At 45.6% G+C, this 57,671-nt stretch carries 49 protein-coding genes, 1 other RNA gene and 1 pseudogene (1 of these 51 only partly in view); 21 read left to right on the top strand and 30 right to left on the bottom strand.

Annotated elements, in window-relative coordinates; translation table 11 throughout:
- From QUB66_RS19200 to bchI, 4 genes are all read left to right on the top strand, one after another.
- Nucleotides 1–1,628, top strand: a 1,628-nt coding sequence (locus QUB66_RS19200) for an ATP-binding protein (RefSeq protein ID WP_332971260.1), incomplete at its 5' end; no start/stop codon positions are given.
- A gap of 6 nt (nucleotides 1,629–1,634) precedes the next feature.
- Nucleotides 1,635–2,693: an RNA-binding domain-containing protein gene (locus QUB66_RS19205; protein ID WP_332969293.1), complete on the top strand. Its 1,059-nt coding sequence runs from the start codon at nucleotides 1,635–1,637 to the stop codon at nucleotides 2,691–2,693.
- A gap of 42 nt (nucleotides 2,694–2,735) precedes the next feature.
- Complete coding sequence (locus QUB66_RS19210) at nucleotides 2,736–2,909, top strand: PEP-CTERM sorting domain-containing protein (protein ID WP_332969291.1); 174 nt, start codon at nucleotides 2,736–2,738, stop codon at nucleotides 2,907–2,909.
- 324 nt (nucleotides 2,910–3,233) lie between these two features.
- Complete coding sequence (gene bchI, locus QUB66_RS19215; protein ID WP_442923309.1) at nucleotides 3,234–4,349, top strand: magnesium chelatase ATPase subunit I; 1,116 nt, start codon at nucleotides 3,234–3,236, stop codon at nucleotides 4,347–4,349.
- Between the two features lie 74 nt (nucleotides 4,350–4,423).
- Here bchI and QUB66_RS19220 read toward each other — a convergent pair whose 3' ends face one another.
- The 5 genes from QUB66_RS19220 to QUB66_RS19240 form a co-directional block, all read right to left on the bottom strand.
- The gene (locus tag QUB66_RS19220; RefSeq protein ID WP_265239086.1) at nucleotides 4,424–5,047 is read right to left on the bottom strand and encodes a precorrin-8X methylmutase; all 624 of its coding nucleotides are present in this window, start codon (nucleotides 5,045–5,047) and stop codon (nucleotides 4,424–4,426) included.
- Nucleotides 5,048–5,530: 483 nt separating this feature from the next.
- Nucleotides 5,531–6,334, bottom strand: coding sequence for a TPM domain-containing protein (locus QUB66_RS19225; protein ID WP_265239087.1), 804 nt, complete (start codon nucleotides 6,332–6,334; stop codon nucleotides 5,531–5,533).
- Between the two features lie 124 nt (nucleotides 6,335–6,458).
- Nucleotides 6,459–6,593, bottom strand: coding sequence for a hypothetical protein (locus QUB66_RS19230; RefSeq protein WP_332969290.1), 135 nt, complete (start codon nucleotides 6,591–6,593; stop codon nucleotides 6,459–6,461).
- A complete protein-coding gene (locus QUB66_RS19235) occupies nucleotides 6,565–12,042 on the bottom strand; it encodes an nSTAND1 domain-containing NTPase (RefSeq protein WP_332969289.1) in 5,478 nt (1,825 codons plus the stop codon). The genes QUB66_RS19230 and QUB66_RS19235 overlap by 29 nt, the downstream gene beginning before the upstream one ends.
- A gap of 823 nt (nucleotides 12,043–12,865) precedes the next feature.
- Nucleotides 12,866–14,197, bottom strand: coding sequence for an ATP-binding protein (locus QUB66_RS19240; protein ID WP_332969304.1), 1,332 nt, complete (start codon nucleotides 14,195–14,197; stop codon nucleotides 12,866–12,868).
- Between the two features lie 338 nt (nucleotides 14,198–14,535).
- Here QUB66_RS19240 and QUB66_RS19245 point away from each other — a divergent pair, with 338 nt between their 5' ends.
- Nucleotides 14,536–15,438 carry a cell division protein FtsQ/DivIB gene (locus QUB66_RS19245; protein WP_332969288.1) on the top strand — a complete coding sequence of 301 codons (903 nt, stop codon included), beginning with the start codon at nucleotides 14,536–14,538 and terminating at the stop codon, nucleotides 15,436–15,438.
- 372 nt (nucleotides 15,439–15,810) lie between these two features.
- Nucleotides 15,811–17,082 (top strand): cell division protein FtsZ, encoded by a 1,272-nt coding sequence (gene ftsZ, locus QUB66_RS19250; RefSeq protein WP_265239091.1) that lies wholly within the window; start codon nucleotides 15,811–15,813, stop codon nucleotides 17,080–17,082.
- A gap of 56 nt (nucleotides 17,083–17,138) precedes the next feature.
- Here the strand turns inward: ftsZ and QUB66_RS19255 are convergent, their stop codons facing one another.
- On the bottom strand, nucleotides 17,139–17,903 hold the full coding sequence (locus QUB66_RS19255; protein ID WP_265239092.1) for an MBL fold metallo-hydrolase: 765 nt from the start codon (nucleotides 17,901–17,903) through the stop codon (nucleotides 17,139–17,141).
- Nucleotides 17,904–18,086: 183 nt separating this feature from the next.
- Between QUB66_RS19255 and QUB66_RS19260 the strand changes: the two genes are divergently transcribed.
- Together QUB66_RS19260 and thiD are read left to right on the top strand one after the other, a co-directional pair.
- Nucleotides 18,087–19,007 (top strand): hypothetical protein, encoded by a 921-nt coding sequence (locus QUB66_RS19260; RefSeq protein ID WP_332969286.1) that lies wholly within the window; start codon nucleotides 18,087–18,089, stop codon nucleotides 19,005–19,007.
- 51 nt (nucleotides 19,008–19,058) lie between these two features.
- Entirely contained in the window at nucleotides 19,059–19,877 is an 819-nt protein-coding gene (gene thiD / locus QUB66_RS19265) for a bifunctional hydroxymethylpyrimidine kinase/phosphomethylpyrimidine kinase (protein ID WP_332969285.1), read from the top strand.
- Between the two features lie 180 nt (nucleotides 19,878–20,057).
- Here the strand turns inward: thiD and dndE are convergent, their stop codons facing one another.
- The 3 genes from dndE to dndC form a co-directional block, all read right to left on the bottom strand.
- Nucleotides 20,058–20,459 carry a DNA sulfur modification protein DndE gene (dndE, locus tag QUB66_RS19270; protein ID WP_265234350.1) on the bottom strand — a complete coding sequence of 134 codons (402 nt, stop codon included), beginning with the start codon at nucleotides 20,457–20,459 and terminating at the stop codon, nucleotides 20,058–20,060.
- Nucleotides 20,460–20,746: 287 nt separating this feature from the next.
- Entirely contained in the window at nucleotides 20,747–22,744 is a 1,998-nt protein-coding gene (gene dndD / locus QUB66_RS19275; RefSeq protein ID WP_265234349.1) for a DNA sulfur modification protein DndD, read from the bottom strand.
- 122 nt (nucleotides 22,745–22,866) lie between these two features.
- On the bottom strand, nucleotides 22,867–24,531 hold the full coding sequence (gene dndC, locus QUB66_RS19280; protein WP_332969284.1) for a DNA phosphorothioation system sulfurtransferase DndC: 1,665 nt from the start codon (nucleotides 24,529–24,531) through the stop codon (nucleotides 22,867–22,869).
- Nucleotides 24,532–24,711: 180 nt separating this feature from the next.
- On the opposite strand from dndC, the gene QUB66_RS19285 reads away from it, so the two are divergent.
- The gene (locus QUB66_RS19285) at nucleotides 24,712–25,890 is read left to right on the top strand and encodes a DNA sulfur modification protein DndB (protein WP_265234347.1); all 1,179 of its coding nucleotides are present in this window, start codon (nucleotides 24,712–24,714) and stop codon (nucleotides 25,888–25,890) included.
- 6 nt (nucleotides 25,891–25,896) lie between these two features.
- On the opposite strand, the gene dndB is transcribed toward QUB66_RS19285, so the two are convergent.
- Nucleotides 25,897–27,006 carry a DNA sulfur modification protein DndB gene (gene dndB / locus QUB66_RS19290; RefSeq protein WP_265234346.1) on the bottom strand — a complete coding sequence of 370 codons (1,110 nt, stop codon included), beginning with the start codon at nucleotides 27,004–27,006 and terminating at the stop codon, nucleotides 25,897–25,899.
- 228 nt (nucleotides 27,007–27,234) lie between these two features.
- Between dndB and QUB66_RS19295 the strand changes: the two genes are divergently transcribed.
- Entirely contained in the window at nucleotides 27,235–28,827 is a 1,593-nt protein-coding gene (locus QUB66_RS19295) for a DGQHR domain-containing protein (protein ID WP_265234345.1), read from the top strand.
- Between the two features lie 53 nt (nucleotides 28,828–28,880).
- On the opposite strand, the gene QUB66_RS19300 is transcribed toward QUB66_RS19295, so the two are convergent.
- From QUB66_RS19300 to QUB66_RS19360, 13 genes are all read right to left on the bottom strand, one after another.
- Nucleotides 28,881–29,096 carry a DUF6887 family protein gene (locus QUB66_RS19300; protein WP_265234344.1) on the bottom strand — a complete coding sequence of 72 codons (216 nt, stop codon included), beginning with the start codon at nucleotides 29,094–29,096 and terminating at the stop codon, nucleotides 28,881–28,883.
- 14 nt (nucleotides 29,097–29,110) lie between these two features.
- Nucleotides 29,111–30,157 (bottom strand): endonuclease/exonuclease/phosphatase family protein, encoded by a 1,047-nt coding sequence (locus QUB66_RS19305; protein ID WP_265234343.1) that lies wholly within the window; start codon nucleotides 30,155–30,157, stop codon nucleotides 29,111–29,113.
- A 10-nt stretch (nucleotides 30,158–30,167) separates the two neighbouring features.
- A complete protein-coding gene (locus QUB66_RS19310) occupies nucleotides 30,168–30,638 on the bottom strand; it encodes a DNA phosphorothioation-associated protein 4 (RefSeq protein WP_265234342.1) in 471 nt (156 codons plus the stop codon).
- Nucleotides 30,639–30,718: 80 nt separating this feature from the next.
- On the bottom strand, nucleotides 30,719–31,039 hold the full coding sequence (locus tag QUB66_RS19315; RefSeq protein WP_332969283.1) for a nucleoside triphosphate pyrophosphohydrolase: 321 nt from the start codon (nucleotides 31,037–31,039) through the stop codon (nucleotides 30,719–30,721).
- Between the two features lie 12 nt (nucleotides 31,040–31,051).
- Complete coding sequence (locus QUB66_RS19320) at nucleotides 31,052–31,711, bottom strand: Uma2 family endonuclease (protein ID WP_332969281.1); 660 nt, start codon at nucleotides 31,709–31,711, stop codon at nucleotides 31,052–31,054.
- On the bottom strand, nucleotides 31,698–33,764 hold the full coding sequence (locus QUB66_RS19325; RefSeq protein WP_332969280.1) for an AAA family ATPase: 2,067 nt from the start codon (nucleotides 33,762–33,764) through the stop codon (nucleotides 31,698–31,700). The genes QUB66_RS19320 and QUB66_RS19325 overlap by 14 nt, the downstream gene beginning before the upstream one ends.
- The gene (locus QUB66_RS19330) at nucleotides 33,761–34,006 is read right to left on the bottom strand and encodes a hypothetical protein (RefSeq protein WP_265234338.1); all 246 of its coding nucleotides are present in this window, start codon (nucleotides 34,004–34,006) and stop codon (nucleotides 33,761–33,763) included. Before QUB66_RS19330 ends, QUB66_RS19325 begins: the two co-directional genes overlap by 4 nt.
- Nucleotides 34,007–34,388: 382 nt before the next feature.
- A complete protein-coding gene (locus QUB66_RS19335) occupies nucleotides 34,389–35,780 on the bottom strand; it encodes a DNA phosphorothioation system restriction enzyme (protein ID WP_332969279.1) in 1,392 nt (463 codons plus the stop codon).
- Nucleotides 35,781–35,831: 51 nt separating this feature from the next.
- Nucleotides 35,832–36,401 (bottom strand): Uma2 family endonuclease, encoded by a 570-nt coding sequence (locus QUB66_RS19340; protein ID WP_332969278.1) that lies wholly within the window; start codon nucleotides 36,399–36,401, stop codon nucleotides 35,832–35,834.
- A 24-nt stretch (nucleotides 36,402–36,425) separates the two neighbouring features.
- Complete coding sequence (locus QUB66_RS19345) at nucleotides 36,426–36,869, bottom strand: hypothetical protein (protein WP_265234335.1); 444 nt, start codon at nucleotides 36,867–36,869, stop codon at nucleotides 36,426–36,428.
- A gap of 193 nt (nucleotides 36,870–37,062) precedes the next feature.
- Entirely contained in the window at nucleotides 37,063–37,443 is a 381-nt protein-coding gene (locus QUB66_RS19350; protein WP_265234334.1) for a phasin family protein, read from the bottom strand.
- 23 nt (nucleotides 37,444–37,466) lie between these two features.
- Nucleotides 37,467–37,563, bottom strand: an RNA gene (ffs, locus tag QUB66_RS19355) — signal recognition particle sRNA small type.
- A gap of 23 nt (nucleotides 37,564–37,586) precedes the next feature.
- On the bottom strand, nucleotides 37,587–37,853 hold the full coding sequence (locus QUB66_RS19360) for a YciI family protein (RefSeq protein WP_265234333.1): 267 nt from the start codon (nucleotides 37,851–37,853) through the stop codon (nucleotides 37,587–37,589).
- A 54-nt stretch (nucleotides 37,854–37,907) separates the two neighbouring features.
- On the opposite strand from QUB66_RS19360, the gene QUB66_RS19365 reads away from it, so the two are divergent.
- Complete coding sequence (locus tag QUB66_RS19365; RefSeq protein ID WP_442923310.1) at nucleotides 37,908–38,534, top strand: 2'-5' RNA ligase family protein; 627 nt, start codon at nucleotides 37,908–37,910, stop codon at nucleotides 38,532–38,534.
- Between the two features lie 253 nt (nucleotides 38,535–38,787).
- Here QUB66_RS19365 and QUB66_RS19370 read toward each other — a convergent pair whose 3' ends face one another.
- A complete protein-coding gene (locus QUB66_RS19370; protein ID WP_265234332.1) occupies nucleotides 38,788–39,483 on the bottom strand; it encodes a ComF family protein in 696 nt (231 codons plus the stop codon).
- A gap of 16 nt (nucleotides 39,484–39,499) precedes the next feature.
- On the opposite strand from QUB66_RS19370, the gene QUB66_RS19375 reads away from it, so the two are divergent.
- On the top strand, nucleotides 39,500–41,983 hold the full coding sequence (locus QUB66_RS19375; protein WP_332969276.1) for a putative PEP-binding protein: 2,484 nt from the start codon (nucleotides 39,500–39,502) through the stop codon (nucleotides 41,981–41,983).
- Between the two features lie 368 nt (nucleotides 41,984–42,351).
- A complete protein-coding gene (locus tag QUB66_RS19380; RefSeq protein WP_332969275.1) occupies nucleotides 42,352–42,798 on the top strand; it encodes a hypothetical protein in 447 nt (148 codons plus the stop codon).
- A gap of 183 nt (nucleotides 42,799–42,981) precedes the next feature.
- Here QUB66_RS19380 and QUB66_RS19385 read toward each other — a convergent pair whose 3' ends face one another.
- Nucleotides 42,982–43,200, bottom strand: coding sequence for a hypothetical protein (locus QUB66_RS19385; RefSeq protein WP_332969274.1), 219 nt, complete (start codon nucleotides 43,198–43,200; stop codon nucleotides 42,982–42,984).
- A 187-nt stretch (nucleotides 43,201–43,387) separates the two neighbouring features.
- Here QUB66_RS19385 and egtC point away from each other — a divergent pair, with 187 nt between their 5' ends.
- From egtC to egtD, 3 genes are all read left to right on the top strand, one after another.
- Nucleotides 43,388–44,176 carry an ergothioneine biosynthesis protein EgtC gene (egtC, locus tag QUB66_RS19390; RefSeq protein WP_332969272.1) on the top strand — a complete coding sequence of 263 codons (789 nt, stop codon included), beginning with the start codon at nucleotides 43,388–43,390 and terminating at the stop codon, nucleotides 44,174–44,176.
- On the top strand, nucleotides 44,148–45,506 hold the full coding sequence (locus QUB66_RS19395) for an SUMF1/EgtB/PvdO family nonheme iron enzyme (protein ID WP_332969301.1): 1,359 nt from the start codon (nucleotides 44,148–44,150) through the stop codon (nucleotides 45,504–45,506). The genes egtC and QUB66_RS19395 overlap by 29 nt, the downstream gene beginning before the upstream one ends.
- A 360-nt stretch (nucleotides 45,507–45,866) precedes the next feature.
- A complete protein-coding gene (gene egtD / locus QUB66_RS19400) occupies nucleotides 45,867–46,910 on the top strand; it encodes an L-histidine N(alpha)-methyltransferase (RefSeq protein WP_332969270.1) in 1,044 nt (347 codons plus the stop codon).
- 305 nt (nucleotides 46,911–47,215) lie between these two features.
- On the opposite strand, the gene QUB66_RS19405 is transcribed toward egtD, so the two are convergent.
- The 4 genes from QUB66_RS19405 to QUB66_RS19420 form a co-directional block, all read right to left on the bottom strand.
- Entirely contained in the window at nucleotides 47,216–47,827 is a 612-nt protein-coding gene (locus QUB66_RS19405) for a hypothetical protein (protein ID WP_265234324.1), read from the bottom strand.
- A gap of 402 nt (nucleotides 47,828–48,229) precedes the next feature.
- Nucleotides 48,230–48,541 carry an RNA recognition motif domain-containing protein gene (locus tag QUB66_RS19410; RefSeq protein ID WP_265234323.1) on the bottom strand — a complete coding sequence of 104 codons (312 nt, stop codon included), beginning with the start codon at nucleotides 48,539–48,541 and terminating at the stop codon, nucleotides 48,230–48,232.
- 317 nt (nucleotides 48,542–48,858) lie between these two features.
- Nucleotides 48,859–49,047 carry a hypothetical protein gene (locus tag QUB66_RS19415; protein WP_332969267.1) on the bottom strand — a complete coding sequence of 63 codons (189 nt, stop codon included), beginning with the start codon at nucleotides 49,045–49,047 and terminating at the stop codon, nucleotides 48,859–48,861.
- 286 nt (nucleotides 49,048–49,333) lie between these two features.
- The gene (locus QUB66_RS19420; RefSeq protein WP_332969266.1) at nucleotides 49,334–51,016 is read right to left on the bottom strand and encodes a tetratricopeptide repeat protein; all 1,683 of its coding nucleotides are present in this window, start codon (nucleotides 51,014–51,016) and stop codon (nucleotides 49,334–49,336) included.
- Between the two features lie 252 nt (nucleotides 51,017–51,268).
- Between QUB66_RS19420 and QUB66_RS19425 the strand changes: the two genes are divergently transcribed.
- Complete coding sequence (locus tag QUB66_RS19425) at nucleotides 51,269–53,107, top strand: RluA family pseudouridine synthase (protein WP_332969264.1); 1,839 nt, start codon at nucleotides 51,269–51,271, stop codon at nucleotides 53,105–53,107.
- Between the two features lie 151 nt (nucleotides 53,108–53,258).
- The gene (locus QUB66_RS19430; RefSeq protein ID WP_265234318.1) at nucleotides 53,259–54,377 is read left to right on the top strand and encodes an alkene reductase; all 1,119 of its coding nucleotides are present in this window, start codon (nucleotides 53,259–53,261) and stop codon (nucleotides 54,375–54,377) included.
- Nucleotides 54,378–54,432: 55 nt separating this feature from the next.
- Here the strand turns inward: QUB66_RS19430 and QUB66_RS19435 are convergent.
- Nucleotides 54,433–54,582: pseudogene (locus QUB66_RS19435) on the bottom strand (hypothetical protein); the annotation flags it as partial.
- A 272-nt stretch (nucleotides 54,583–54,854) separates the two neighbouring features.
- Here QUB66_RS19435 and QUB66_RS19440 point away from each other — a divergent pair.
- From QUB66_RS19440 to QUB66_RS19450, 3 genes are all read left to right on the top strand, one after another.
- Nucleotides 54,855–55,859, top strand: coding sequence for a protochlorophyllide reductase (locus QUB66_RS19440; protein WP_265234317.1), 1,005 nt, complete (start codon nucleotides 54,855–54,857; stop codon nucleotides 55,857–55,859).
- 220 nt (nucleotides 55,860–56,079) lie between these two features.
- The gene (blaOXA, locus tag QUB66_RS19445) at nucleotides 56,080–56,952 is read left to right on the top strand and encodes a class D beta-lactamase (RefSeq protein WP_265234316.1); all 873 of its coding nucleotides are present in this window, start codon (nucleotides 56,080–56,082) and stop codon (nucleotides 56,950–56,952) included.
- A gap of 446 nt (nucleotides 56,953–57,398) precedes the next feature.
- Nucleotides 57,399–57,671: the beginning of an ABC transporter ATP-binding protein gene (locus tag QUB66_RS19450; protein ID WP_332969262.1), read on the top strand. 678 nt of this gene lie beyond the right edge of the window; 273 of the gene's 951 nt are visible here — the first part of the coding sequence; it begins with the start codon at nucleotides 57,399–57,401; the stop codon falls past the right edge of the window.

The raw sequence follows: 57,671 nt of genomic DNA on the forward strand, positions 1-57,671 counted from the left end.
ATGCCTATGCTTTGACTTGGATTCGTGAGTATGAGAAAGCTTGGCCGTTGTTTGAGCGAGCGCTTCAAATTGAACCTGATAATGTGATAACGCTCAATAGTTATGCCTATGCTTTGACTTGGATTCGTGAGTATGAGAAAGCTTGGCCGTTGTTTGAGCGAGCGCTTCAAATTGAACCTAATAATCCAAAAACTATCAGTAGTTATGCTATTACTTTAGCTTCAATTGGTCAGGATGAGAAGGCTTTGCCCTTCTTTGAAAAAGCACTACAAATGGGATTGGAAAATCATAATATACGAAACGATTTTATTTATTTTCACTATTTTCCTGCACTAGAAAGACTAGGCAAATACCAAGAGGCTATCAACCAGTTATCTGAAATCAAAAAGGATTTTCTGAGTCAATATGAAGCTAATATAATTCTACTCAAATTAGGTAGGCTATACTACTGCATTAAGCAACGAGAGAAAGGTGACGAATATTTCGAGGCAGCAATTGCCAACTCGGATGACAAAGAGAAAACACGGCTCCACAGTGCTAGAAATATTTTTGCCAGCGATCCTCATAACGATACAGCCATTCAAATGCTGCGGCAAATCGACAAAGATTCTCCGCACTACGATCAGGCAAGGGAAATGCTGATTCTTAACTTTAGTGAGCAAGACTACTTTGAAATGGTCAACGCTGATGTCCCAAGTGAATTAAGCGACACGGAAATTCTCAATCGGGCGATGTATCACAAAATCGCCAATGAGATCAGTATCCTTAAAGCAATTGCTTATCGAATTTCACGTCGCTCCGATCGCGAAGATCCTTTATTAAACGGTATTATTCAAGCGATTGAAGATGTCTTCAAAGAAGTTGAAAAACGCAAGCAAGCACAAAAATCTGAGATTGAAACTATTTCTAATGACGACTATCGGAGGATTTTGACGGTCATTTCCAAAACTGCCCATGATATCTCTGACTTTGTGAATAACGAATTGGCTGTGATCAAGTCGCAGACTATACGATCCATCCGAAAGTTATCACCTAATGACGAGCATTACGCCCAGTTTGATAAATTGCTGACACAACTGGAACTAACCCAGAGTGCTCTCAATGACTTGAAAGCTATCAACGAAGGTATTTCGATCAAAAATCACCGTTTTCAGGTCAAGGAACTATTTGAAAAGTGGGAAATAACTTGCCATATTGATAATGCTTGGATTCTTCTAGACATAAGAAACGGTGACTCTCACTTCTATGGAGATCAGGAAAAAATAAAGAGTGCATTGAATGAACTGGTCGAAAATTCTCTGAAGCACAATGCTGATCAGCCGAAATTGACCATTCATATCACATCTCAAGATGTCGTCAACCCATCAGGAATTCGGGGAATGAATGTCCCTGGAGAGCAAAAATATCTGTTTATTGAATTTGCTGATGATGGTAAGGGCGTTCCAGAGTATCATAAAGATTGGATCTTTCAACCCCTAAAAACCACATCTCAGGAGGGTAAAGGTAGCGGATTAGGGCTGTTCATTATCCGTAAAACCCTGACCAAGATGAAGGGCTATATTCGGGAAACGGGACAAGATGGAGCTAGATTTGAAATTTATATTCCTTATCTTGAGGAAGAGGTGTAAGATAATATGCAAACTCAAAACGTCCATTTGCTGTTGGTAGAAGACAATCCTAGATTTTTGAATGAGTTACTGGAATGGCTTGGGGACTATGGCTATGAGCAGATTGAAACGGCTACCAGTGTTGCTCAAGCTCAAGAGAAGTTGGGAAATCCCTTTGACGTAATTATTGCAGATATGCGAATGGAGCAGGATGACAGTGGATTTGCTGTTATTGACGAAGTGAAAGCCCGAAATCTTTCTTCTGTAGTTATTATCTTGACTGCCAATGATACAGTTTCAGATTGCCGCACTGCTTTCAAGATGGGCGCATGGGACTATATTTCTAAAAATATGCGAGGTAATATTTTCGATATACTTGATGAATCGATTCAGGATGCGATCGCCTATTTCAACCGTTGGGGTAACGTTCAGAATGAGCAGTGGATTAACGAGAATATAGAAACGTTGGATCAAACATATTTTGGTCAGTACATTGCCGTGATTAACAAAACGGTAATCGATGCAGCAGATACAGAAGAAATATTGAAAGGACGGATTGAGGCACGACAAATACGCCGCTTTTTAACAACGATCAGAAAAATTGGCGAACTGCGCCCAATTTCTGAGTTGATCAAACTCCCTGAAAGCGATCGCCTGGAGTATAAGAGTACCTTTCAGTGGGATGTTAAGCGCGATTGTGAGAATAAAGACTTAAGATTTAGCACTCTTAAGACAATTGCTGCATTTCTTAATTCTGAAGGTGGAACTCTCATTATCGGCGTTGAAGATAATGGTAATATTTTCGGGCTAGAAAAGGATTTGTCTTTACTGTCAAATGGAAATCTAGATAAGCTAGAGCGGACAATTATTGATTCAATTTGTCAATATATTGGTAGTAACTTTACTCAGCAGATTAAAATTCGGTTTGAAAAAATTGATGGCAAAGATGTCTGCGCGATTGATATAAAAAAATCGGCGAAAAAAGCTTGGCTACAGAAAACGAACGAAAAGAAACTTGAATTTTATATTCGGATGTCGAACAGCTCTAAACCTCTTGATATTCCAGATATCTACGAACACCTATAATGGGACTATGCGGTGCGTGAGAAATAGCTTAATCGTTGGTAGTTGAAGATTTCTCGTTCTCACGCACCCTACAAAGCTACTACGGTTAGGGCAGTTTATGAGTATGAACCTTTCGCTGCTGCTGATGCTGCTGTACCGGAACCGATGACGGCGATGGGTACAATGGTGGCTGCTGGAATGGGTTTGTTGTGGAAGAAAAGACGCACAAAAAGATAAGAAGACAGGGCGGTTAAAATTACGTTATTTTCTTCAGTCTGCGGAGGCAGACTTTGTTTGTGTAGACGCGGTTTCAACCGCCGTCTGCATCTCGCCCCGCCTAGAAACCGCGTTTTTTACCGGGATTAAAGGCTATAGCCCAGTTTTGGCGAAAAAAACCCGGTTTCTCAGTCATCGACGCATTATGACGGTGTACCAAGGCTTTGAGATTGCTTCACTACCTTCGCCATGACAGAAATACATTAATCCAAAATCTAAAATCTAAAATCTAAAATCGGTTATCCCGTACAATAAACAAGCAATTGTTATATTTTGAGTTATCCTGTGAGTCCTACTGCCGAAGTCAGCAATAACGTAAATGCGGGCGCTCTGCCAACCGTTACCGCTACCCCAGCCCGCCGCGCTGTTTTTCCCTTCACCGCGATTGTTGGCCAGGAGGAGATGAAACTGGCGCTGCTGTTGAATGTCATCGATCCCAAAATTGGCGGTGTGATGATTATGGGCGATCGCGGTACGGGCAAATCTACCACAATCCGCGCCCTCACAGATTTACTGCCAGAAATTGAAGTGGTGGCTGACGATCCTTTTAACAGTCATCCCAGCGATCCCGATTTGATGAGCGATGAAGTGCGCGATCGCACTTTGCATCACGGTACAATGCCGATCGCCCGCAAAAAAGTCCAAATGGTAGACTTGCCACTCGGCGCTACCGAAGACCGAGTTTGCGGTACGATCGACATTGAGAAAGCTTTGTCCGAAGGTGTGAAAGCTTTTGAACCAGGCCTGTTAGCCAAAGCTAACCGCGGCATTCTTTACGTCGATGAAGTCAATTTGCTCGACGATCACTTAGTCGATGTTTTACTCGACTCCGCCGCCAGCGGTTGGAATACTGTTGAAAGAGAAGGCATTTCGATCCGCCACCCGGCTAAGTTTATTCTCATCGGTTCCGGGAATCCCGAAGAAGGAGAATTGCGGCCGCAATTGCTCGACAGATTCGGAATGCACGCCGAAATTCGGACTGTCAAAGACCCGAATTTAAGAGTAGAAATTGTCGAACAGCGATCGAGTTTCGATCAAGATCCGCCCGAATTTCTCGCCAAATATCAGCACCAACAAGATGATATGCAGCAGAAATTGGTCGAAGCCCAGGAAAGGCTAAAATCCGTAACGATCGATCGCGATTTGCGAGTCAAAATCTCCCAAGTCTGCGCCGAATTGGACGTAGACGGACTGCGGGGAGATTTAGTCACAAATCGGGCCGCGAAAGCTTTCACCGCCCTAGAATGCCGCACAGAGGTAACTGTGGACGACATTCGCAAGGTAATGACTCTGTGTTTGCGGCACCGATTGCGGAAAGACCCGCTAGAATCAATAGATTCCGGCTATAAAGTGACTAAAGTGTTCGATCGCGTATTCGGCCTAGAAACAACCGAAAGTTAGAGCCTAAATGGCCAAGAGCAGTATCTTCACAAATGGAACCTCTGCGAGTCGGCTTTAAATTCTGATAAACCCGATCAACTGTTCCCCTCTTGGCCATAGGCTTGCCAAGCCAAATCCACCAAACCGTTAACAATCGCCACAGCCACCACCGCCGAGCCCTTGCGCCCCTCAATCCGAATATGAGGAACCATCGAATCGTGCAGTCGCGACTTAGCCACGTCAACCCCCACAAACCCAGAAGGTGTTCCAATCACCAAAGCCGGCCGAATTTCCTCAGTTTCAATCAAATCTACGATCGCCGACAAAGAAGTTTGAGCCTCGCCAACCACAAAAATCCCTTCAGGATAGCGCCTTGCCAAAGTTTCAATCCCCCAAGCAGCGCGCGTCCGTTCCTTTTGAGGGCGTGTCAAAGCGTCCATCGAACAGTAAACCGGATTCGCAAAGGTACTTTGGATCAGCGGCGTAATGCCCACCTGCACCATCGGCACATCTACCACGATCGTAGTTCGAGCGGCCAAAGCAGCCGCCCCGGCTTGCAAAGCCTGATCGGAAAAACTAATTAAAGACTTGTACTCAAAATCAGCAGTCGCATAGATCACACGGCGGACTATTTCGTACTCCGCCGCAGAAAAACTGTGATCGCCAATTTCGTTATCAATTAATCCCAGACTCTGGGCATCGCTTACGTGCCATTCCATTTGTTGGATAGCTGTCGCCTGTGAATTGTCAGGTATTAGCTTACCAGCTTTTAGTCATAACAGAAGGAAGAAGGAAGAAGGAAGAAGGAAGAAGGGAAGAAGGGAAGACGGAAGAAACAGTCTAATCAAGGGTTTCAGAAATTATCTATGGTGTCTAGAAACCAGGTTTTTTCACAAAAATACTTGATTGCAGCCCGCAGATTCGGAAAAAAGCCCGGTTTCTTTGAACTTGCGCGCGGGGCTGAGAAACCGGTTTTTTTCACAACAATACTTGATTGCAGCCCGCAGATTCTCGTGAAAAATCAGCTTTCTAAGAGTCGCCACCCGATCGCGAACTAAACCTAAACAGCCCGCCCTGACTACTGCCAACTGCCAACTGCTAACTGCCAACTGTCAACTGTCAACTGTCAACTGCTAACTGCCAACTGTCAACTGCTAACTGCCAACTGTCAACTGTCAACTGCCAACTGACTCTTAAAAAAACTAACTTTCCTCCGAAGGAGACTTGCCCAAAACCGGAGTCAAGAATGCCACCAAAGCCCCGATCGCAAAACCGGCCACATTCCGAGCCAAAGGCAACCAATCCGAAGTCCGACTCACCACAGGCCCGACTCCGAAAGCCAAAAACAGAATCCCCCACAGCGGCGAAAAAATCAGCGCCCACTGCCAAGCCACACCCTGTCCAGGTTTCCGCGGCTGAGCCGCAAACCCGCAGATTACACCGCCAACGATCGAACTAATTAGCGTCAGCACCCACTGTTCCCTCGGCAAACCGGGAACCACGCGGCATCCGCCCTGACGCAAACAGCCTTGTATCGACTCCAAAGATTCAATAATCGATCGATCTTCCCCATTGTCCCGCACAAAAAATTGATTACCGTAGCGGGTTTGCAGTTCCACCCAAAAAGTACGCGGCAGCAGCGGATACAGCGAGTCGCCGACATTAAAATTGAGCAAATTGCCACCGCGGGGGTCAGCAACTAGCAATACACTCTTTTTATCTAAGCCCCAATAACTTTTGACAGCCAAACCGGGCGTGCGATCGTACTGAGTCAGCACTCGCAGCTTCCAACCGGTTTCGGCTTCAAAGGCGTTTAATTGTTTTGCTAAATCCTCTTCTTCAATATCCGTAAGGGCTTTAGCCAAATCAATGATTGGTGTCTGAACTTGGGGCAACAAATCGGGATTGTTGAAAGCGTGGGCCGCAGGTGCGATCGCCCACACCGACAAAGCCAGAAAAAAGGCAGCAGCAGATGCTAGGAATTTGCGCGGGAAAAGCTGTGACATAGGAACTTCTAATTCGGGTCTTAATTGTGAATGTTAGGTGGCGGTCTTAACCAGAGGATAAGATAAAACTCATTTTTCTTTACAATTATTTACTTTACAGGAAGCTGAGAGTAAGCGGAAGGCTTCAGAGAAGGAAAGTTGAGAATTGCGTTACATAATCCCTCTTCCGTCTTCCTTCTTCCCTCTTCCGTCTTCCTTCTTCCGTCTTCCTTCTTCCCTCTTCCTTCAGATTAAAACTGAGATTTTGCCGCCACCCCATCACAGAGACGCCGATCGCGCGAGCTCACATTAGGATTAGTTCTCAGATAATCCCCCACCCAATCGCAGCCCCTCACCAGCAAATCATCAAGATCCAAATTCCACAAAATCACCCGATTATCCTTGCTAGCAGAAGCCAGAATTTTCCCATCCGGGCTAAAACTCACACTCATCACACTATCCTTGTGACCAGTCAAAGTTTTCAGCAACGTCCCGCTGCGGCTCCACAACTTCACCTTATGATCGTAACTACCCGAAGCAACCAACAAACCATCCGGGCTAAAACCCACGCTAGTCACGCTGTCACTAGAACCCTTCAGCAGCGTCGCCACCAAAGTCCCGTCCACCTTCCACAGTTTCACCGAATTATCGTAACCAGCCGAAGCCAGCATTTTGCTATCAGGGCTAAAAGCCACCCCCAACACAAAACTGTTGTGAGCCCCTTCAAAAGTCCTCAGCAAACGACCGTCCCGATTCCACACTTTGACAGTACCGTCATCACTTGCAGAAGCCAGCATCGAACCGTCAGGACTGAATGTCACCCCAGTCACCCAGCCTTTGTGTCCCGTCAAAGTCTTAATCAACCTGCCGTTTCTCGTCCAGAGTTTCACAGTTTTGTCCTTGCTAGCCGAAGCGACAATCTCGCTGTCGGGGCTAAAACTCACGCTCATCACGCTGTCGGCGTGCCCTTCGAGAGTGAACAGCACAGAAGGCGAACACGGGAATAGCGGCGCCGAAGGACAAGGCAGATTATTACTCATCCCATCTTCTTTCAGACTCCAGACTTTCACCGTTTTGTCGTAACTCCCAGAAGCAAGTAGCTGTCCGTCAGGGCTGAAACTGACGCTGGAGACTCTCTGAGTGTGTCCTTCCAAAGTTTCGAGCAAAACTCCCGTGCGGCTCCAGAGTTTGATAGTTTTGTCCGTAGAAGCAGAAGCCAGCTTTTGGCCGTCGGGGCTGAAAGTAACGCTTTGCACCCGGTTTTGGTGTCCGTCGAGGGTTTTGAGAGGCACATCATCGAGTCGCCAAAGTCTGACAGTTTTGTCAAAACTTGCCGAAGCCAGAGTTTTGCCATCCGGGCTAAAACTTACCTGAGTAACTCGATCGGCGTGTCCCTCAAAAGTTCTCAGCAAGCGACTTTCTGGTTTAATATTGCTAGCATCCGTTGGGCGTTTGTCGCCAATACCCGCCAGACTCCAGAGTTTGACAGTCCCGTCGGCGCTTCCAGAAGCAAGTGTTTTACCGTCGGGGGAGAAACTGACACCAAATACCCACTTGCTGTGTCCCCGCAAAGTTGTTAGCAGTTCGCCGTCCCGCGCCTTGGTTGAATTTTTTCGGGCTGGGTATTTTAGTGCAGCGATGCTCCAGATTTTGACTATTTTGTCTTCACCGGCACTGGCGAGTGTTTCACCGTCGGGGGAAAAACTGACCGTGTAAATTTTCAAGGGTTTTTTGTTTTCGCTGTGCCACAAATTAGCGATTAACCTGCCGTCAATACTCCACAGTTTCACAGTACCGTCATCGCTCGCCACGGCGATGATTTTACCGTCGCGGCTGAAGCTGAGCCAATTTATGGAAGCTTTTTGTGCGATCGTTTGCAGCAGCGTACCATCGGTTTTCCAAAGTTTGATCGTTTTGTCTGTAGATGCACTGGCGATCGTTTGGCTATCGGGGCTAAAAGCAACGCTGCTCACGCTATTAGTATGGCCCGTTAAAGTAGCCAGCAAAGTGCCGTCAGGTTGCCAAATTTTGACAGTTTTATCTAAACTTGCCGAGGCGATCGTTTTATTGTCAGGACTAAACGCGACACAGGAAACGCTGTTAGTGTGTCCTTTAAAAGTTGCCAGCAAACTGCCATCGCGCCGCCAAAGTTTCACCGTTTTATCTACGCTGGCCGAAGCTATTGTTTGCCCGTCTGGACTGAAACTGAGACCCCAAACTACGTCACCGTGTCCCTCCAAGCGGTTCAGTTCTTTGACGCCATAAACTGCTTGCTGGAGGGCCGCAGAAATCAGAATTTCGGTATCCTTGAGAGTGTGCATTTCTTGGGAGTGTTCAATCTGTTTCCACTTTTTACCCGCTCTCAAACTTTCCATCATGGCGTCAAATTTGTTGTTTGAGAAATAAAGGGCTTCAGAAGCTGCGGTTAAGGTACTGATTTCGGCTCGCTGAGTTTGAGCGACAGCTAGCTGTTTTTGACCGACTGCCCGCCACCAAAAATTTACGGCGGCGATGGTGGAACTTGTTAACAGTAGTACGCCGATTACTGCTACTCCCAGCATCTGTTTGAGAAAAGTATTGGCTCGATAGAGCTGTGCTTGACTCATCTTTTTGTCAGCTTCTGCTTTGTGCAGTCTGGCTTCTAAGCCGAATCTTTGGCGGATCGGTCGCACTAAATAGTCGTGTACTAATTGATAGCGGTCTTCTGGCGCTTCCCGCAGCAGAAATAGCAAACCGTGACCGACTAAAATGTCTAAAATTAAGTCGAGGTTGTCGGTTTTCTTTTGTCCGCTTTCTGGTTCTTTCGCGAACTGTAGTTGTAGGGGAATTCTGGCAGTGCTGCCGATCGCCAATAATTCCTTTTCTGCGACATCTGCTGGCTGCTGACCTGTGACCAATGATAGTTCGTGTTTGGTTTTAATCAACCGAACGCCTCTTTCATCTGTCAGGGAAAACAAGATTTTCCAAGCTGCGTCTTCGTTAACCGGCCCGCAGTCAGAGATGACTCCTTCGAGCGATCGCTTGACTAATTCTGCTTTAGGATTGTCGCCCAATTGCTGGTATTGTGCTAGAGTCGTAATATCTTCTTCTTGAAGTTGCGCTCCCACTACCTGCAATTCGATCGGTCGCACTTCTTGCAGTTCGTCTGCTAAATCTTCCACAAAAGCATCAATCAGTGCCGGTTCTAAATAATATTCCGCCCGTTTCGTTAAGTGTCCGATCACAGCCCGCGCATCTTTAATCGAAAAACTCCGCAGTTGGTAGCGGATGCTTTTGTCGAGAATATTATTGTTAATAGCGTCGAGGTCGGGAAAGCGATCGCAGTCGAGCAAATAGTGCAAGTAATCTTCGCGCAAGCACAGAATTATCTTAACATAAGGCAGATTCAAAAACAAGCGCAAAAAATTATAAAAAACTTGTCTTTGTGCCACTGAAGTCGAAACAAAGAAAAACTCTTCAAATTGATCGAAAATCAGCACAGTCAACAAATTATTAGTGGCATTCTCGCGCAACTGCTCTATAATAAAAGAAGAAGTTTCCGAGCTGCTATCGGGGAGAATCGAGCAACTTTTTTTCTGGATTTCCTGTACTCCTTTGGCGATTAATTTCCTTTCCTCTTCGGCTTGTTTGTCGTACAGCGCGTCGTTCAAAGCATTTTCTAATTCCACCAGCCAGTCGGTGTAAACTTTGACTACTACGGACAATGTATCCCGCGCGCCCGGAGTAATATTTTTCAAAGCTGGCACTAAACCTGCGTTGACTAGAGAGCTTTTCCCGACTCCGCTGGGCCCGTGAATAATAGTTAATTTATGGTCGTCCCTGCTAATTCTTTCGAGCAATCTATTGATATCTTTTTGGCGGGAGTAAGCTGTCATTGACGCTGCGATCGCAGCTTGATTTTGGGCTGAGGGACTCGAAGGATTTACAGCTTGGCGCTGCTGCTGCAATTGGCTGGCTCCGATAAAAGCCCTAAATCCGTATTGATACTCGATCGATCGCTGGGTCTTTTTAATCCGAAAAGCTTTCAGATACTCTCCCTGATCGAAATAAACCGCTTGGAGTTCGGTCAAAATATCAATGTAAAGTCGGGGATCGTACTTCGGCTCACTTTGAGTTTGAGCCAACTCCAAAGAATGCACCGCCGCTTCCCACTGGCCCAGTTGCCGCAAACTTTGGGCTAATAGTAACAGATAGGAACTTCTGTCAGATTTGGGATGTTGGATTTTAGATCTGGGATCGTTACTTGACTCGTTAGTGCCCACAAATTCTGGATAATTTCCCGCAAATCCCAATCTCAAATCTTCAATCAGCAATCTCAAATCGTTAGGCGTTTGATCCAAAATCGCCAAAGCCAATTCGGCTAGCTGGCGGGCTTGACTCCACCTCGACTGTTGCAGGGCAACTTCAGCCAAAAAGCCGTAATCTTGAGCTAGTTGGCTGGGAGTACCGTAAGTGAAGTGCAACTGCAAAGAATTTTCCGCTAATGCTTGCAACTCTCCCCAAGCTTTCAGGCGTTGCAGCACTTGTCCCAGGTGTGCTGTCACCTCTGCTACCAATTCCGGGCGATCGGCAAGAGAGAAAGCATTTCTAGATTGTTCCAGGCTAATCCAAGCTTGTTCCCAGTGGTGGCGGTTGGCTACCGGGTTTCTGGCTGCTTGCAAGCGGTGACACAGGGCTATATGAAACAGCACTATGCCTTCTCTCTCTAAAAATAAGATGTTGGGGACAGGATTCAATAAGGATGAGGGGAGGGTTTGTCGATTTTCGGCATATTCCCAGTTAGCGAGTTCCCAGTTGCCGGTTTGCTGTTGCCAAAATATTAAGCTTTCTTGGTAGTGGATTAATGCTGTTTCGGTTTGGTCGCTGACATAGTAATCTCGACCGAGAACGAATTGCAGGCTGGCTTTCAGGGCGGGTTCTAATTCTTGACCGCGATTTTGTAAATCTCTTAAAGCTAATTCTAGTTCTCGGCGGGACAAAGAGCCGATCGCCAAATCGAGGGTATTGCCCGGACTCAAGGGCGAATAGGAGTGGACATCTGATTGTCGTCCGTTTTGGGGCCCTGAGTTAAAGGTGAGAAAGCGTTCTTCGGAGTTGATTTCACGCTCCAAGGCTGGTTTTTCCCAGTCGGTTTCGCAGCTACCAAAACCTGGTCTGGTGCCGGCGGTGCTGCTGCCGATTTCTTGATTGAGTTCGCCTACTTTAAATATCGTATCGGCCCGCCCAGCCAGAAAATCAATTAATTCGTCAACGGCCATTTCAAATTTTATCGTGGCGGCGGCCCAACTTTTGAAGTCCGGGGCCAGACGAATCATTTTGGTCACGATGTCATCTGTTACCCACAAAATCACCGGACAGGAAAAATTTTTGCGAAATTCGTCTCGCACTTGATTGGTAGAGGCCATCAGTTCGTCGATCGCCACTACTGTTTCTAAACCGAATACCATCAAAGCCGAGGCGGAACCGACAGCCGAAGACTCACTCTGGAGTGTGTTTGCCACCAGATTAGTGTAGAGGGTTTTGACGGATGCTGGCAGAACAATATCTTGAATTGGCACTGGGGACATTTCTCGTAGCCGCTGCGCTATTTGCTTTCGCAACTGCTCGTAGTTGCAGCGCACCAAAATTAGCGAAAATTGCTGCTGAGACATGGCGATGGCTCTTACCAGAGTTTTGAGCGATCGCTCGTTGTAGCTAGCAGTTTCTTGTAGTTTAAGTAGATCGGTCATGCGTGCACCCCTGTTGCAGAAATCAATTACTTAACGATTGCCGATCGTGACTGAAACCGTATCTACTTAGAGATGCTCGTTCCTGTCTGGCGCTTTATATCTGTAGGAATACGTAGTTTTTCGTACTTCTTCTATGAAAACTTACACATTCTTTATGTTCTATCTAAACACATCATACATCTGTATCTCCGAGAATGCGAAACTTGACAGTAAAAATTCAAGTTAGCTTAATTTGATTTTTGTCGGCTACAGATAAACTACTACATACCGTAAATATCCCCCCTCAATTTATGAACAATACCGACGACTAATTATTAGCAAGCAACTCCGGTCTATCTGTAGCACGAATTTAGAAATAAAACCTATAAAAATTGTAGTCCGCGATGGGATTAGTTGCGACTAAGAGCAACAGATAAAAATAGATATAGGGGGTCTGGTCTTGCAGATATGAGAGTAGAGATTGGAGAAAGTCCTTGGTGGTGGTAATTGTTTTTGGATCGTTAAAGTCGTGACGCGCACCCAGCAATCAACAAAAATTAGCCAGTGGCACAAACCGCTGACTGGATGCTTTATTCGATTGCAAAAGTTGGGAGTTTTGAACGGTGAATGAGAAGTTAAAAACTTGATAAGCTGTTGTGCATTTAAATTGTATATTTCGACGATCAATCAAAAATCTTCTCCCTCTCTCCCCCTCTCCCTCTCTCCCCCTCTCCCTCTCTCCCCCTCTTCCCCTCAATCACCATACACAATTGGGATGCAAAACAGCTTAGCTCCCTCGCCGGGGAGGGCTTGGAGATTTGGGAAGCAATCTCCAAAATCCCAACTATGTTTGGCGATCGCGCTCCTGCCATTCTTGATATTTTCTGGTTTCTGCTAAGGCTGGATTGATGCCAAACCAACGACCTTCTTGATCGCGGTATTCAAAGACAAACATACTGCGCAACAAAATTTGAGATTCTTCTTCGCCGGTTACACTTTGTCGCTTGACGACTTGAAACAGCAGTTCCCATTCCATGTCATTGATGGCTCCCAAAAGATCATCGCGATATTCTTGAATAACGCTTTCGAGGCATTCGCGAGAGAAGGGGGGGTCTTCGTGTTGCAAACAGCTATACAAAAGCATCAGTAGATTGCGAACATGACCACCGCTAATCCGGCAGAGCCTGTCTAAAGTTTCGGGAGAGTCAAAGACTTTGGAAATTAAATCGATGCGTTGAAGGGGAGTAACTGTGGGGAAAGCTCTAGCCAATACTAGCTGCCGCAGTAGTGCCATTCCTTCGATGTGATCGTCGCCCGATCGCATTTGCACCGGTACCATCGGCATCACCTTGGGTTTGACTCCAAAGCGACTGGCGAGACGGCCAAAGTCGTTGGAAAATATCAAAGTCAGGGGAATTGTGTAGACGACATGACAATTGAGTTTTTTCAACTGTTCGCCGCGGTCTAAAAATAGGTATTCTGGCTGGGTGCGTCCGCTGGGTTTGAGAGATGCGTCGAGGCGATCGAGGTTGTCAACGATGACTGCGAGACCTTTTTTGCCTTGTTGCTTGAGTTCGGCGTTAGCTCTGTCGAGGAGTTCTTCGTTGATCGACTGTAAGATGCTGTTGGTGCGGGGTTCGAGATATTGCCGAAGTTGCGATCGTAGTTTGGGAGAGTCTTTAGTTTTAGCAGTAACTCTAGCAATGCCTACAGATAACTCGGCTTCCGCTGACAAATCTATGGGAGTCTGCAAAAATTCTGCCACTTCTGCAAACAGATTGGTAAAATAGCTCGGTCTGAGTTTGATTTTGGCCGCTTCCATAGTTTCGCTAACTTGGCGGGCAATGCTGAGCAAAATATCGCTGATGTCTACATCGCCCATGTCTAAGTCTTGAGAAGACTCGAAGTAGACGACGCAAAAACCCTCTTGCTCTAGCTCAGCTTTGAGTCGAAACAATTCCGTAGATTTGCCACACCCGATATGTCCTGTAAATAGCTGACAAGTTGGCTCGTCGGGGGAGATGCGGGTGATGGTTCGCTGTAAAGATTCAATGATTTTGCCGCCCCGCACGGAACCAAAATCGATGTAGTATTGATAATCTCCAGGGTCTCCCGCAACAAGGGTCTTGCTCGGGTTGCAGGCTTTATAGAATCTGTCTAATTCGAGTGCGATCACAATTGAAGCCGAATAAAAGTTAAAAAAGTTAATCGAAAGTCTAAACTTTCTTGCCTTGAGTTTAGTTTGATTTGTCACCCTTTGCCCTGTGGGGTAATGCCCTAAATACCCAAAGAACCTTTATCTGCTAATCAACTTTCCCGACGCGGAAATTTGAAATTTTTAATTAAGAAATTTTAATTACCTAGCTGGATCAGTAATTTTACTGATCTTGGCAGGAGTCTGGGTAATTTTGCGGGGATCTGGTTAAATGGTAGGGAAGAAAGGGTCTGGGGTGTGCGAGATTAAACAGTTTTGAATTTGTGCTAATCCTTAATTATTAAATTGTCAAGAGGTAGATGGCTAGTTTTGGAGCGGTTTCTCAAACAGAGTTAGGGCGCAGACGTGAAGAGTTGCGGCGGCAGCGTCGTGCTCGATCGGCGGCTGTGCTGTGGCAAACAGTGGCAGCGAGCGCGATCGCTGGGGGTTTGCTGTGGTGGATTGCGCAGCCGGCTTGGTTGATTGTTCGATCGGAACAAGTGAAGGTGGAGGGCAATCAGTGGCTGTCGGACAAGGCGGTGCGCTCTTTGGTGCCGCTGTCTTACCCGCAGTCGCTGTGGGGAATTCAACCGCAGGCGCTGGCCGAAAAGCTGGAGTCAACGGGGCCGATCGCCAAAGCGAAGGTGACTCGCAACTTGTTTCCGCCTTCTTTGACTATAGAAGTGGCAGAACGGCTTCCTGTGGCGGTGGCGCAGCCGACTGCGGTGTTGAAATCTAGCGATAAGGAAAAGGTGGGGTGGCTGGATGCTCGCGGAGGTTGGATGCCGTCGGAGAGCTATACTGCTGCGGTGCGATCGCCCAATAGTTCGATCGGGCAAAGCAGCACTCAGGGAACGCAGCCTCAGCATTCTTTGCCAACTTTAAAAGTCATCGGGCCTTTGGAACAGTATCGCACCTCTTGGCCGAAGTTTTACCAAGGACTCAGCGGCTTGACAGTGAAAGTATTTGAGATAGATTGGCAAGACCCAAATAACTTGATCTTGAAAACAGAGATCGGTACGGTACACTTAGGGCCGTACAGTTCCAAGACGGCTTCGCAACTTCAGGTTTTAGACCGAATGCGACAATTGCCAAAACAGCTAGATTCAAGCCTCATATCCTACATTGACTTAAAAAATCCTGCTGCGCCGATCGTTCATTTACCAGAACCCCCGCCTAGTTTGGAGAGTTCAACTCCTGCACCAACTCCGGCCCCGAATTGAGCCTGTGTATTGGTTAAGGTAGAAGGTATCGTCGATCGGCGAGCAGAATTTTCACCTCTAGGCATCAATACGCAAGACTGGAAATCAAGACTGTTTTTTGATACCGATCCGCATCGGCAAAAAAAACATAATTTTTCGATCTATCCGATGCGTTAGGTGCTATAATTCATTTTTTTCATTTTGCCTTGCGTAGAAATGCCTTCTGCACAAGCACCTAGATGGGGTATGCAAGCTATGGGCGAGCAACATCGGCCAAATTCGAGATTGCTAACATTGAGCCTCGACCAGTGTTAGTTTTTCGCGCAACATAGCCTATAGTGATTGTGAATTGGCGTTTAGTTAACAAGCTGTAATCTAATATCCCCGACTCTAATGAATCTTAATAATAGTCAGGGGTCTGACCAAAACAGTCCCCCTTCGGAAGTGAAAAATTTTCCGGTGGCCCTCGATTCCGCCAATCCGTTTAGACGCAAGTCTGATTATGTAAATGTAGACAGTATTGATATCGATCCTATGGTCAATCCCAAAGACATAATGCCCAGCAGTGCCGCGAGAATCAAAGTAATTGGCGTCGGCGGGGGTGGCGGCAACGCCGTTAACCGGATGATTGCTAGCGAGGTTTCTGGCGTAGAGTTTTGGTGCGTGAATACAGATTCCCAAGCTCTGGTGCTCTCAAATGCTCCGAAACGCTTGCAAGTCGGACAAAAGTTGACGCGCGGTTTGGGTGCGGGGGGCAATCCGGCGATCGGACAAAAGGCTGCCGAAGAGTCTCGCGACGAAGTTGCTAATGCTTTGAATCACGCCGATTTGGTGTTTATCACAGCCGGCATGGGTGGCGGTACAGGCACGGGCGCGGCTCCGATTGTCGCGGAAGTGGCGAAGGAAATGGGCGCTTTGACTGTGGGCATAGTAACGCGGCCTTTCACCTTTGAGGGACGGCGGCGCACTAGCCAAGCTGAAGAAGGAATCGCCGCTTTGCAAAGCCGGGTGGATACGCTGATCGTGATTCCTAACGACAAGCTGCTGTCGGTGATTTCGGAACAAATGCCGGTTCAAGAGGCTTTCCGAGTTGCTGATGATATCCTGCGCCAAGGGGTTCAGGGTATTTCTGACATTATTACGATTCCCGGTTTGGTGAATGTTGACTTTGCTGACGTGCGGGCTGTAATGGCAGATGCGGGTTCGGCTTTGATGGGCATCGGCGTGGGATCTGGCAAGTCGCGGGCTAGGGAAGCTGCAATGCAGGCGATTTCTTCGCCTCTGCTTGAGGCTTCATCGATCGAGGGCGCTAGAGGTGTGGTGTTTAACATCACTGGTGGTACTGACATGACGCTGCATGAAGTAAACGCGGCGGCTGAGACGATTTACGAAGTTGTCGATCCGAATGCCAATATTATTTTTGGAGCGGTGATTGACGAGCGACTTCAGGGCGAAATTAAGATTACTGTGATCGCCACTGGTTTTTCGGGGGAAATGATCTCATCGTCTCAGGCTTCGCGGACACAAAATGTGAATGCTCCTTGGCGGGCTGCAACTGTTCCTGTGACTCCTGCTCAACAAACCCAGGATACGAAAACGAAACCGCCACAGGATTTCGGATTGGATATTCCTGAGTTTCTGCGCAACCGTCGCCCACCCAAATAATTTTAGATTTGAGATTTTGGATTGGGGATTAAGTCTAAAATCTCAAATCTTAAATCTCAAATCTCTAGGGTTTCTCCGGGTTCGGGTTCGAGGAGTTGGGTGGATAGCCCCGATTTTGCGAGTAAATCTCGAAATTCGGGGATGCTGCCGATCGACTTGACGAACATTGGTAAAATACCAGTGGCTCGGATATCTCCTGTGGTTGTAGGTACAAAAAACTTAGGTTTCAGGGTTTGGGCAAGTTTCAGGGCTTCTTGTGGGCCCATGATGATTTGTCCGAGGAAAGGGAAGATTTGACCGATGACGGGGGCGATGGCTACGTCTACGGTGTCTATTTTCTGTTTGACTTTAGCTAATGGTGGCAGATGCGGTTCGTAATAAAGCGTCTCGCCGCTGTTTAAATCTTTGAGTAAATAGCCGTTTTCTTCCTGTCCGGGCTGGATTTCGGCTCCGGGTACGGCGGTGATTTGTAATATTTCTTTAAATTTAGACTCTTGCCAATTTGCTAAAGTTATGATATTGGTGTAGCCTAAACTGCTGAGGACTTTGGCGGCGGTGGGGGAGGCGATCGCGGGAATTGTCCGATCAAGCTTTTCGAGTGTTGGTCTGTGACAGTGGTCGTCTAAGCCTTGGGAAATGAGTAAAAGGTCGATCGGCGGTAAGGTACTGGGAGTAAAGGCGACAGGCGTGTTGTGGTAGGCGGTAAACAGCCAGGGTTGACCGTAAAATACGAGGGGATCGACTAACCAGGGATCGACGAGGATGGTTTGGCCGGCGATGTGGAAAATCCAGGAGTTGAGGTCGATTCGGGTGAGTTTCATAGTTGTTTGCAATAATTCTTTACATTTAGTTTAATCATAGCTTGTGCCAAGATAGCCGCCGAATGGAATTCGGGTCTACACAAACAAAGTCCGCCTTCGCGGACTGGAAGATTCCGAAGAATAACTACGCCAGAGGAATGTTATATTCAGAATAATTGAATCATTAACAATGCAAGCTGGAACATGGAAATTAACCTGAATCCGCTCGAATTTATAACGCTCAAAGTACAAGAAACTGTTGCCGAGATCCAAAATTTAGATAACGAAATATCAGGTAAAGTTCAAGAAAATGCAACTGCTGTAACGGCTTGGCTACAATCAGCACCAAGTTCAATTGTTAGTGCTGGGACGATCGCCGCTCAAGAAGCTTTCAAAGTCTCGCACAACATCCGTTTTGAAAACTTGCCAAAAAATCTGCAATTCAAATTTGCTAGGGCGGGCGTGCGTGACGGAATGCGAAATGTTTTAGAAACCGCAAAAGTATTTGAATCCATCCCCGCCCAAATTCGCGCGCGAGGCCCGGAAGCAGTTCGCGAATTTTGTCAAGATAAAGATTGGAGTCACATTCAAGCCCGCGTCAATGGAGGGGGAAACGAAGCTGCTAACGGGATTTTTGAATATTTTTGGGTGAATCGCGCCCGTGGTGGTAAAGACATGACGGCGCAAGAATTAGCAGCCGCCAAGCAAGTTTTAACGGCTGCTGCTTTTAAGGCGGCGGTTGCTGAAATCGTTGGGGCAGTAGCAAAAGGGGCGATCGCAGCAGCAGTAATTGAATTAGTATTTTCGATCTTAGAAAACTCGCTGTTGTGTGTTGAAGGCAAAATTACTCAGTCCCAATTAATCGAACAAGTGGCTGCTGATACTGCTAAAGCTGGTATTGCTGGCGGTGCAATTACGGGAATTTTGTTAGCGCTTTGCATGATATTTCCTCCCATTGCAGGAGTTTTAGGCGCTGCTGCGGTGCCGTTGGCAGTTGCTGGTATTGGTTTTATGGGAATTCGTGCTTGGGAAATTTTTTGTCATGGCGATCGCCTATTTGGGATAACTGAACAAGCACAAAAATTTCTGGGATTGACTGAGCCGGTAATTGAAATAAAACCGTAACAATAAAATCTGATTTAGGATTTCTATGGGTTGTTAATTTTTGAGATCATTATGCCGGAAATCAAGAAATCAAGAATACCAGTTGCAATGACGATCGCCGGATCTGACAGCGGCGGCGGGGCCGGGATTCAGGCAGATTTGCGGACTTTTGCGTTTCACTGCGTGCATGGTACGAGTGCTCTGACTTGCGTGACGGCTCAAAATACTTTGGGGGTGATGCGGGTGGATGCAATGGCTGCGGAGGCTGTGGCGGCTCAAATTGAGGCGGTGGTTGGGGATATTGGGGTGGATGCTGTGAAGACTGGGATGCTGCTGAACCGGGAAATTATGGCGGTGGTGGCTTCGCAGGTGGAGAGTTTGAAGATGGGGAATTTGGTTGTAGATCCGGTGATGGTTTCTCGATCGGGCGATCGACTGATTGACGACGGGGCGATCGCATTTTTGCGAAATAATTTGATTCCTTTGGCGGCTGTCGTGACTCCGAATCGGTTTGAGGCTCAGATTTTGAGCGGTTTAGAGATTTTTTCTCTAGACGATATGATGGCGGCGGCGCAACAGATTTATCGATCGGGCGCAAAGGCTGTTTTGGTAAAAGGTGGCGGGATGGCGGGAGATTTGCGGGGGATGGATGTTTGGTTTGACGGTACGCGGTTAGAGACTTTGAAGGTTGAGACAGTTGATACTACGAATACTCACGGGACTGGTTGTACTTTGAGTGCTGCGATCTGCGCTAATCTAGCATTAGGTAAAGATTTGTTTACATCGGTGACATTGGCTAAAAATTATGTTACTAATGCTCTGAAATATGCTTTAGAGATTGGGGAAGGACAAGGCCCAGTAGGGCATTTTTTCCCGCTGTTACTCAAGTAAGAAGTTATTTGTTACTTGTTTGAGGCTGCGAATAATATCAAATCCGCGCTTCATCAGAATTATTCATCTCTCTCTTCTCTTCCTCTGTGTTCTCTGCGTACTCTGTGGTTAAATCATTCCGATCCAACCGGAATTGATATAACCAATAACATTAGTCAACCGCAAACAGTTAACAGCGAGTTAATTTCTTAATTTTTCAGGCGAAAGAGCGATCGCCACCAAATCTTCAATTTTCTTAATATTCGGATCGCCAGCTAAATAGCCAATACCTCGATGCAAGTGTAGGCGAAACTGCTTAGCTAGAGTTTCTTTTTCCGTACCCAAATTGTCTTGGTAACACCGCTGTGTGAGGGCAATTATTAGGATATCAGCCATGTCACCACCAAAGACATCCCAGGTTAATTCGACATTGCTGTCGCTGGGAATTGGCACTGGGGATGGTATGCTGGGCTCGGCGAGCGATCGGCAAAATCCCCACCTGCATAGAATATTCCATTGATCGATTTTAGTCGATCGTTTGAGTTTTGATAGTTGGTCTTTGCCTGTTTGGGAGAGGCGGATGCGATCGACTGGTGGTTCCATAGGTTGAGAGTTTTGGATTTATTGTAAACAGTGTTAATATTTGGAAGGCTGAACCTCTAAATTTACGTTTTCTGACCGAGTTGGAAAACGAAAGTTAACAAATTTTTACAGGGCGCGGGCTTGATTAATTTAGCGGTTTTTGGTATTCTAATTCTAATAAGATATATCCTAGTATAATGGGATGGCTGCAAAAATAAAATTTTCGCAACCATCCCATTATGATATAGATCATACCGCAGCTCCCAGGCAAAAGTCAAGGGGGTTGCGGAAAATTTTGGCGCGATTTTTTAGTCCCAGAAATAGCCGGGTTCGACGGTGGTTTGCCGTTTGGCTGAGTCGTATTTCAGCAGGTAGCTGTGGGCGATCGCCTCTAATTCTTGCAGCTTATCATATTCTACTTTGCTAATCTCCGTGTCGGTAGAAAGCAGGATTACTTGGTGGCTGGCTGAGGGAAAATACCGTTCGACTAGGTTGTTTCTGTGGGATGAGTCGAGGCGGCCCAGGGGAGTGTCGATCGCCACTGGTAATTCTCTCCCTGATACTCTGGCTAATCCCCACAAAAAGGCGATCGCCAATAATTGTTTTTCGCCGGCAGAAAGTCTGTGTTTGGGTACTTGTTTCCCTTCGGAATCGTAAATGGAGAGGCTAAATGTTTGAGTGTCGATCGCAACTCTATGCACCAGGTCGGTTTTGTGCAACAGGTAGCGAAAACAGTCGGTAATTTGCATTTCGAGTTTGTTGAGTTTTTTGAGGGTAAGTTTTTCTTTAAATAGTTTGAGGGTTGCTTGGGCTTTGGCGATGGAAGTGATGACGTGTTGGCTGTTTCTGATGGTGATGTATTCGCTACTGTAGCTTTCTAGTTCTTTCTGGGTTTTGGCTAATTCTTTGTCTAATTCGTCGATTCGGCGATCGGTTGCTTCCAAGGCTGCGGCTGCGATTGCGACTGCTTTTTGAGCATTCCTGACCTCGGATTCTAGTTTCTCGTAGGCTTCGGGGGAAGCTGCGCCAGCGAGTTGTCTGTCTGTGAAGTCGATTTCTGTTTCGATGTTGGTGATTTCTGCTATTTGTTCGACTGCTAGAGTTTGCTGGGCTGGTATTTGGTATCCCAGCAGGTTTTCTAGTTGCTGGATGTTGTTGTGATCGGCGTTAATCCAGGGCGGGGTTTCGGTTCCGGCTTGCTGTTCAAGTTCTCGATCTTCTTGGCGGATGAAGTCTTGAATTTTATCTAGCTGTTGGGCATTTAATGAGATTTCGGCGATATAGTTGAGGAGGCGATCGCTTCTTTGTTTGACAACATTTTGGGCAATCTTTGCTTGCTGCTGGCTGGCCTCGGTTTCTGCTTGGGTTTTCGCAGCGCTTAGCAAGGGTGAAATAAGCGCTAGTGGCAGCATATTTGATGCTAGTTCCATCATTGATTGACGGGTTTTGTCTGCCTGATTTCTGTAGTCGTTTAGCTGTCTGTCTAGTTGACTGCGATCGGCCGCAATTTTCCCGCCTTGATAAATAAATTTGTCTGATGCTTGTCGCTGATTTGTTTCAGCTTTATCGAATTCATTTTTAAGGCTACCTCGTTTTTCCATCGCCAATTCTTTCTGATCAGTAATTTCCTGAAAAGTTTGTTCAATTTTTTCTAAAGCTGCCAAGTCTGTTTTGCCAGCAATTTCTTTGCGCTTGCGACCGGCTAATATTTCTAAATCGACGGCGAGGCGTTCTGCTAATTCTAAACCCAACAAAGATTTAATCGCGCCGACGACAAACTCCGGTGGTGTTTCGAGTTCTGCGAGTTCTTTTACTTGTTCACCATCAAACAGGAATAGGTTGGATATTCCGACTGGTAGCAGGGTTTCGATGTATTCGTCCCAGGTGTTAGTAATTGCTTTGTCTGACCACCAATCGCTGACAATATCGCTGTATATGAGAATGCTTAAGGTATCTTTGATTTCTGGTTTCTTCCAGTATCTAACTATTTTAAATTGACTTAATTTGTCGTCTTGGACTTGTTCAAAGGTTAGTTCGACGCGGGTTTCTTCTAATGGGGGAGTATGACGGTTGATGGATTGATTGAGGAAGTCGCTGTAGCTTAAATTGCCTCTGGTGGAACATTGGGCGCGGCCGCCGTAGAGGGCGAGGCGAATGGCGTCTAGGAGGGTGGTTTTGCCGCCGCCGTTCATGCCACCAAATAGGATGACTGGGCAGGGATTTCCGTCTTTTTCGGGGCGGAGATTGATGGTTTGGGTGCCTGCGTAGGGGCCGAAGTTTTTGAGGACGAGTTCGAGGAATTGCATTGTAGATGTTGTCGATGGTTGCTGATTAGTTTGGTAGGTGCGTCAGTGATTAGGCTATCAATTAGGTATAGAATGATGCTGGCTGACGCACGCTACGCAGGGGAAGTTTTGATTTAACAGATTTAATCTTTGGTATTTCCTTCTCCTACCTCTGGAGTAGAATATTTGATATCGGCCCAAGATAGCTGCTTACTTTGACTGCTGCTTTCAAGTTCTTCTTTGAGTTTGGCAATATCAACGGTATCGTTTTTTGCAGAACTGTTGGTTTGGGCGATCGCACTTTTGACTTGCTGAATGTTCTCAGTCGGATTTGCTTTAACAGCTTCCACCGCTGTTTTTAAGTTGCGTTGATAGTGGGCGTTACCAATGGCTTCATCCTGCGATCGCGAACTGGTTTCAAAACACTTGTCCAAATCCGCATAAATGCCTGTACGGCGGGGTTTTGTGTAGTATTGGCGTTCTGTGTCGAGGAGTTTTGCCATCAATTCCAGGTGCATTTCGTCCTCGCTGCAAATTTCTTCGATCGCAGTCCATTCGTCGCTACCTAGGAGTTTCCTTTCGGCGGCGGGACGGGAATCTTCAAACCGTTCGCCCGTGACTTCTTCATAAATCCGGGGTAAACTATCGTCAAATTCGTGCTTTTGTTCCAACCAAATGCGGCGGATTTCGCTAAGTTCTTCCGGGGTAATTAAGGTGATGTCGCGCATTTCTTCTGGTGCGGTTTTGCGGATGTGGGTTTGTGCTTCCAAGACTCGCCTCAGCCAGTGTTCTCGCCAGAATTTGGTGTAGGGGCCTGGGATGGGTTCGACGGAGGTTTTGTCGTCGCCCATGTTGCGTTCAAACAGTTCTACTCTACCGTAGATGCGGCGGAAGTCTCTTTTTGGGCGATCGTTTTTAATGTCTAATTCGTTGCGAATATCGAGGAGAGGCTGCATCCATTCTTTTTCTTCATCATTTTGAATCATTGCCTCCATAGATTTATCTTTGTCAACCATTGTACACACCCAGCAGCCAAAGCGAGAATCGCCACAACTAGGTGTAGAAGTATCGACAACTAAAGGACATTCATTGTCTGCTGTAGCACCTCTATACATGGTAAATAATTCTTTATTGTTATTTCCCCAAGGGTTGTCCCACTGCATTAGGTACAGCCAAACTTCATCATCACGCCAATCTTCAATAGGGGTATAAATTAAAGAGTTAGGTAAACGAGAATTAGGACTGAGCCGATCGCGCAATCTACCTGCTTCATACTTTTTCATTGTTGCTGCACGTTTAGTGCTTTCAGCCTTGCGAGTACCCAAAACCACAATAGTTTCACCATGTACTCGAACCAAGTCTCGGATAAATTGATTTACAGGCTGAATTTTCATCCTATCTGTGCACCACCGAAATCCATTACGAGGTGCTGGATAGCCTTTACCAATCAAGCATACCCAGAATGTTTCTTTCACCTCTGGATGCAGCAGATGCGGAGAAATAGGCATTTTTTGCTCTTTAGCAAGTATCTTGAGCTTCGTTAAAGATTTACGTACCCAAGTCGAAATAATCGGATTTTCAACGAAAGTATCAGTTGTGATCACATGGATAGTTTTTGTACGTTTTTCTATCGGAAGTGCTGCTATCGCGTTCCAAATAAGCTGTAATACTGCGGTGCTATCTTTCCCGCCACTCCAACCGATTAACCAAGGTATAGAGTCTAAGCAGTATAATTCTTGAATTTCTTGAGTGAGCGCTTTTATCTCTTCGAGTAACTCTGGAACAGTTCGCGGTTCAAATAATAACATCTGTTGAACTTCTATCACGTTATAAAACTCCTATCTTGCTAATTTTTAATTTTTATGATACAATATGCTTGCTAGCATACTGATCCATGTGTCTATTGTTATTTGCCCTTTTCACAATAGCATCCCTGGTTCACGTACCGTCAAAAAGTTATAATAATTAAATAAATTTTTCCCCGCATTATGCCAGAAAACAATTACCCAGAGACAGATTCGAGCCAGAAACTTGACGAAGTTCTAGAGCCTTACTTTGCCAAGTACCACCGTCAGAAGTGCTATCCAGGGCTAATGTTTCAGCAGGGGAAGCGGAAGATGGTGCAAATCAATATCCCGGCTGATGACTTGCCTACTCTCCTCCAGGCAAGACCATCAACTGGCAACGATCCTGATTCGGGTAAAAATCGCCCAGAGATAAAGGGTCATGCTGAGGAAGTAAAACAATATATTCTTAAGCGTGCTAGAAACGATCAACCCTGGATTTTGGGTACACTGACAGCAAATATCGATCCTGAAAAAATTGACATTATAGAACTAGGTCGAGGGATTTGTCTAGTAGTTATTCATCGTGGTGTTAAGTTAGATATTACTGATGGACAGCATCGCAAGCGCGCGATTCACGAGTTAATTGAAAGTGGTGACGGTGAGTTAATAGGTGATAATGATTTCCCTATTACGCTGGTTTTAGAGGAAGATTTTAACCAGTGTCAGGCGGATTTCCGAGATATGGCGCAGACCAAACAACTGGATAAATCATTGCTTTTATCATTCGGTGAGTTTGAAGGTAGGGTTGGTATTACCAAGAGCTTACTTGAAAAAGTGCCAATGTTTCATGGAAAAACAGATAAAATCAAAACTAATCCAGACAGTAAAAGGAAACTTATATACACAACTAATTTCATAGCTAAATTGGTGAGTTGCGCGTTTAGTGACGGCCCAATTGATGAACTCAAAGATTATGACGTTGCCGAATCATCAAATATCTTGGCGATATGTCTTAACAATTTGTTTTCAGAATGTAGTCAGACTAGACATATTTTTGAAACCAGTGTTGAAGATTTGAGTGTTGAAGATGTTAATCAGTTTAAGGAATACTGTGTCTTAGGTAGAAGTGTAGGGCTAGAAGTTTTAGGTAGGTTGCTATACTGTACCTATGACACAGATAGCAGCCAAGATTTTGATCATAAAAAAGTATCTGAATTGGCACAACTTGATTGGTCTAGAAAAAGCCATATTTGGGAGGGAAATGTTGTTTTATCTAACTCCAACCCTAATAATCCAAGAGCATCCTATAAAATAACAGCAAGTGCTAGTGCTGTAAAAATGGCAGTCGAGGCAGCAAAAGCCGAGTTAGGATGGATTTAACAAATATTATCCGCGTGCACCTCCGGTTTCCAAGCCCAACCGCTTTTTCAAATAATCAGTCATCCAATTAACACTCGCCCTCGATTTAGAAATTCCCCCTTTCACCAAAAATCCTCCCTCCCAATTAGGATTAGAAATCGACCAATCAACCTGCTGCAAAAGACTCAAGTGTTCCTCCCAACTATCAGGAAAAACGGACAGCAAAACAGCCCCAACTTCTCCCAAACTCTCCAGTACAACAATGTTACAGTGCACAGAATCCCGGCGGATTTCCCCCGCCCCAACTTGCTTGTGCAGAACTAATTGCCAATCAGGAATGAAATTGCTAACCGCATTCCAATATCTAATCGCTAGTTGTATTTGGTGAGTAAGTTCTGCCTCTTTTTCCTGTTTTGTGGCGCGGTAACGAGAGGGTTTCGCGTGTTCGCTGCCGTGCATATTACATAGCAAAGCCATCATAGCGCGATCGATCGCACTTAGCGTAAACAATTTGGGCGATCGCCCATTCAGACTTCCCTTCTCCATCTCCGTCAAACACCGGAACACCTCAACCTGCTTAACAACCGCTTTTAGCACCAAAGCCGAATCGCCCCGGTGATTGAAAAGTACCCTTAGCGACGACTCCAAAGGAACTTGAAAATTGTTCAGATCGGAAAACTTTTGCTGCGAATTTTCCAACCCAATATCCAGAAACAAAATCAGCGCCACCGTCTCGTATCCCAACTGCGGATTTTCCCTCAAAGCCATCTCAAAAGCAGCCCTGCGATGCTGTCCGTCATTAATCGTAAACTTAGCATCCATCGGCACTCGCAAGCGACCGATTTTGCGTTCCTCCGCCTCATTTCCCACCGCTTCAAAAGTAATATCCGCATCAATCGAAGCGGCGATTGCCCCACAAGTGTAATTTCCCGAATTCTTGACAAAATAATCAGCAATTTCGGGAATTCTAGCATGATTAAGCGCGCGTTTCGCCCGCAGAGACGGCGGCAATTCTTCAGAATCTAAGGGAAACAATTTCGGCAAAAAACGCACCGGACACATGGATACGTAATATTCGCGGCCCGCTTGAATTCCCCGGATCACGGGCAAAATGTATTCAAAGGAAGGAGTAGACATATTTTAGAATTGGGAATAGGGCATTGGGAATGGGGCATCGGGCATCGGGCATCGGGCATCGGGAATGGGAATTAACATTTATTGACTTTTTGTCTGACTTGTGGTATTTGTCCGGGTTATAGCAAGATAAATCAAGTATTTCACAAATATTTTTAAAAAACAAGAGTTGACATCAATTTTAACTTATGATATTTTTGAAAAAATAGCCTAATTATATAAAAACTGCCAATGACTACCAACCCAGCGGCTGACCTCGCTAGCCAATTTTTGGAAAAAGAAAATCGCGAAAGACAGGAAATCGCACTCTTATTAGACAATTATTTAGGAAAGGACGATCGCATTTTCGTACAAAAAACCCAGATGGGAAACACCGAAGCCTACATCGGTTCTGTCACCCTAGAATGGTTAGATTCCCGCGTCCGTTTCGCCTCACAAATGCCGCTTTTCCGCCAAAAATTCGACCTCCAAACGAACAACATCGTCCGCGACGACGAAACCATTGACGAAATTATCCAGCGTCCCTTAGATTGGTCGCGCCAAGCCGCCCTCACTCAATATTTAGCCGCCCGAAAATCGCACAAATTCCCCGCAGTTTTAGTAGTCGTCAGTCCCCCCTGGGTAGACAATCCTCACGCGGAAGAATGGGATGAAAACGGCGTAGCAACTAAATCCGCCGCTGAATTTATATCCTTTGATAAAAACGGGAATTTAGGGCTGTTGGATGTTTCTCAAAAAGTCTCAATTTTTGCCTTAGACGGCCAGCATCGGCTGATGGGAGTTCAAGGTTTAATGAGTTTAATTAAAACCGGAATCCTGCAAAGATACAACAAAAATAAAAAACCTGTCGGCGCTGCAATTACTCTCGAAGATTTAGCGGAAGAGTATCAAATTGACCCCGAAACAGTGTATAAATTAGCTCACGAAAAAATCGGGATTGAGTTTATTCCGGCGGCTGTGGCGGGGGAAACTCGGCAGCAAGCACAACGGCGCGTGCGATCGATCTTTGTGCACGTTAACCTCATGGCGGTAACGCTGAGTCAGGGACAACTAGCATTATTGAACGAAGATAACGGATTTGCGATTTGCGCCCGCAAAATTGCCGTCACCCATCCCTTATTAAAAGAACAAGAAGATAGAAATCCCCGCGTCAATTGGGACAGCGCCACAGTCGCAGCAAAATCAACGGTGTTAACCACATTGCAAGCGCTGCAAGATATGTCGGAACGGTATTTAGAATACAAATTCCCCCATTGGAAGCCAGAAAAAAAAGGTTTAATTCCCATGCGTCCAGAAGATGAGGAACTGAAAGAGGGAATAGAAGAGTTTAATAAATTGTTCGATAATTTAGCAACTTTGCCCAGCTATCAAAGAATTGAAAGCGGCGAAGAAACAGCCGAATTGCGCCGATTTAGTTTTGAAAAGCCGGGGGGCGAGGGAAATATTTTGTTTCGTCCAGTCGGTCAAATTGCTTTAGCTAATGCTTTGGGAATTCTAGTATTTAGAAAGAAATTTTCGCTGAAATCTATTTTCGACAAACTCCGCAGGTACGATGTGGATGAAGGATTTAGCCACATGGACAATCCTGAGTCTGCGTGGTACGGGATTTTGTACGATCCGAACAAAAAGCGAATGCTAGTTTCTGGAAGGGATTTAGCCGCGAAGTTAATTGTATATTTGGTCGCGGGAATTAACGATGATATGGATCGGGCTCATTTGCGGCAAGCGGTGGCCCAAGCGAGGACTTTTGAGGATAAAGCTGTTAGTTTTAATAGCAGGTTTGTGCATCCAAAAGAGGTGGGATTGCCGCCAGTTCTTACTTAGATAATGTCAAGATAGTATGCAACTGCTTGCAATTCAAGGCTATTGTTAGATAGCTAACTGCTACCATTTCTTGCAGCTTCTAACTTTTGCCGAATTGCGGCTTGAACTTTCTGATCAAAATCAGGATCGCCGGGACTTTCAATAATCCTCAGCGGATGCTGATTGATTCTGTCTAAGTACGCTTGAAATGCGGCTCTATCTCCTCGATGTCTAAGAAAATACATTTTCAATTCAGCATTCAACATTGCGTTAGAGTTAACTTGGCTCATCCGCAAACTCTCCTTTATTTTAACAAAATAAGTTCTGCTCCCACGGGCAAATGATCGGACTCGGTGGCCTCCAAAACCGAACTCGATTTAGCACCCCAATGCTTTGAATACCAAATATAATCAATCCGACAAACGGGATAATTTAATCTCAAATTCGAGGTTTTCAACAAGAACTTAAGTTCCCAACCGTGAGGCCAAGTAAAACCAAACCCAAACCCCGATTTTCGGAAAGAATCTTGCATAACTTTCTGCACATTATAGTAGTCTTGAGTTTCGTCTGTCATGTTAAAGTCGCCCGCGACAATTACGGGTAGAGTTTCTTGCTCAACTCGCTGGACTAAATCTTGAATTTCCGGCCCTCGTTGTCCATATTTGTAAACTGGAATTTTGAGAAAAGGCAAGATGTTATATCTCTTAAACCACGGCCCGGTAGCTTGCATATTATAAATCACTACTTCTTGTTCGTTAAATTTAATAATTGCTCGCTGCTGCGTTTCTGCATGACCGGCTAAGTGCAGTATTTCGCTGGAGACAATGGGATATTTACTGAGAATTCCTACCGGAGGAATCCCAATTTGATATGGGTAGTCTATTTTTAACCATGCGAAAGCTCTTTCGGTATGCTTTTTAACGATTTCTTGTAAAAAGATAATATCGGGTTTTTCGCGTTCAATTAGTTTAAATAAAGTTGGTGATTGTGTTGTATACCAGCCGACGTTATGGGATAATATTTTGAGGTGGGGTTGGGAATTTGTGATGTTGATTGGTGAGGGGGAAAAGTATTTTATGTGCAGCCAACTTATGAGGAGAATGCAGGATATCGCAGAAATAATCGAGAACCATCTTTTTTTGATAATTGAGAATCCGACGATGGGAAGTAGGAAAATTGGAAATAAAATTAATGGCAGAAAAGTGCTAATTAAAGCAATAATTGATATTCGCTCCCAAAAGATGAGTCTGAGCAGGAAATAGCAGATAATAAATAGTGAGTAGCTGTAAGTGAGAATTGTTACAGATTTTAGGAAAACTCTTTTGATGATATCTGTTATTTTGTGCTGCATTGGAAATTTATTAAAATAAGAACTTGCTTAAGTCGAATTCTTCGTTTGACTCATGTTTATTGTCCCTTTCGGAGATTAAAAACAACAAAAGGCGATCGGTATAATCAGCGGCACCCCGAAACTCTTCTCGCAAAATTTCCAGGCCGCCATTAGCATATTCTTCAAAAATTTGCAAGCGTTCTGCTTCCGATTTTTGATCAAGATGGGAGAGAATTTGAGGATTTTTGGTTTCGGCGATCGCAATTAACTTAATCGCCATATCATAACCCCTTGATACAAAAATATCAACATCAATCGCACCGGGTTCTCGCTTGGAAATTTCCCCCAAGGGCGATCGCTTTTTCCGCTTATTTCCCAAGGATGCAGCAAACACAATCACATCGGCGTAAGTCTGAAAAGGGCCGGAGTTGTTATCCGATAAAGTTAAGGATTTAACTAAATCAGCTTTGTCTTTAGCAATTCTAATTTTGTTAGCAGCCATTGGGATTAATATGTAATTTTTAATTTTATAGAACAACCGCAGATGTGAAGCAGATTAACACAGATTAACGCCGATAATTTTCAGAATGTCCGTAATAACATAATTTTTTGGGCAAAACTTCCTCTGACTTCCCGGCGCTTGGTTTTTTCGGCTAAAAGTCGATCGCCCGAAACGCCAAAACTCAGCATCAGCGCATCCATCACCTCAGACAAATCAGCCAATTCCGCCACCAAATCATCCTCATCAGCCGCCGCAGCTTCTGTCGCTTCCTCAATCAATTTCTGGCGCAAAGCTTGACGGTATTCGCGATCGGACAAAACGACAAACTCGCATTCATTCCCACTTTCGCGAATAATTTCAGGAATGCGATCGCGCACTAACTTATGATACTCTTTTTCCATATCAAACTCCCTTCAACCTTGATTAAAAGTTTGAATCAACCAGCGAGTAATTTCGCCATCATCTTGAGTTTGACTCCGATTCAAAGCTTCCTCAACTAACGCAATTTCCAGCCCAGGTAAAACCCGCGACTCTTGAATTCTACCGCTACCACCGCCATTAATCGCAAAGGCAAAAACCTCCTGCCTATTCGCACGATCCACCCAATATTCGCTAATTCCTGCGTCTTCATAAAGCAACCGCTTGCTGCCTAAATCATCATCAAAAGAAGATGCACCAATTTCAATTACCAAATTCGGCGGATCATATTCATTTAAATCAACAGGTGAATTGCTGTCATTAGGAGGAACTCTCAAATCTGAACCAATGTAGTAAGCTAGATCGGGTTGAAACTCGTGAATACCTGTTTTCCGAAAACTGGCATTAATCAACTGCACTACTCGGATATTTTTCAATGTAGCAAACAGACTGACTACAGATGAAAGGATTGAATGTTGATGCCCGTGCAATGGCCCTACTGGTGACATTTCTACCCTTATTTGTTCTTGATAATAATAAAATTTTCCCTTTTCCCAAGTTACATCCTCAGCAAAGTTTAGAAACTCTTTCCATGTCGCCTTCACCCAAATATCCGTTTCCAAAACCTGCGTAATTACCGAACTAGAAGACATCATCCACCTCTACTATTTCTGTATATTCAAATTCATTCGGACTGCGCTTAACTAAAGGATAGCGCATCCCAGCCAGTTCGATCGCATCTTCTTCACAATCAGCCTTCGGAGAATTGTACACCAGCACGTATTCCTTACCGATGCAGCTTTCCATTTCTTGAGCAACTTCTCCGCGCCACTGAGTTTTCGTCACCAAAACTACCAATTGATTCGCCAATTTGGGCAGCTTATTCGCGATTTGCTTGCGATAAATCTCGTCCAAACTGCCAAAGGGAGAATCCATCACGATCGGAAAGGTACTGCTATCCGGGCCCATCAAAGTATTTTTTTGACTCCACTCGCGCACGCCCTCAATAATTCCGCCAATAAACGACAAACTAAGGATTTGATTTTCTCCCGTCGAAGCAGCGACTAAAGATTCTTTTCCCGACGTATTTTCTACTAGCGTGAGTTCGTATTTATCGCTCAATTTGGGGATGTAAGGAGTAAAAGAAATTTGGCTAAAAATATCTTGTACACGTTTTTCTAATTGAGAACAAAACTGTTTTTCTAAGCGCGATCGCACTTCCGTTAGGCGATCGATCGCATCCTGAGTCGCCGCAATCCGGCGCTGGGCCAAAACTTGCCTTTGCTCATTCAGTTGCTGCTTGTCGATTTGCTTATCCAAAGCCGCAACCTGGGCATTCAAACTCTCAATCTGCTGCTGGTTAGAGCCTGTTTCACGGTGCAACTCGCCAATTTTTGCCTCAATCTCATCCAAGCGCTTTTGCAAGCGGCTGACATCGCCGTCAGGGAAGTTTTTCAGCTTGCTGTGAATATCGTCTAACTGGGATTCCACGCGGGAAAGTTCGGCTCTAGCGCGGCTGACATTGCCTTGTTGGCGATCGATTTCGTCCCAAAAATCAGCAATTTGGCGATCGATTTCATTGATGCGATCACTGATCCGAATAGTAGTTTCTTCCACATCGCCAGCACCCGCTTTATTGATCCAACCGCTAACATTTTCGCAAGCTTCAGAACCCTCCACCAATTGGGCACCGCAAATACACCGCTGCTGCGCTAATAACTCTTCCAAAAACGGCCGTCCAATCCCCGAAAGCAACTCGCCTTTTTCCCGCAAATTCCCAAAAATCAAGTTAAATTCAGCCGCAGCATCCGAAAGAAATACCGTGTAAGCGCGCCCAGAAATTGCTCGTTTCATCGCATCAGAAGCCAAAGCAATTTGTTCTTTAAATAAAGTCCGCTGCTTTTCCAATTCGTCTCGCAACTTTTGCCACTCAGTAGCACCGCTGAGTTCCAAGAAATCACCGTTAACTACTTTTTTTAATTCACCTTGATTCGTCAATTCTTGCTCAATCTCTACTTGTCTTTGTGAAAGTAAATCTACCTCTTTTTGACAAGTTTGCTTGTTTTTTAAAAGTTTTTTGATTTCAGAACTACCAATCACGCTCAAATCTGTTTCTAGAGACTTTCTGGCATCTATCAAATGTTTAATCGATCGACTCAATACCTCTACTCCTAGCAATTCCTTAGTAGCTTCAGCAATTTCTGCTTTCTTGTCGTGGCGAACAATTTGCTCGATTCGTTCCCCATCAAAAAAGAAATATTGATGCAAACTTGCAGGCAATATCCGTCCGATAATATCATCGGGATGCTGCGCTGTCGCAATCCAGCGACCGTCATCTTTTGCTACTTGTAGGAACAATTCGTCTTTGATGTATTCTACAGTATTTGCATTTTTGTAAGCACGGCAAACACGCCTTGCTTGATAGCGCTTGCTGTCGTGTTCAAACACAAGTTCCGCCCAACAACCCACGGCTTTTCCCATTTCCGCCTCAGCAAGGGCGCGCTTGTTTACCAATTGTTCTTCCGCAGCAAAAGCAGGGCTAAATTTTCCGTAAAGTACCCACGTAAAGGCATTAATTAATGCTGTTTTTCCAGAACCGTTATTACCATGAATGACTGTGATATTATGCTCGCCACAGGCTAGCTTGATTTCGGGACTTTTGCCGTAAAATTGCCGAAAATTGCACAGAGTAATTGAAATTAACTTCATACAATTGCTTCCTTAATGATTTTCAAAATGTCATCGCTAATATAGCGGGGAGATTTCATGTAGAGTTTATCTTTTTCAATTTCTAATACCTGCTCGATAATTTGTCGGACTTCCGGCGGCGCGCTAGTAATTGGTTGCTGTACGTCGCTCAAATCTTTGTCCGTGTGATAACTAGAACGCTTTTCTGCTAAAGTGCCGATCGCTACAGGTGCGATCGCGCTATCTGCATATCTAAAAGCCATAACCAGATTTTCATTCAGATTTTTAGTCATAATTAGAAGGAAGAAGGGAGAAGGAAGAAGGAAGAAGGAAGAATGCTTATATAGTTAGCTTTTTAGTCATCTCTATTTGACGCTTAATTAAGTGGATTTACTTATTTTATTGCAAAAATCAAAACTACAGGGTTACGTATGGGGTGAGAAACCGGGTTTCTACGAGTTTGGCTCTCGCGTCACGAGAAATCTACAAAGAAACCCGGTTTCTAGGATTTTTGTGACTAAAAACGAGAAATTTACGAAGAAACCGGGTTTCTGAGTTCGTAAGTGCGATCGCTAACGAAACTAGCAACTCAAACTGCAATAAAATAATTCTATCTTTTTAAGATAAACCGAACCTGAATAAATGTCAAATATCTAACAATCCGTAACGCCTCTGAATTTGCAGCAATTTCACCCTAGCTTCCCCAGCATTGTCAGCCAAATCAGCAAATTCCAAAAACCGCTTCAACTCTTTTCGCAGCAGATTGCGCTCAACTTCTAAGCTTTCTCGACCCAAATCTGGAGGTAAAACAATCATATCAAATAAAGTTGCCCTTTCCTTCCCCGGATGCGGCCGCAAAATACGTCCTCGGCGCTGAATAAACTGGCGCGGATTGCTGCTACTTGCTAAAATTACAGCATGGCGAATTGCTGGAATATCAACGCCTTCATCCAAACACCGAATCGCGACTAAACCTTGCAATTCTCCACTCTCAAATTGTTGGCGCAATCGTTCTCTTTCTGCTAAAGGAGTCGCCGCCGTATAAGTATTGACTCGATAGCCTAATTCTGAACCCAATAATTTCGCTGTTTCTGTTAGTTGGCGGTTGTTACTTCGGCGCACACCTGCTTCGATCGCACCATCGCCGCAGTAAAATAATGTATGGGCTGTGTCGAGACGGTGGATCATTAGTTCTCGCAAAGCTGTTAATTTATTAGCCGCCGCCCCAATTAACCTGGCCCGCTGCATTAATAAAGTTTTTAAAGCATCGTTTGGTTCTACTTTTTCATCGCCCCACAGCGCCCAGCCAATTTTTTTAGTTAAGTAGGAATATTTGCGGGTTTCTGATTCGGTTAATTCTACTAAAATCGGATAGTATAAATAATGTACTAATGCTTTTTGGCGGATGGCATCGGCTAAGGTGAGTTCGGGTTGCAACACTGGGCCGAAATAATCTAAAATAGACTCGGTTCCCTCTTCGTCAAAGTGTCTTTCTGGGGTAGCAGAAAGGGCGAGGCGTAGTCCAATATTCCGCGGCAAACTTTGTCCTAAACGGGGTGCACCTAAGTTGTGAACTTCGTCTCCAATAATTAGGGTTTTTTCTGGGAAATAGCGCAGTTGAGACTGCAAACTATCGGACATTAGTGTAGCGTTTGTAGTTATAATTGTCAGAAATATTCCCTCGCCCGCTCGCACTTTATACAAACCCCGATCCAGCTTATTTTGCCAACTACTGGCGTTTTCAAAAGCCAAAATAGGTTTCAAACAAAATTTTTCCGATTCGCGCGCCCACTGATTCACCAGGTGGCAGTAGGGGCAAATTACGAGGAGGACTTGCAGGTTAATTTTATTGTATAATTCAGTGGCGATCGCAAGTGCAGTAATCGTCTTGCCACTACCCGTCGCCATCTTCAGCGTACCGCGTCCCTGATTTGCAAACCAATTATCAACCGCCGCTTGCTGATACGGCCGCAATTGCAGCGATGGCGGTATCCTCGGAAACCCAAATTGCGAATTATTGGCTGTGGAGTGATTCACCTTTAAATGCCGTTAGATGCAAAATTACCCTGATTCAACTGTAACTCATATTCAACTAAAACTTAACAGCTCAAACAAATTTGCCGCCGACAATTGCAAACCAAACAACGCATCCAGCACTGGTAAAACATCTTCATTTTCTTTAATCTCAGGTTCCTGCTGCGGTTTAAAAACAATGACTAATCTTTCTTCCGGGTCAATCAGCCAACCCAATTTAGTCTTATTTTTGAGGCAAAATAGAATTTTATTAATCACGCGAGTTGAACTTTGATCCGGCGATAAAATCTCAATTATCCAATCGGGCGCAAGTTCAAACCTATTTTCTATTTCTCCCTGAGAATTTAGAGGAATGCGCTGCCACTCGAATACTGCGATATCTGGAACAATAGAACGTCCACCAAAAGAGCAGCGCAATTCTGGAAACGCATAAGCCAACTTCTGCGGTTTTCCAATTCGATTAATTACAGATGGGAACTCAAATTGTAATGTACTATGTTTTCCTTGCGGCATAGCTTTTTGATAAATTTGACCATCAAAATACTCGCTAGCCGGCTTAGTTTCTGGAAGCAGCAGAAACTCTTCCAGAGAAATTTTTGACGGAGACTGAATTGACGTTAACATAAGCGATTAAACCCTCGAAAACTCTTATAAATTCACGTCGCTGTCACCTTCCCAATCCTGACAACTCTCCGATTCCACACCAGTAGGGTGCATCGCACAAACCAACAAATTTCCGCCGTAAACTTGACCGTGATAGTTAGTACAACCGCGACAAACCGGATGCTGAGTCGGCGAAGGGTCTACATAAGTCACCATCGACAAATCTATCTCATCAAACTCCGGGTCAAAGTCCCGGCAAATTTCAATTATCGGTTCGAGAAATTCATTTAAATAACCATCGAATTCATTTAAATAACCGTCAACTTCACTAATCAGGTTATTTTGTACTTGTTCTGTAAACTCTTCCGAAATATGAGCCAAAATGTCCAGCATTTCGACAAACTCTTCGCTCATGTCGGTGAAAAAATGCTCTACTTCAGAGACAGCATTTTCCATTACTTCAAAAAAATCTTTAGACCAATCTTCCATGAATTTGACAGCTTGCTATTACAAAATATTTTACAGACAGGTGCAGCCAGCCTCATGTGAAGTGCTTGCACCTACTCTCAATTCTATTACCTATTGCGGTATATCCGTCCACATCTGACAGAGGAGATATTCAAAAAGGGAACTCAAGAGTATTATCCTGAGTTCCCTTTGTGCTTTGCGAGCTTTTTGTAGCTTAATCTTGCTTCAGACGCCGCAATTCGTCTTGTAAATTCTGCACTTGTTCGCGGAGCTTGTCTACGCCACCAGTTTCTTTAGTTTCTTTTGCAGAAACATCTTCTTCCTCAGAAACAATTTCAATCCGCCGAGGTTCAGCCGGTTTTTCTTCCCTAGCCGATTCTACGGGTGGCTGCTGCTGAGCTTGTTGCACCATATCATCAACAAAGCGACGTGCTTCTTCCGTTGACATTTCGCCCCGCTTGACTAATTCATCTGCCAGCTTTTGGGCTTCAGTGCGTAATTCAGTTAACTTGCTGCCTGCTTTTTCTCCAGCGTAGGAAGCTAGCCCGACACCAAGGTAAACTGCTTTCTGTAAAATATCTCCGAAACCAGGCATAGGAGCTATACCTCATAAAACTGGGTGAACCGGAGACCACGCCTATTACAAGCATCCCGTGTTGCTGCTACCTTCCGGTCCTGACAAAATTTGGGCGTTGGAATCGCGTGGGGCCAGTTCATTTATGAGTATAACACAGTTATTTATTCTTCAACCACACACCAGTGATAAATTTCATAAATAACGCAACCGTTCTTCACCAGCGGGTCTTCAGCGACGATCGCCTTTGCTTCATCCATAGAACCCGCCTCAAACATCAACATACCGCCGCCCCGCCTCGCCCAGTAGCCAGTTTTCGCTCGGTGTCCTTTAGAAATCAACTCTCGGACATAAGCTCTGTGAGCTGGCACATATTGGTCAAAGACAGGCTTTTCCACAATTCCTTGTTCAATTTTGACAAACCAAGGCATTTTTTATTTTGGATTTTAGATTTTAGATTTTAGATTGGGGATTGTAGATTGGGAATGGAGGTTTTGGTACCGAGCATTGAGCAAATACTCGATCGCCCGTACTCCGCCATTCCTTCCTCACTGCGATGTTATCCTATGAACCAGTCAAAACAGCGATTTTTTATTGCTTTAGTGCCACCTCTCGATATTGAACAGCAGATTACTGAGATCAAACTGTATTTTGCGGAACACTACAATACTCGCGGTGCATTGAATTCGCCACCCCACGTCACGCTGCAACCTCCTTTTGAATGGCCGGCGGCGGATGTACCGAAGTTGGAGGAAAGTTTAAAGGCATTTGCTGCAAATCGGCTGCCAATTCTCGTTACTCTATCCGGTTTTGCGGCTTTCGATCCCCGCGTCATTTATGTTGATGTTGTCAAATCGCCGGCATTGCTGGAGATGCAACAAGATTTGATGAGTTATTTGGAGGCAAATTTGGGAATTGTCGATCGACTTTCTCAGACTCGCCCATTTGTACCGCACATGACTGTAGCATTTCGCGATTTAACTCAGGAGAATTTTCAAGCGGCTTGGTTGGAATTTGCAGGGCGTGAGATCCACTTTGAGTTTACCGCTGCGGCCTTAACTTTGTTGCTGCACGACGGCAGCCGCTGGAATATCAGAAGATCCGGCGGTTAGAAACCGCGTCTATAGAAACAAAACCCGGATGGTGCGCGGGTTAAATACCTGGTGGTTAATGTGTTATTTTTTTTAGTCCCTCGCTCGCTCGGACATCGTTTGACAAGAAGCGGTTGAAACCGTACGTCTTTTCTTACCAGAAAGAATTGGTTTAAAGCCGGAACCCCTAAAGGTGAGAAATTAAAATCAGACTATTCATTGCTTCAATCCTCGGACGTAAAGTAAAGTGCTGTCAACTGTCAACTGTCAACTGTCAACTGAATGAACGATCGCTCTTATTCGGACTTGCAAGTGCCACAGTTCCATAAACCGAAATTCCCGACTGTTTCAATATTTGAATTGCCGACTTCACGGTAGTACCGCTAGTGTAAATATCATCAACTAACAAAACTCGATCGCGCGGGAGACGGCGGCGAAAATCTTTGCCCAAACTTAAAGCATCTTTCATTTCAGCTTTTCGTTGCTGTGGTGTCAGAGCGAATAAAGCCTGAGTATTTTTCACACGCTCCAAACCGTGCCGCTGCAAAGGCAAACCAGTCAACTCGCAAAAACTTTCAGCCAAAAGTTCCGCCTGGTTAAAACCACGCTCCTTGAGCTTTTCTTTGTGCAGGGGAATCGGTACAACTGTTAAATTGTCAATAGCTAATTCGGGAAAACTTAGCCAAGATTCTGCCAGCCAGCCGCCGAGGGGTTTCGCTAATTGTGGATTACCGTCATATTTCAAAGCTGCGATCGCCCGTTTGAGAGTTCCGCCGTACTCGCCCCACACAAAAACCCGCTGCTCTGAATCCCAAAATCGACCTGGATCGGCTAACTGACATCGCTGAAGTTGCTTGTGGCAGTAGGGACAAAACTCTTCGGCAGCCGATCGCTGACAAAGAGGACAGTTAGCCTTAAGAAATAGATTGAGAAAAGATTTGACCAATCCCGTCCATTTTCGGTTGTTCATCCTAAAATTGTGGTAAGTGATTAATCGGAAAAACTATCAAAATTCAATCAGTTTCCAAGAACAGGATCGCAGCGTGACAAACCTCTACTGGCTAGACAAAATTCAACCTTCAGACCGAGATGCAGTGGGAGAAAAAGCATTTTACTTGAGCTGTTTGCTCGCCCAAAATCATCCAGTTGTACCGGGTTTTGTCGTGCCGGCTACAACATTTTGGCAGTTTTTAGAGTCGATCGACTGGCTAGAACCGCTGTTTGCCGACTGGCCCCACTCTTCGCTACACTTGAACGTCGATGAACCCAGACAACTGCAATCGATCGCCCGCAGCATCCGCCACCAAATCCTTACCACCAAACTGCCAGAGGCACTGCTCTCCAACCTAGAGTCTGCGGTTGGTACTCTCAACTCCCAAGCCTTGATTTTTCGCCCTTCCCTGACTTCCAGGAGCCCGAAAACAGCCGGAATCCTGGAATCTCACGCAGTACGCGCCGAACCAGAATCCATTGAGGCCGGACTAAAACGAGCCTGGGCAGAAATCTTCAGAGCCCGAAGTCTATTTTACTGGCAGCGGTGCGGCATGGAAATACAGCAAATCAATCCCGCAGTTTTGGTGCAGCCGCTTCAAGGAGCAATCGCCACAGGTGAGGTGAAAACTAATGCCGGCGCAGCATGGGAAATCCAAGCCACTAGCGGTTTGGGAATGTCCCTCGCTAGGGGAGAAACTATACCTGATTACTATGAAGTGCAGTCAGAAACAGGTGCGGTTAAATTCCAGCGGCTCGGTTACAAAACATTAGCATATAATCTCAAAGCTGATGAAATCAAGCCGAGGGAAAAAACGCATATTGGGAATTTTGCTGCTTTTCCAATCCCCGATTCTCCATTTCTAATTCCTGATTTTGCTGACAGTTGCCTGGAAGTTTTGGCGCTGGGCGAGGAATCACAAGCTGAATATGTTTTAGAGGAATCGCAACTGCAAAAAATTATTAAATTGAGCAAAAAAGTTGTCGCAGGAGTTGACTCTGATTTAATTTTGCAGTGGACAATCAGCGAGACAGAAAACAATGACGAACCGCAGTTTTATTTTACTCAAGTTCGTCTTTTGAAAGCGGAAAAAATCGCGTCGGTACGGGAAAATGCGATCGCCCCAGCCAGAAATCCGGCGATTCTCAGAGGTTTGGGTGCAGCATCAGGAAAAGCCGAAGCAGTTGCCCAAGTTATGACGAATTCTCACCCAGAAAACGCCCAATTCTTAGCCGGAGGCATTTTGGTAGCCCGCACAATCGAGCCGCACTGGCTGCCTTGGCTGAAACTTGCTGCTGGGGTGGTTGTGGAACAAGGAGGCATGACAGGGCACGGCGCTATTTTAGCGAGAGAATTGGGGATTCCTGCCGTTGTGGGAGTTGCTGGGGCCACGAGGGCGATCGAGACTGGCGATTGGGTGTTGGTAGACGGCGATAGCGGACAAGTTTTTGCCACCGCCGAACCAGATGGCGATCGACTTCGGGAACTAGGACAAAATCCAGAAAATTACACTACAGCAGCAGAAATGTCAATAGCTAATTACCAATTTTCAACATCAGATCGATCGTCCAATCCCGCGTCTAAATCTCGCCAGCCTGAGTCTGCCGAATCTGTTGCGCCAACGGGGACTCAACTGCTAGTTAATGTCAGCCAAACGAGTTCGATCGATCGCCTCAGAAATTTGCCCATCGACGGCATCGGATTATTGCGATCGGAATTGATGGCATTGGAAGCTTTGGACTGTCAAAACCCTAAAGTTTGGCTGCAAGACGGCCGCCAATCGGAATTTGTCTCGCGCATGGCGGATTGCCTCAGTTTATTTGCCGCTGCCGTTTCGCCGCGACCAATATTTTATCGATCTCTCGATTTGCGCGAATCAGGAACCGACGGCAGTTTCAGTTATACCTTTGAACCGGAGTTATTTGATTGGGAGTTGTCCGTACTTCAAAAAGTCTGCGAGTTAGGTCACACAAATCTCAATTTAATGTTGCCTTTCGTGCGCTCTGTGGACGAGTTTGTCTACTGCCGCCAGCGCTTAGAAACTATTTGGAAAAATCGACCTGCTCAGTTTCAAATTTGGATCATGGCGGAAGTTCCTTCGGTATTATTTTTATTGCCAGATTATGTAAAAGCAGGAGTTCAAGGAATTTCTATCGGTACCAATGATTTAGCCCAATTTTTGTTAGGGATTGACCGCAACTCCCAACAGGTAGCAGGTGGTTTCAACGGGCGCGATCGAGCAGTGATGAGGGCGATCGAGCAATTAATCCGACAGGCCAGGGCTGCGGGCATTCCTTGCTCGATCTGCGGGGACGCGACCGCATTGTATCCTGAGATAGTTGAATCCTTGGTGCGGTGGGGGATTTCGTCTATTTCGGTGAATGTCGATGCTGTAGAACAGACTTGGAGGGCGATCGCCCGTGCCGAACAGCGCCTGCTCCTAGAAGCCGCGCGATCGATATTAACAGTTGACAGTTGACAGTTGACAGTTGACAGTTGACAGTTGACAGTTGACAGTTGACAGCGAAGTTTTTAGGCAGGGGCTTAAATCCCCAGCCTAAAAACAATCCACCTAAAGGCGGGGGCTTAAATCCCCTGTGATGCAGGTTAATAATAATTAAAAAAATCAGACGGCGGTTGAAACCGTGTCTACACAAACGAATTCTGGATGGTGCGCGGAATGAAGAAAATAACATAATTTTAACCGCCCGATCTTCTTCAACCCGGCACCATCCGGGTTTTGTTTGTATAAATGCGGGTTCAACCGCCCGGTCTTCTAAATTAAAAATATCCGATTTTCAAGCTAAGATAGAAATATCACCAACACTTGACCCAAAGGTAAAAACAATGAAATCAAAAATCATTGCAACCGCAGCAATACTCGCCGCCCTCGGCTGTCTGCATCCCCATCCAGCATTGTCTCAACCTGCAACTGACGGCGGGACAAAACCAGGATTCTGGCAACCTCAAGCACAGATTGACACTACTCGCAATATTACCCTCAGACTGTTAAATGAAACCGGATTAAACCTAGAATACGGTGAATCAGGTGTTGGCTTGTCATCCTTGCCCGTCGGAGCCAGCAAAAACATCATTGTTCGCGTCAGCAATCGCACCGCCGACATTGCAAATATTCCGATTAATGTCCAAGGAGGAAGTACAACTTTGAAATACGACTATAATGTTGATGCCAAGCAAAACCTTGTGACGATTCGTATCACCACATCAGACGGCCGCACTAGGCAAGATCGGTCAGTTTATATTGATGAAAAAGGGCGAATTTACTCTTTCTAAGACTGACGATTGTTAACCAGATTCCCGATCGTGGATCTTGGTTTTAGCAGCGAGATCTCCGGGGCGTTGCTGACTCGAAGTATGAATCCATCAGCAGAGACGCCCTACGAGTGCGTCTCTACAAAGGTTTGGAGATCAGGTTAAATTATTTTCATCCCTAAAATCAGCAACGCCCGCTGTTGCTTAGTCGATCGAGATTGACTGAGGCCCCGTGCTTTTACCGTTGGTTGGTTCGGCTGTGGGCGCAGTGTAGGAAGTTGAGCCGGCTTGTTCGTCAATCCAGCTTCTAACGGGATCTTCGTGAAGGTTGAGTCGCAGCAGGCCTGAAAAAAATCCGCCCGCAAAGGCAAGAGGCTGTTGCATCAATTCTTTAACTACTGGGATGAGTTCATCGAGGAACATTCAAGAGTCTCCTTGTTCTGCTGGGTTTCTACCTTTACTGTACCGTTTGTACTGCGATGCTGGCAGCGGCCGACAAAAAACCCTATTCTCAAACGCTGAAGATGGGCGATCCTGTTCAAGGGCTTCGCTAACCACCAATTTGGCGGCTAATGGCGTACAATGCTAATCAATTTGCTGTAAAAATTTTATGTGCCGTTTGCTTGGCTACCTGGGCGAGCCGATTTTACTCGATTCTATTCTGTACAAGCCGGAACATTCGCTAATTGTGCAGAGTTACCAGCCCCGCGAAATGACTTCGGGCCTGCTCAATGCTGACGGTTTTGGCATCGGTTGGTATCACCCGCACCTAGATACTGACCCGTTTACTTATAAAAATGTACAACCAATTTGGAGCGACATCAATCTGCCGAGTATTAGCCGGTACGTTGAATCAAAATGCGCGATCGCCTATGTTCGCAGTGCCACTTCGGGACAAGCTGTAGATTTGAGCAACTGTCAGCCCTTTGGGTACGATCGCCTATTGTTCGTACACAACGGCTTTGTGCAGAATTTTCGGAAAACTCTTTATAGACCAATTCGCGATCGACTCAGCGATACCCTTTATCAATCAATTAACGGTACTACAGATTCAGAGCACATCTTCGGCTTATTTGTCAATGAATTAACAGCCGCAAATCTGACTATACAAGCTGCTTTGCAAAACTCCCTGAAAACTTTGGCAGAGCTAGCAAACCTTCAAAACGTAGAATTTTCAGCTAATATCATAATCAGCGACGGACACCAGATCGTTGCGTCTCGCTTTGCTTCTCAAAAAGTCCCTCCTTCCCTTTATTGGCTGCGGGACGATCTAAATTTTCCAAATTCTGTCATCATTGCTTCTGAGCCTTTATTTGCTGGCAATTGGCATGAGTGTCCAGCCCAAAGCATTATCAGTACAGGAGCAGACGGTGATATCGAAATCTATCCAATCTTCTAGAAAGGCAATTTATCATGATTTGCAGCAGTGTCGCCGTGGCACTTTCAAACTATTTGCAGACATCGATTATGATACTTTCTGCCGCCAAGCTCATCCTGATTTCAGTCCGGTTGGCTGGCACTTAGGTCATATTGCTTATACTGAGGATTTGTGGCTGTTGCAGCGGTGTGCTGGATTGAAGCCAGTTTTTCCTGAGTATCACAAACTGTTTGCTGCTGATATTTTGCCGAAGGAACAACGGATTTTTTTGCCTGCGTTTCCAGAGGTTGAATTGTATCTGGATGCGGTGCGAAAAAAGGTGTTAGATTATTTGGAAGTAGCGCCGATCGCACAGCAGGAACGTCTCTGGCGGTTCATGATTCAGCACGAAAGCCAGCACTGCGAAACTGTTGCTTTTGTGTTGCAAATGCAGAGGAATAAAGGTTCGGCTGCGGATTTTGTAACGGATTTAACGGATGTCACGGATAGAGGAAGATTAGCAACGGATTTTGTAGCGGATTTAACGGATGTTACGGATAGAAGCAAAGAGGAAGAAGGAACATTAATTGCCCATTACCAATTACCTATTACCCATTACCAATTACCGATTCCCGATTCGTCGATCGCAATTTTGGGCGGCGAATTTTATATGGGAAGCGATGCTGCTGAGGCCTTGGATAATGAGCGATCGCGCCACTTGTGTTATTTGGAAGCATACGCGATCGATCGCTATCCCGTCACTTGCGGTCAATACCGAGATTTTATGACATCCGGTGGCTATCAGAACCACGATTGGTGGTCTGCTGAGGGCTGGGAATGGCAAAAAGTTCATTTAGTCGATCGCCCGCTTTACTGGTCCGAAAATCCAGCTTTCAGCAACCATCCAGTTTGTGGCGTCAGTTGGTACGAAGCCGAAGCTTACTGCAACTTCGCCGGCAAGCGTTTGCCATCGGAAGCCGAATGGGAAAAAGCAGCGAGTTGGGATGCCACAAATCAGACGAAACTTACCTATCCTTGGGGAGAAACACGGCCAAATGCCAGCCTGTGCAATCACGGCAATCATCTTGCCAATACCTCCCCCGTTGATGCCTTTCCAAAAGGAGCAAGTGCAGCAGGCTGTTGTGATATGTTGGGCAATGTCTGGGAGTGGACAGCTTCAACCTTTGACGCCTATCCAAAATTTGAGAGTTATCCTTACAAAGGATACTCTGAACTCTATTTTGATGGAGAACACCGGGTTTTGAAAGGCGGGAGTTGGGCGACTTTTCCTCAAGCAATGCGATCGACTTTTCGGAATTGGTACTATCCGGGCGTGCGCCAAATTATCGCAGGTTTTCGTTGCGCTAAGTAGTTTATTATCCAATTCTAACTGCAATATACAAGATTGCAAAATTCAGGAAATATCTTTGAATTATCTGCGTTTATCAGTGTTGATCTGCCTTGTATCTACGGTCGATATATATATCAATCAAATTTTCAAGCAAGAAGTCTCGAAAAATTGGACATTTTTTTACTAAATGTAGAAAAGTTCGCATTTCAAAATATTAAGTAAAAAAACTTGGGAAAATTATTTTTAAGTTTCAATTTGGGGAGCGATCGCCATCTGGTGAGAAAATAGATAACGGAGATCGGCATAAAAAATCAGGCTTAAGCGTGATATTTGGCAAGGTGACTGCGTGCTATACCCATTGTTGCATCTTAATTTTACTCTATGAAATCCCCAAGACTGTCCGACACGACAAACCCAGCCTCAACAAAGGAAAACCGGCTGCACTTAGAGCGGCTGGTGAGCGCTGTGGCACCGACAACCGCAGAAATCAATCCTGGCAGCGATGCAGTTAACGGGTTGACTCAAAACCCCAAAACCCTTCCTCCCAAGTATTTCTACGACGATCGCGGCTCGAACCTGTTCGAGTTGATTTGTCAATTGCCGGAATACTACGTGACACGCACGGAGACGGCGATTTTGCAAGAGTGTGCAGGGGCGATCGCCCATTTGACGGGCCCGTGCGAAATCGTCGAACTCGGCAGCGGCAGTTCCACCAAAACCCGGATTCTCCTCGATGCTTACAGCAAATTGGAATATCCCCTGCACTATTTGCCGATCGACATCAGCCCTACCATCCTAGAAAGCAGCGCTTGTCAACTGTTGACAGATTATCCGTCGCTTCAAATTCACGGACTTGTCAGCACTTACGAATTAGCCTTAGCTAAAATTTCCCCGTCACCGTTGCCAACCCGAATGATTTGCTTTCTAGGCAGTACCCTCGGCAATCTCAACCCTCAAGAATGCGATCTATTCTTCTCGCAAATTGTCGGTGCATTGCAGCCTGGAGAGTATTTTTTACTGGGAATTGATTTGGATAAATCTAAAGATATTTTAGAGCCGGCCTACGATGACAGTCAAGGAGTGACAGCAGCATTTAACTTGAATATGCTGCGGCATTTAAATCGGAGGTATGAGGGAAATTTTGATTTAGCACAGTTTGAGCATTGGGCTTTTTACAATCAAGAGGAATGTCAAATTGAAATGCACTTGAAAAGTAAAAAAGCGCAAACCGTGAACTTACGTACTCTAAATTTAACGGTGGAATTTGCCGCAGGAGAAACTATCCGCAGCGAAATTTCGCGCAAGTTTAATCTCAATACTGTAAAGGCAGATCTTTCGCAGCGCGGTTTAAAGCCTGTACAAGTTTGGACAGATCCAAATCAGTGGTTTGGCTTGATGCTTTGTCAGTTGACAGTTGATAGTTGATAGTTGATAGTTGATAGTTGATAGTTAACAGTTGACAGTTAACAGTTAACAGTTAACAGTGGGCAGTTGTCATTAGTTAGTGTGAGGGAAAGAAACCGGGTTTCTACGATTTTTGAGAACAGGAACGAGAAATATCGCAAGAAACCCGGTTTCTGAAATGGTGAGTGCATCCATTAACTTCTGAATTATTACTTTAGGGTTCACGTATGAGGTCAACAAACTAAAGCTGTGTCTACTACGCCCCCTACTTCTCAACTCTCAACTATCAACTGTCAACTATCAACTGACAACTGACTACTGACTAATTAACAAATCGGCCGTTGTCCGGGTTTTACGGCGTGAATGTACTCGCTGCCCGATGTCGGCCATCCCCGCTTATAATAGGCTTCCTCCGGCTTCCCCCAGCCCAACTGCAACAAAATTTCCAGAAAATCCAACTTTTCCCACTTCGATAGACTCGCCCATTCTGTACGCTGGGTTAGAGCCTCTACATCAATTGGCTCGATCGATCTAAAATCCTTCCCGCTGTTAATACTCAAATACAAATCCATCCCCGCAGTTACCCGCTGCCAGAATTCCAACATCGCAATCTTAGCTGCTTTCAGAGTCATCAAATCGATCGGTAGAGCGATTAATTCGTCATTGACTGCCGGATAGCGTAGAGTATTGCCTTTAACCGTCATTTCCCGCCAGACAATCCCAGAAACTTGATGTTCCCTCTGGTATTCGTGCACGGCCGCCTTAAAATTTTGATATGCAGTGAACTTTTGAACGCCCTCAGATTTGAGAAAGCGGTCAATTACGGGGTTCCCTGTAGCATCCGTTTCAGTCAAATTGAGACGCCGCCCGTGCAAGCAGGCTTGGCGCTCTTCTTCGAGGATTTTAATGAGTTGGGCCGTGCTGTAAACCTTGGGCATCTTTATTCAAGCAAAATCAATACATTTGCTGGTCTGGCTGATTTTCTAGGCTAATTTTCAGTAAAGATTGTTTTTTTTGAGCAATATCACTTTTGCGGTTATTGTAACTTTTCTTTGTGCTTAATTCTCGTTTGATAGTTTACAGGAGTTGAATTGAGAAATCCCGAAAGCTTCTTGAAAAAAGCAGTTAAGAAGATACTGAATCGCGAGTTAGGCTGGGAAGTGTGCCAAGGGCTTACCTGGCGGGATTTTTCGCCAAAAACAAAGCCCCCTCGAAGGAGGAGGCTAAACTGAGTTAAAGGTTTGGGAGTTTTATTTGGCGGATCGATCGCACAAACCGCTAAAAAATCAGCATTCGCACCTGCTGTCAACCACCAAAACTCAGATTTTCAGTCTCAAAGCTTAGTAGCGTCGTGAAGAGCGATCCTTGTCGCCCCAGCCGCCGCCGCCACCCGAAGAGCGTTTGTTGTCTTCGCGAGGTTTAGCTTTGTTGACTTTCAAGTCGCGGCCCATCCACTCAGCACCGTCTAGGGCTGCGATGGCTGCTGATTCTTCTGCTTCGCTTGCCATTTCAACAAAAGCAAAACCCCGCATCTTGCCTGTTTCCCTGTCCGTTGGCAGTTGAACCCGGCTAACGGTACCGTACTCGGCAAATACTTGGCTGAGGTCTTCTGATGATACCTCGTAGGAAAGATTACCAACGTAAATCGACATAAAATCTCCAGAATCATTAGGGTGCAGAGAGTTAGATTCGGAGAGACGCTTGTAAATAAATACCAACAAACTACGCAACCGAATTTAATTCTTGAAAAACTACTATAACATGAAGTCAGCAGAATCAGCAATTGCCTGTGCTAATTTTTAATTTAGGGTGCTGTCGGGCAATCTCCCACAGAAAGTATTCTTGATAACTGACATCTTGCACTATTGGCCCATCACCTTGTTTTTTTGCTGCGGGATCGAGCTGATGGCTGAAATTTTTCGTTGGTGATGGCAGCGGGGCCGAAAAAAGGCTGTCCACCTTGATTTACTTAGAAAGGATCGTGGATGCGCGATCGCATTTCGGCGATGATTTGGGTTTTGTTTAAAGCTGGCCAAAAGCTGAGCAGGTTCGAGCTTTCAAATTCGGAAATTGCCTGATCTGCCTGCTGTAGCGAATTTTCGCGTGGCTGTTGGGAAGTGGAACTCGCAACTGCGATCGAGTTGTCTGATTGTGTCATTTTTGTTGTCAGTTGGATCTGTTAATATTTGCCTATAATTAATCACTTCTGCGATCGCACTTGATCGGAATAGATTAACATTATTTTAGGGTTTAATTAGTTTTTTTTATATACCGCAGAGGGCGCAGAGAACCCAGAGAAAGAGAGAAGAAGATATATCTCAGTAAGTTTTTCCTTATTCCTTCTTCCTTACTTCCTTAGGTGAACTGTCAACTGTCAACTGTCAACTGTCAACTCTTCCTTCTTCCTTCTTCCTTCTTCCTTCTTCCTTCTTCCTTCTTCCCCCTTACCATTTTCCTGGGATTGCGTCTTTGAGTCTCAATTCTTCTCGACTTACTAGAGCTTCGTAGTAATCTGGTTTGATTTCTAGGGCGACTCCGTAAGAACTAATTGCATCTTGAGTCCGCTGCAATTTTTGCAAAACGTCGCCCCGCTGCGCCCAAGCTTCCCAGTTGTCCGGCTTGAGTTGAATCACTTGGTCAAAAGCGACGAGTGCTTCGGAATAGCGCTGCATTTTCCCTAGCATCAAACCTCGCTGCACCCAGCCTTGATAGCTGTCTGGCCAGATAGTAATTGCTCGATCGTATGATGCTAGACTTTGCTCGTACTGCTGCAAATTTGACAGGGCGTTGCCACGTTTCAACCAAGCTTCAAAATTGTCTGGCACGTTTTTAATGACGCGGTTGTAAGCTGCGACGGCTTCTTCGTAACGCTGCAATTTTTCTAGCGCTGCGCCTTGCTGCAAGCCTACTTTTGATGTAATTTCTGCTTCTGAACTGAGAGAGATTACTTTATCATAACAGGTGATCGCTTCTTCGTATTGCTGCAATTTTTCGAGTGCTTCGCCTCGCAAATTCCAAGCTTCTAGAAAATTACCTTCAATTTGGAGGGCATTGCTGTAAGCGATGATCGCATCTTTGTAGCGTTCCATTTCTGCTAGGGCGATACCTCTACCCAGCCATGCTTCGGGGAAATTCGGATTAATTTGAATCGCTTGGTCAAAAGCAGCGATCGCACCTTCATGATCTCTTGATTCTGACAGTGTTTGACCGCGCCCGATCCATGCTTCGGGATAAGCAGGATTCATTTGAATTGCGCGATCGAAACAAGCAATTGCCCCATCGCGCCACTGGTGTTTGAGGGCCATGCCTTTATACAACCAAGCTTCGCAGTCGTTGGGTTGGAGTTGCAGCACGCGATCGTAAGCTGTGACTGCTTCTCCATATTTGTGCAATTTTGCCGAAGCAATGCCCCGATTGAACCAAGCCAGACTGTTTTGTGGTTGCAGTTGAATGGCGCGATCGTAAGAAGTTACAGCTTCAGCGTAGCGTTCGGCCTTCATCAGAGCCAAACCTCGGTTTAGCCAAGCTTCCCAATTGTTCGGGACGAGTTTGAGAGCGCGATCGTAGGCAGCCACAGCCTCAGGGTAGCGCGAGGCTTGCAGTAATACGCTGCCTTGCCTATACCACATCGCGGGCAAATTTGGATGAATTTGGGTGGCTTTTTTGTAACAGGTTGCTGCTTTATCCCACTCCTGCAATTCCTCTAAAACTCTGCCCTGCTGATACCAAGCTTCGTGCTTTTCTGGATTGATTTCAATTGCTTTGTCGAAAGTTGCGATCGCCTCCGGGTGATTCTGCAAACTTAACAGTGCTGTCCCGCGGAGCATCCAGGCCCAATATTCTTCGGGGTTAATGGCGATCGCTCGATCGCAACAGGCCACCGTTTCTGCCCAGGAGTGCAGTTGCTTGTAAGCTTTGCCCAGATTCAGCCACGCCCGAGTCCAATCCGGCTTAATTTGCACCGCTTTTCCGTAGCAAATGATTGCCGCTTCGTACCTTCCCGAGGCGTACTGTCTATTACCCCGATCGTAATCTGGAAATGCTGCAAAAATTCTTAAAATCGGCGGCAGCAAAGCTGGTTGGGGGTTTGAGGAGTTTTCCGTGGCATTCGTCGAGAAGTCTGGCATACGCCTTACATATATAAAATTTAGTGGGTTAACAAGCTTGCGGTCTTAATATATTAACTTATGCTTTATTTTAACTCGTTGCTGTTTTGAAACCAATCTACCATATCAGGTCTGGTCTGCTGTGACAAATTATGTTTACTTAACTGTATGTGTATAAAATTATGCACTCCCCCCACTTTCGGTAGACGACTGTACAATACAGGCAGGACCAAAATAAATATGTCCTGATTCAGATTTCAAATCAAATTTAATATGTTATTTGTGCACGCACTTTTAGATTTCACGGACTGCTTTACAGATCGTAATTCGGGGTCGATCGACCTTTCCTGCAATTATTGGTACGAAGGCCGTTGTCCTCAAAGCGGGGATCTGCTGAGACTGCCCCGCACTCAAATGTCTGAGGAGATCGCCAGGGGCTTGATGCAGTACCTGGCTGCTGACAATTCCTGCACTACCGAGGGCAAGATGTACGGTATATTGCTGGTGGAGATGCCTTGGGGGGAACAGCGGATTCTGAAAGCATTTTCCGGGATGCTGAACGGTTGCAGCGTTGTTGACGGCTGGGTGCCGCCGATTCCAGGACGATCGCGAGTTGCATTCGAGGAAGCCCGCACGTTGGCCCAATTGGAGGCGATGAAACAGGAACTGATTGCACTGAATCAACTCCCGCAGCGACAGGATTATACGGCTTTATTGGGCGAGTTTGAATTGCAATTGCAAGTTTTGAATGAGCGCCACCGCAATTGCAAGCAGCAGCGAGACGAAAAACGCCAGTTGCTGTGTCAAACTATCGCAGGAGAAACACTCTTAATTGCATTGGAAGAACTGAATCAAGCCAGCCGTTTGGAGGGAATTGAACGGAGGCAATTGAAACGGCAGCGGGATGAAATATTGCAGCCACTAAAACAATTAATTGAAGCTGCTGACGGGCGGATGCGGACGCTGAAACAGGAGCGAAAAGAACTTTCCCGCGAACTTCAGACGCAGATGCACGCGGCTTACACTCTGGTGAATTTTTTGGGAAAATCGCGATCGATCCAGGAATTGATGCCAGCTAATTCTATTCCCACTGGCACCGGTGACTGCTGCGCGCCAAAATTGCTGCACTGCGCGGCAGTACACAATTTGAAACCGCTAGCAATGGCTGAGTTTTGGTGGGGGCCGCCATCGGGGGATAAGGTTCAGGGAGAATTTTACGGTGCTTGTGGCGATCGATGTCAGCCACTCATGGGTTTTTTGCTGTCAGGATTGTCGCCAAATCCAAGTATTTCGCAACCGAAAGCTTACCCGGATTTTCAATCGTCGGCTAATCACAAAACTCGGTCACAAGTCCGATCGCAAACATTTTCACATCAGCATTTTAGTGGCGGGTTAGAAGCCCGCCCCACAAGTGAGAAAAATTCTGGTGGAACGGGCATCTTGCCTGTTACCGATCGCAGTACAATCACTGATTACCAGCAAATGCTGCCGATTGTTTATGAAGATAAATGGTTGATTGCGATCAACAAACCCTCAGCTTTGCTGTCAGTTCCCGGCCGTTATTTGGCAAATCAAGATAGCGTGCTAAGTCGCTTGCGGAACTTGTTACCGGATGGGTTAGAACTGACTGCGGTGCATCGCTTAGATTTAGGAACATCTGGGATTTTGCTGCTAACACGGGACAAAGAAACCGCCAGTCAAATCAGGCAGCAATTTGAGAAACGCCAGGTTCACAAAGTTTATGAAGCAGTGCTTTCGGGGACTGTCAACATAGAGGCGGGGACGATCGAACTGCCGATCGCCGAAGACGCGGAAAATTCCCTGCTTCAGCAAGTTGATTGGGAGTTCGGAAAACCCAGCGTTACTCGCTTTCGGGTAATGGCGCAACAGGGAAATTACGATCGCGTGGAGTTTTTGCCACTGACGGGGCGCACGCATCAATTGAGGGTTCATGCAGCGGATGTTCGAGGGTTGGGAATACCGATTTTGGGCGATCGACTGTACGGATGTCGCGCTGCTGCGAGCCGGCTACACTTGCACGCGCGGGAGCTTTCCTTTGAGCATCCGCAGTTGGGATCGAGGCTGCACTTACGGGCGGCGACGCCATTTTGAGAAAAGGGCGATCGCGCACAACGAGCGATAATTGATCGCAAATGTGTGATGCCGTTAGTATTGCGGGCGATCGATGATCGATTCAAGTTATGCTCATAAGCGATCGAACTCTGAATTTCCCTGATTCTTCAGTTGAAAAAATACCAAAACCATGAATACCCCAACAACTTCTCCACTCCTACTCAGTCCCTTCAAATTGGGAGATTTATCCTTAAAAAACCGGGTAGTCATGGCACCCCTGACACGGAGCAGAGCTGGTGAAACGCGGATGCCCAATGCTTTGATGGCAGAGTATTACGCTCAGCGGGCCTCCGCTGGTTTAATCATTACAGAAGCTACGGTGATTTCTACTCAAGCTAATGGTTGGCTGAATACGCCCGGTATTTATTCAGACGAGCAAGGCGAAGCTTGGAAACAAGTTGTGACTGCGGTTCATGCCCGCGAAACACCAATTTTCATGCAGCTTTGGCACTGCGGGCGGGCTTCCCACAGTAATTTTCATGAAAACAATCAATTACCAGTTGCAGCGTCTGCCATCAAAATCAACGGAGAAGGCATTCATACCCCTGCGGGCAAACAACCCTACGAAACTCCCCGCGCTCTCTTAACAGATGAAATTTCGCTGGTTGTGGAAGATTATCGCAAGGCCGCAGAACGGGCAAAAATGGCAGGTTTTGACGGTGTAGAAATTCACGCGGCTAACGGCTATTTAATTGACACGTTCCTGCAAACTAAAACCAATCACCGCACTGATTCCTATGGCGGCAAAGTCGAAAATCGTTACCGTTTTCTTAAAGAAATTGTGGAGGCGATTCTGACAGTATTGCCTGCCAACCGAGTTGGAGTTAGACTTTCTCCCAACGGTGTTTACAATGATATGGGTTCTCCCGAATATCGGGAAGATTTTCTGTATTTCGCGGGTCAGTTAAATGCCTATGATTTAGCTTATCTTCACCTGGTGGATGGTTTAGCTTTTGGCTTTCATGAATTGGGTTCGCAAATGGTGATAGGAGAGTTTCGCGATGTGTTTTCCAAGCCGCTGATTGGCAACTGCGGATATACTCAAGAACAGGCTGAAACGGCCTTGAGCAGCGAAGTTGCGGATTTAATTGCTTTTGGTCGGGATTTTATCAGCAATCCAGATTTGGTAGAGCGTTTTGCTAATGGTTGGCCGCTCAATCCGCCTGCGGAAGTTGGCGTCTGGTATTCTTTTGGCCCGGAAGGTTATATTGACTTTCCTACTTATCAGGAACCGGCAGCTATTTCTTAGTTTAGTCGATCGCACGGGGCGGAGCGATATCAAGTATCGCAACCGCTTTCGTGGGTTAGGAAGCCATGCCAGTAAGATATGCAAAACTCCCAATCAGTCGCCTAACTTGAGCCAAAGCTTCTTCGCCTGCAATCGGTTGCACTGAAGCATCCCGAACCTCGTCTCTGCGTCTTTTTGCTTCAGTAATCCAAACTGCCTGAATTGCTGAGTCGGTGTCGAATTCTCAGCTTTCTACCAATTTGTCTGCAAGGAGTGCCCTTGATTCATTAAGTAAAGATAATATTTATTCTGTCAGTTGCTCGATCGACTGCATAGCTCCTCGCAGAATACTAAAGTCTAAACTTATTGTAACAGTTGAGATCTAGAACGTTTGGGCCTATCCTATTAACCTGAGGGTATCTCAAAAGATCCGAGCTGCTAGCTCAGCTTTTGAGATACCCCAAAATAATCAGTAGCGATCGAAGCATTTTTAAGAAAATGGCACAAAATCACAAGTCAACGGTTATCATTACCGGCGCATCCTCCGGCGTCGGATTATACGGCGCTAAAGCCCTTGCAGACAAAGGATGGCACGTAGTCATGGCCTGTCGCGACGTGCGCAAAGCCGGAGATGCCGCCCAAGAGTTGGGCATACCTCAAGGCAGTTTCACGATTATGCAGATTGACTTGGGCGATTTGGAAAGCGTGCGCCGATTTGCTAGGGAATTCAAGTCAAGCAACAAGCCTCTAGACGCTTTGGTGTGCAACGCGGCTATCTATATGCCTTTGATTAAGGAACCGCTGCGAAGCCCTGAAGGTTACGAGTTGACGATGACTACCAATCACCTTGGTCATTTCCTACTATGCAACCTGATGATGGATAGTATGAAGCCTTCGTATTATCAAGATGCCAGAATCGTGATTTTGGGAACTGTAACTCACAATCCAGACGAGTTGGGCGGCAAGATTCCGCCACGCCCGGATTTGGGCAAGTTTGAGGGTTTTGAAGCGGGTTTCAAAGACTCGATTTCGATGGTTGATGGCAAGAAGTTTGAACCAGTCAAGGCTTACAAAGATAGCAAAGTTTGTAACGTGCTGACGATGCGGGAACTGCACCGCCGCTTTCACGAATCCACGGGGATTAATTTCACTTCGCTGTATCCGGGATGCGTCGCGGATACGCCACTTTTCCGCAATCACTACCCTTTATTTCAGAAGCTTTTCCCGCTGTTTCAGAAGAATATCACCGGCGGTTATGTGTCGCAGGAGTTGGCGGGCGAAAGGTTAGCGATGGTGGTTGCAGATCCAGAATACAAGCAATCTGGCGCTTATTGGAGTTGGGGAAATCGGCAGAAAAAAGATGGCAAATCTTTTGTGCAGAAGGTTTCTCCGCAAGCCCGCGATGATGAAAAAGCTGAGCGGATGTGGGAGTTGAGCGCTAAGTTGGTGGGATTGGCTGACGGGGCCCAAATGGGTGCTGCTAGTGCGGGTCGTTCTGCATAATTCATCTCGTTTCCGGTTGCATCGGAATTATATATTTGAATCGTCGTCAAGAGTGCGATTTCAAGAGTGCGATCGTCCCCGATCGCGAGTGTCAATCACGCGAGTGGGGACGATCGTACTACAAATGCAAAAATGAGCATATATTGTAGGGTGCGTCAAGCCAAAAATCTAATTATTTCTTACACAACCTAAGTCTGACGCACCTTATACATCAAAATTTATGAACAGAATATTTCGCGCGATCGCTCTGATTTTAATCGCATTAAGCTGCATTGCTGCTGTTTTAATTCAGCCATCGCGATCGGCCTTAACCGCACCAACTCCAGCGCAGCAATTCGGAGTTCGAGGAGGAAATGTCGCTCAAACAACTAATTTTGAACGGCACTTTCAAGAATTAGGAGTAGAAGGATCGATCGCCATTTATGACTTGAATAGCGATCGGCTTTATCAACACAACCCGCAGCGCAACAGCACAGCTTTTTTACCCGCATCTACATTTAAAATTCTCAACTCCCTGATTTCCTTAGAAACCGGCGTAATTGCCAATGAACTTGCAATTCTAACTTGGGATGGAATTGAAAGGCAAATTCCCGCCTGGAATCGAGACTTGAACATGAGAGAAGCCATCAAACTTTCCGCCGTCTGGTTTTACCAAGTTCTCGCGCGCCGAGTCGGACACGAGCAAATGCAAAAATGGGTAGCAAAAGCCGATTATGGCAACCAAAACATTGGAAAAAAAGATGATATTGACAAATTTTGGTTAGAAGGAGAACTGCGAATCACACCCAACCAGCAAATTCAATTCTTGCGCCGTCTCCACAAAAACGATTTACCATTTTCCGAGCGATCGCTCTCTCTAGTTAAAGATATCATGATTGTCGAACAAACCCCCGATTACACAATCAGGGCAAAAACAGGCTGGGCTGGCTTTGGAGAGCAAACAGAGACTCAAATTGGCTGGTATGTCGGTTATTTAGAGCAGAATAAAAACGCTTACTTTTTTGCAACAAACATTGACATTCGCAGTACAAAGGATGGAGCAGTTAGAATCGAGTTAACGCGCCAATGCTTGAAGGATATCGGGCTGCTGTAAATGCTTTATCTGTTCTCTAATAAAAAGCGTGTGGGTAGTTCTTCTAAAATCTTACCATTTCATATCTTGAAAAACATCTGCGTGTAAGCTGTTGTGCATTTAAATTGTATATTTTGATGACAATCAAAAATCCTCTCCCCCTCTCCCCCTCTCCCTTTCTCCCCCTCTCCCCCTCAATCGCCATACACAATCTATCTATATGAGTAACAGCTTATCTGTGTTAATCTGCCTCGATCTGCGGTTTCCCGATCGCTCAAAAAATCACGCAATAAGTTTACCAATTACCAATTACCTTTTTCCCAACCTTACCAAAACTCAAAATCTTTTTAATACTTAACAATTTATTTTGCGAAATGCAGGTGACAACTGCTGTATCAAAAGGCTAAGCTAGTTGCAAGCTTTGGAACTAGGCACGAAACGCAGCAAATTTCACTCGCCTTTAAAATATGGCAAAAGAATTAGCAATAGACACTCGCGGACTCACCAAACAATTCGATCGCCATATTGCCGTCAATGACATCGATTTGCAAGTCGCCGCCGGAGAAATTTGCGGGCTGATCGGCCCCAACGGTGCCGGCAAAACTACCTTGTTGCGAATGTTAGCCGCCGCTGAAGAACCGACTACAGGGGAGATTTACATCAACGGCTGTCCCTTGTTGCGCGATCGATCTAATCCCACTCTCAAACAGCACATCGGTTTTCTTCCCGACGATTTTCCG

This window comes from Microcoleus sp. A2-C3 (assembly GCF_036706065.1).
Taxonomy (GTDB): Bacteria; Cyanobacteriota; Cyanobacteriia; order Cyanobacteriales; family Microcoleaceae; genus Microcoleus.

What these genes read in the sequence shown, in the direction of transcription:
- QUB66_RS19255 (WP_265239092.1), bottom strand. Translation starts at nt 17,903, where the DNA reads ATGAAACTCACCCGAATCGACCTCAACTCCTGGATTTTCCACATCGCC.
- QUB66_RS19230 (WP_332969290.1), bottom strand. Translation starts at nt 6,593, where the DNA reads ATGGGGTGGCGGCAAAATCTCAGTTTTAATCTGAAGGAAGAGGGAAGA.
- QUB66_RS19430 (WP_265234318.1), top strand. Translation starts at nt 53,259, where the DNA reads ATGAATACCCCAACAACTTCTCCACTCCTACTCAGTCCCTTCAAATTG.
- egtC (WP_332969272.1), top strand. Translation starts at nt 43,388, where the DNA reads ATGTGCCGTTTGCTTGGCTACCTGGGCGAGCCGATTTTACTCGATTCT.
- QUB66_RS19300 (WP_265234344.1), bottom strand. Translation starts at nt 29,096, where the DNA reads ATGAGCCAAGTTAACTCTAACGCAATGTTGAATGCTGAATTGAAAATG.
- QUB66_RS19225 (WP_265239087.1), bottom strand. Translation starts at nt 6,334, where the DNA reads ATGTCACAGCTTTTCCCGCGCAAATTCCTAGCATCTGCTGCTGCCTTT.
- dndE (WP_265234350.1), bottom strand. Translation starts at nt 20,459, where the DNA reads ATGGAACCACCAGTCGATCGCATCCGCCTCTCCCAAACAGGCAAAGAC.
- QUB66_RS19320 (WP_332969281.1), bottom strand. Translation starts at nt 31,711, where the DNA reads ATGATGTCTTCTAGTTCGGTAATTACGCAGGTTTTGGAAACGGATATT.
- thiD (WP_332969285.1), top strand. Translation starts at nt 19,059, where the DNA reads ATGCCGGAAATCAAGAAATCAAGAATACCAGTTGCAATGACGATCGCC.
- QUB66_RS19295 (WP_265234345.1), top strand. Translation starts at nt 27,235, where the DNA reads ATGACTACCAACCCAGCGGCTGACCTCGCTAGCCAATTTTTGGAAAAA.
- dndC (WP_332969284.1), bottom strand. Translation starts at nt 24,531, where the DNA reads ATGTTATTATTTGAACCGCGAACTGTTCCAGAGTTACTCGAAGAGATA.
- QUB66_RS19315 (WP_332969283.1), bottom strand. Translation starts at nt 31,039, where the DNA reads ATGGAAAAAGAGTATCATAAGTTAGTGCGCGATCGCATTCCTGAAATT.
- QUB66_RS19420 (WP_332969266.1), bottom strand. Translation starts at nt 51,016, where the DNA reads ATGCCAGACTTCTCGACGAATGCCACGGAAAACTCCTCAAACCCCCAA.
- QUB66_RS19220 (WP_265239086.1), bottom strand. Translation starts at nt 5,047, where the DNA reads ATGGAATGGCACGTAAGCGATGCCCAGAGTCTGGGATTAATTGATAAC.
- QUB66_RS19205 (WP_332969293.1), top strand. Translation starts at nt 1,635, where the DNA reads ATGCAAACTCAAAACGTCCATTTGCTGTTGGTAGAAGACAATCCTAGA.
- QUB66_RS19385 (WP_332969274.1), bottom strand. Translation starts at nt 43,200, where the DNA reads ATGTTCCTCGATGAACTCATCCCAGTAGTTAAAGAATTGATGCAACAG.
- QUB66_RS19340 (WP_332969278.1), bottom strand. Translation starts at nt 36,401, where the DNA reads ATGTTAACGTCAATTCAGTCTCCGTCAAAAATTTCTCTGGAAGAGTTT.
- QUB66_RS19380 (WP_332969275.1), top strand. Translation starts at nt 42,352, where the DNA reads ATGAAATCAAAAATCATTGCAACCGCAGCAATACTCGCCGCCCTCGGC.
- egtD (WP_332969270.1), top strand. Translation starts at nt 45,867, where the DNA reads ATGAAATCCCCAAGACTGTCCGACACGACAAACCCAGCCTCAACAAAG.
- QUB66_RS19370 (WP_265234332.1), bottom strand. Translation starts at nt 39,483, where the DNA reads ATGAACAACCGAAAATGGACGGGATTGGTCAAATCTTTTCTCAATCTA.
- QUB66_RS19360 (WP_265234333.1), bottom strand. Translation starts at nt 37,853, where the DNA reads ATGCCTTGGTTTGTCAAAATTGAACAAGGAATTGTGGAAAAGCCTGTC.
- QUB66_RS19345 (WP_265234335.1), bottom strand. Translation starts at nt 36,869, where the DNA reads ATGGAAGATTGGTCTAAAGATTTTTTTGAAGTAATGGAAAATGCTGTC.
- QUB66_RS19305 (WP_265234343.1), bottom strand. Translation starts at nt 30,157, where the DNA reads ATGCAGCACAAAATAACAGATATCATCAAAAGAGTTTTCCTAAAATCT.
- QUB66_RS19365 (WP_442923310.1), top strand. Translation starts at nt 37,908, where the DNA reads ATGGAGGTTTTGGTACCGAGCATTGAGCAAATACTCGATCGCCCGTAC.
- QUB66_RS19285 (WP_265234347.1), top strand. Translation starts at nt 24,712, where the DNA reads ATGCCAGAAAACAATTACCCAGAGACAGATTCGAGCCAGAAACTTGAC.
- QUB66_RS19350 (WP_265234334.1), bottom strand. Translation starts at nt 37,443, where the DNA reads ATGCCTGGTTTCGGAGATATTTTACAGAAAGCAGTTTACCTTGGTGTC.
- QUB66_RS19405 (WP_265234324.1), bottom strand. Translation starts at nt 47,827, where the DNA reads ATGCCCAAGGTTTACAGCACGGCCCAACTCATTAAAATCCTCGAAGAA.
- ftsZ (WP_265239091.1), top strand. Translation starts at nt 15,811, where the DNA reads ATGAATCTTAATAATAGTCAGGGGTCTGACCAAAACAGTCCCCCTTCG.
- QUB66_RS19260 (WP_332969286.1), top strand. Translation starts at nt 18,087, where the DNA reads ATGGAAATTAACCTGAATCCGCTCGAATTTATAACGCTCAAAGTACAA.
- blaOXA (WP_265234316.1), top strand. Translation starts at nt 56,080, where the DNA reads ATGAACAGAATATTTCGCGCGATCGCTCTGATTTTAATCGCATTAAGC.
- QUB66_RS19330 (WP_265234338.1), bottom strand. Translation starts at nt 34,006, where the DNA reads ATGGCTTTTAGATATGCAGATAGCGCGATCGCACCTGTAGCGATCGGC.
- QUB66_RS19410 (WP_265234323.1), bottom strand. Translation starts at nt 48,541, where the DNA reads ATGTCGATTTACGTTGGTAATCTTTCCTACGAGGTATCATCAGAAGAC.
- QUB66_RS19415 (WP_332969267.1), bottom strand. Translation starts at nt 49,047, where the DNA reads ATGACACAATCAGACAACTCGATCGCAGTTGCGAGTTCCACTTCCCAA.
- dndD (WP_265234349.1), bottom strand. Translation starts at nt 22,744, where the DNA reads ATGCAATTCCTCGAACTCGTCCTCAAAAACTTCGGCCCCTACGCAGGC.
- QUB66_RS19310 (WP_265234342.1), bottom strand. Translation starts at nt 30,638, where the DNA reads ATGGCTGCTAACAAAATTAGAATTGCTAAAGACAAAGCTGATTTAGTT.
- QUB66_RS19440 (WP_265234317.1), top strand. Translation starts at nt 54,855, where the DNA reads ATGGCACAAAATCACAAGTCAACGGTTATCATTACCGGCGCATCCTCC.
- QUB66_RS19425 (WP_332969264.1), top strand. Translation starts at nt 51,269, where the DNA reads ATGTTATTTGTGCACGCACTTTTAGATTTCACGGACTGCTTTACAGAT.
- QUB66_RS19235 (WP_332969289.1), bottom strand. Translation starts at nt 12,042, where the DNA reads ATGACCGATCTACTTAAACTACAAGAAACTGCTAGCTACAACGAGCGA.
- QUB66_RS19325 (WP_332969280.1), bottom strand. Translation starts at nt 33,764, where the DNA reads ATGAAGTTAATTTCAATTACTCTGTGCAATTTTCGGCAATTTTACGGC.
- QUB66_RS19245 (WP_332969288.1), top strand. Translation starts at nt 14,536, where the DNA reads ATGGCTAGTTTTGGAGCGGTTTCTCAAACAGAGTTAGGGCGCAGACGT.
- dndB (WP_265234346.1), bottom strand. Translation starts at nt 27,006, where the DNA reads ATGTCTACTCCTTCCTTTGAATACATTTTGCCCGTGATCCGGGGAATT.